Here is a 47,277-nt window from a genome sequence, read left to right on the forward strand (position 1 = left end):
CGTCGAGCCGGATGCGGTACGGGATCGGCCTGAAGGCGGCCAGTTCGGCGAGGATCGCGAGGTCGTACTTGAACCGTCCGCCGACGAAGCGCATCCGGTTGCCCCGGTCGTTGACCCGGGAGTCGAACCCGGAGGCGAGGACGGAGCCGAACCAGCGGTCCCCGACCCGTCCGAGGTCGATGTCGCGGTGGCCGCCCTCCTTGAGCGCCCGCGCGGCCAGCCGTCCGGCGGCGGCCGGGTCGCGGATCGGCAGGCCCAGGGCGCGGGCGAAGTCGTTGCCGGTGCCGACGGCGACGACGCCCAGCGGCGTACTCGTCCCCGCGACGGCCTGGAGGGCGAGGGACATCAGCCCGTCCCCGCCCACGGCTATCAGTGCCCCGGTCCCCGCCGCGACCGCCTCGCGGGCCCGGCGCAGGGCGTCGTCGGCGTCCTCGCCCAGCACCGTACGGACGGAGAATCCGGCGTCCCGCAACGCGGAAGCGGCCGGCTGCGCGGCGTGCGCGCCCCGGCCGCGTCCTGCGGTGGGATTGACGAAGAGGGTGATCTCGCTGGTCACCCGCCGGACCCTACAAGGTCAGGTGATGTCGTCGTAACCGTTCAGCCGGTGTGATCCGGGACCGTCCGCATCGCCGGACGCCTGCTCCGGAAGCGCCCGGCGCGGGGCCGGGACGGGCTCCACACCTTCGACGGGCTCGGGCGTCAGGTCGAGATCCGAGGCCTCGTCGTCGCTGAGCTCGGCGTCGGGGTTGCCGCGGTTGCGGCGCTTGTCGTTCAGCAGGGAGAAGCCGACGGCGATGAAGTAGAGGAGTGCGAGCGGACCGGCCAGCAGAAGCATCGAGATGGGCTCGCCGCCAGGAGTGGCGATGGCCGCGAAGGCGGTGAGGCCGACGATCATGCCGCGCCACCAGGTGAGCATCCGCTTCCCGGAGACGATGCCCGTCATGTTCAGCGCGATGAGCAGCAGGGGCAGCTCGAAGGCGAGCCCGAAGACGATCACCATGCGGACGAGCAGATCCAGATAGCTGTCGAGCCCGATCTGGTTCTGCACATCGTCGGGGCTGAACCCGAGCATGATCTCGGCGGTCTGCGGCAGGATCGCGTAGGCGAGGTATCCGCCGGCGACGAAGAGCGGTGCGCCGACGACCGCGAAGGCGTAGGCGTAGCGCTTCTCGCCCTTGTGCAGGCCGGGGGCGACGAACGCCCAGAGCTGGTAGAGCCAGACCGGGGTCGCCAGCAGCACACCGGACATCAGCGCGACCTTGAGCGCGTTGGTGAACGGCCCGATCAGGGTGTCCGTCTTCAGCAGTGCGCAGGACTTGCCGTCGACGGTGGTGACCACGCCGTTCTTGCAGCCGACGGACTCCTGGATGGGAGCCAGAAGGAACTCGTAGATCTCCTTCTGGTAGAACGCCGCCACGATCATCACCACGATGATCGCCAGCACGGCCTTCAGCAGCCGGTTACGCAGCTCACGCAGGTGATCGAGGAGGGGCATCCGCCCCTCGTCGTCCTTCTCCTGCTTGCGGGCAGACTTGAGCAACCCACTTCCCTCGTCTCGTGCGGCGGCTGTCGGCGGAGCGCGTCAGCGGTCAGCTCTGGGTGGTGGGCTTGGCCTCGTTGACCGGGCGGGAGCTGGTGACGTCTCCCGGGGCGGCCTGGATGGTGCGCGCGGTGGTGGCCTGCGGCGGGACCGTGTCCTCGACGGTCTCCGTGGTGGGCGTCGCGGTCGCCGCGTCGTCCTTCTTCATGGCCTTGGCCTCGCTCTTGAGGATGCGGGCCGACTTGCCGAGCGAACGCGCCATGTCGGGAAGCTTCTTGGCACCGAAGAGCAGCAGGATGACCGCGATGATCAGAACGATCTCGAGGGGCTTCAGATTGCCGATCATGTGCGACTTCCTTCTCACTGAGGCGGCTGGAGGGTGGGCTCGCTACCCGTTCGACCGGGCATACGTCCGATCGTTGCGCTTGGCAGCGATCGTAACCCGCGGGAGTAAACGCGAGGCAATGCCCGTGCGTACTCCGGCTTGCGGCCCGCACCTCCCTGCCTGGGCCGACCCATGCAGCGTACCCCCCGGTGCTGTCGAACATCAGGCCCCCGGGCCCGTTATCGCAGGCCGTCACCGGTGGCCGCGAGGCGGGTGGCGGCCCGTTCCAGGTCCTCCGACGCCCGGTTGGTCCGCTCGGTGGTGACCGTGACCTGTCGGCCGAGACGCTGGGCCTCGACGAAGACCTTGATGCCGAGCACGCCGAGCACGGCGATGCCCAGGAATCCGAGGGCGATGGCGAGCATGGGCCAGAACATACGGCGGTGCCTCTTCCTACGGGCGCTGTGGTCGGGCGCCACAGGGGTCGGGCGCTACAGGGCGGTGTGCAGGCGCAGGGTCCGTACGCCGCCGCCGGTGAGCAGTTCGATGATGCGCTCCCCGGCCGGCTTACGGACCGAGGCGCCGCATTCGGGGCAGCTGAAGGTGTAGAAGGTGGTGCGGCTGGTGGCGCCGATCGCGAGGCGCAGTGCTGCGGCGGCAAGCTCGAAGCGCCCGCGGCAGTCGGGACAGGCGGCCCGGAAGCGTACGGCGGCGGGCACCGGCACGGGGACGGGGCCGGCGCCGGGCAGGGGCGCCGGGTGGATCCCGGTGGCGGGCAGAGCCTCCGGGCGGACTCCGGCGGCGGCCGGAAACAGGGTCGTCCGGTTCATCGTCGTCTTCCCTCCCCGGGCCTCAGACCGCGTCCTCGTAGGCGGCGAGCGCCTCGCGGGCGGCCGCGCGGGCGCTGTCCGCGAGCTCCGGCGGGGTGACGATGCGGCCGTCGCCGCCGAGGCGCAGGGCGAGCCGGCGCAGCGAGGCCGGGTCCGGGGTGCGCAGGGTGATCCGCAGGCCGCCGTCGGGGAGTTCCTCGGCGGAGTCGTGCGGGTAGTACTCGGCGACCCAGCGGCCGCCGGTGCCGACCTCGATCACGACCTCCGGGTCCTCGGCGGCGGGCTGGACCAGCCCCGCGGACAGGTCGCGCAGCTCCAGCTCGGGCGGGGCGGCGGGCGCGTCGAGGAGGCGGATCTCGGCGACCCGGTCCAGCCGGAAGGTCCGGCGGGCCTCGGAGAGCCGGCACCAGCCCTCCATGTAGGTGTGGCCGACGGCGAAGAGCCGGATCGGGTCGACCTCGCGCTCGGTGAGTTCGTCGCGGGCGGGCGAGTAGTAGCGCAGCCAGAGCCGGCGGCGCTCGGAGATGGCCCGGTCGACGTCGGCGAAGACGCCGCCCTCGGCCTCGAAGGTCACCGAGAGCCGGGAGCTGGCCGCCCCGGACTCGCCGGCGGCCGTCTCCAGCTTGGCGGTCGCGCGGACGAGGGCCAGCCGGTCGCTCTCACGCAGGCCGGGCAGCGTGGCGACGGCGCGGGCGGCGACGAGCAGCGCGGTGGCCTCGTCGGCGGCGAGCCGCAGCGGCTCGGCGACGTCGTCCGGGTTGTGCCACCAGATGCGGTCGCCGTCGGTGTCGATGTCGAGGAGGTCGCCGCCGCGGAAGCTGGTGCCGCACATGGGCAGCACGTCGAGGTCCGAGATCAGCTCGTCCTCGGTGATCCCGAAGGCCCGGGCCACGTCCTGGACGTGGGCGCCGGGGCGCTCGCGCAGATACGTCACCAGGGACAGCATCCGGCGGGTCTGGTCGATCGCGTTCGTGGCCATCGTTTTCCTGCCCCTAGTCCTTGGCCACGGCGCGGAGCCGGTCCACCACATCGGCCCGCAGATCGGCGGGTTCCTCCACGACGACGTCCGGGCCGAACTCGACGAGCCAGGCGTCGAGGCCGTGTCCGTACGGGATCTCCAGCTCGTCCCAGCCGTCGCCGCGTTCCCGCACGGTGTTCGCGCGCGACCGCAGCGGGTAGCCGGCTCCGGCGCGCAGCCTGATCCGGGCGGTGCGGGTCGCGGTCTCGCCGGCCCAGCTCTCGACGGTCTCGCGGACGGTGACCACGTCGGGCACCTCGGCGCTGAAGGCTCCGGCGCGGGAGCGGACCTTGCCGGTGATGCGGGAGAGCCGGAAGACGCGTTCGGCGCCGCGCTCGCGGTCCCAGCCGGCCAGATACCAGTGGCCGCGCCAGCATTCGAGGGTCCAGGGTTCGACCTGGCGCTGTTCGGCGCGGGCGGAGTTGGCCTTGCGGTAGTCGAAGGTGACGGGGCGGCGGTCGCGGCAGGCCAGCATGAGGGGCTCGAAGGCGGCCTCGTGGACGGGGATGCGGGGTTCGAGGGCGCTGTGCACCTCGTAGGCGTCCTCGGCCTCGGGCATTCCGGCGGCGCGCAGCTTCTGCAGGGCGCCGCTGGCGGCTCCGGCGAGGCGGGCCTGCTGCCAGACCTTGGCGGCGAGGCCGAGGGCGGCGGCCTCCTCGGCGTCCAGGGTGATGGGGGGCAGCCGGTTGCTGTCGCGGCGGGCCAGGTATCCGGTGTCGCCGTCGAGGTTCTCCACGGTCTCGATGACGAGGCCGAGCTCGCGCAGATCGTCCTTGTCACGCTCGAACATCCGGTTGAAGGAGTCGTCGGAGCCCGCTTCGAGATAGGCCTCGATGGATCCGCGGAGTTCGCGCTTGCTGAGCGGGCGCCGGGTCCCCAGCAGGCACAGCGCGAGGTTCATCAACCGCTCGGCCTTGGCAATCGCCATCGACGCCCTTTCTCTTGTTGCTCTACGACCGTCGACCGTACCGCCCCGGGGTGTGGGGACCAAAGCCGGGCCGCGGACCGCGGAGCCCGCCGGACAGCGATGAGGGCCCCTGCCGTGCGGCGGGGGCCCTCGTGCGCACAACCGGAACGGATCAGACCGCGACGAGGTCGCAGACGAAGATCAGCGTCTCGCCGGGGGCGATCTTGCCGCCGGCGCCGCGGTCGCCGTAGGCGAGGTGCGCGGGGATGGTCAGCTGGCGACGGCCGCCGACCTTCATGCCCTGCACGCCCTGGTCCCAGCCGGCGATGACCTGGCCGCCGCCGAGCCGGAACTGCAGCGGGGTGCCGCGGTTCCAGGAGCTGTCGAACTCCTCGCCGGTGGAGAAGGACACGCCCACGTAGTGGACGGAGACGTTCTGGCCGGCCTGGGCCACCTCGCCGTCGCCCTCCCAGATGTCCTTGATCTCCAGATCGGCCGGCGGCTCGCCGCCCGGGAAGTCGACCTCGGGCTTCTCGATGCTCACTGCGCTGCTCCTAAAAGAGTCTTGGGGACAAACCCCACAAGTCTCGCACGGGTCGCCCCGTCGCTCAGACGGTACCGAGGATGTCGACGACGAAGACCAGGTTGTTCTTGGCCAGCTGGCTCGACGGGTCGGCGCCGTAGGCCTGGTTCGGCGGGATGGTCAGCAGGACACGGTCGCCGACGTGCTTGCCGACGAGCCCCTTGTCCCAGCCCTGGATGACACCGCCGACACCGATCGGGAAGGCGCTCGCGCCACCGTGGTCCCAGGAGGAGTCGAACTTCTTGCCGTCCTCCCACTTCACCCCGGTGTACTGGACGACCAGGCCCTCACCGGCCTTGACCGCGGCTCCGTCGCCCTTGATCAGCACCTGCTCCTGAAGGTCCTTCGGGGCCTTCTCGCCCTTGGGGATGGTGATCGTCGCGGCCTTCTGCGAGGCGGTCTTCACCTCGGGCATCCCGGCCTCGCTCGCGGCCTGGGTCCCCTTGGCCTCGCCCTTCTTGTCGACCTTCTTCGCGTTGACGATGTCGACGACCCAGACGAGCGGGTCGGTGGGCTTGATGCCGGACTGCGGGTTCAGCTGATCGCCGACGATCGCCTGGGCCGTGCCCTCGACCTGGACCCGGCTGCCGACCTTGCGGCCGGCCAGCGCGTCCGCGACCTTGGTCGGCAGCATCTGACCCTGCTGGCCGACCTCCTGCACGACCTGGGCGCGCGGGGCCTTCGGGTCGGCGCCCTGACGCTGGGCCCAGGTGGAGCCGAGGGCCTCGATGTTGCCGGCGAAGTCGAGGCGGACGATGTCGCCCTTCTTCACCTCGGCGCCGTCACCGGTCGAGACGTCGTCCGCGACGACCTCGTCGGCCACCTTGGCGTCCTTGGCGATCTCGATCTTGGGCTCGGCGCCGAACTTCCCGGTCACCTCGGCGACGGGCCCCGACTTCTTCGGAGCGGCGTCGTCCTTGGAATCGGAACCGCAGGCGGCGGCGGTGATCAGCAGAGCGGGCACAACCAGTACGGCGGCGGCACGCCGGGCAGTTTTCGTGGGGATCATCAGTCCAACTCGCGTAGGGGGGCTCCGGGCACTCCCGCCACTCTACGACTTCGCCCCAGCGGCATCACGGGTACCGACACGGCTGTACGCCGGGGCTGGTCCGCCCCGGCGTACAATGTGTGCCTTTTCCCGCGGGTCCGCACGGACCGGCCCGGTCACATGCCCGCGATCAGCTTCTCCACCCTCTCGTCCACGGAACGGAACGGGTCCTTGCACAGCACCGTGCGCTGCGCCTGGTCGTTGAGCTTGAGGTGGACCCAGTCGACGGTGAAGTCCCGCCGCTGCTCCTGGGCCCGGCGGATGAAGTCGCCGCGCAGCCGCGCCCGGGTGGTCTGCGGGGGCACCGACTTGCCCTCGAAGATCTTCAGGTCGTTGCAGATGCGGGCGGTCTGCCCCTTGCGCTCCAGGAGGTAGAAGAGGCCTCGGCGGCGGTGGATGTCGTGGTAGGCGAGGTCTATCTGGGCGACCCGCGGGTTCGACATGGTCATGTTGTGCTTGGCCCGGTACCGCTCGATGAGCTTGTACTTCATGACCCAGTCGATCTCGGTGTCGATCCGGTCGAGGTCCTCGGCCTCGATCGCGTCCAGGGTGCGGCCCCACAGCTCCAGGACCTGGTCGACGGTGCCGGTGCGGATGCCCCGGCGCTCGACGAAGTCCACGGCCTTCTCGTAGTACTCCCGCTGCACCTCGATGGCCGAGGCCTCCCGGCCGCTGGCCAGACGCACCTTGCGCTGTCCTGTGAGGTCGTGGCTGACCTCGCGGATCGCCCGGATCGGGTTCTCCAGGGTCAGGTCGCGCATCACCGTGCCCGCCTCGATCATGCGGAGCACCAGGTCGGTGGCGCCGACCTTGAGCAGCATGGTCGTCTCGGACATGTTGGAGTCACCGACGATGACGTGGAGGCGGCGGTACCGCTCGGCGTCGGCGTGGGGTTCGTCGCGGGTGTTGATGATCGGCCGGGAGCGGGTGGTCGCGGAGCTGACGCCCTCCCAGATGTGCTCGGCACGCTGGCTGACGCAGTAGACCGCGCCGCGCGGGGTCTGGAGCACCTTGCCCGCGCCGCAGATCAGCTGCCTGGTGACGAGGAACGGAATGAGGATGTCCGCGAGCCGGGAGAATTCTCCGTGCCGGGCCACGAGGTAGTTCTCGTGGCAGCCGTAGGAGTTTCCCGCCGAGTCGGTGTTGTTCTTGAAGAGATAGACGTCGCCCGCGATTCCCTCCTCGTGCAGGCGGCGTTCGGCGTCGACGAGCAGGCCTTCGAGAATGCGCTCGCCCGCCTTGTCGTGCGTGACCAGTTCGGTCACGTTGTCGCATTCGGGGGTTGCATATTCCGGATGCGATCCCACGTCGAGGTAGAGGCGGGCGCCGTTCCGCAGAAAGACGTTGCTGCTGCGGCCCCATGACACAACACGGCGGAAGAGGTAGCGCGCCACTTCGTCAGGTGACAGTCGGCGCTGTCCCCTGAACGTGCACGTGACGCCGTACTCGTTCTCCAGCCCGAAAATGCGGCGGTCCATGACTGAACATTACGCCTTATGGCCTGAGCTGAAACCGGGTTCGACGGCACCGTTTCGATCATTTTCCGATCCCGCCACCACGGCGGGCGTACGGACGGGAGCCGCGAGGACCCTCGCGGTGGCCAGCAGGACGACGAGGGCGGCCACTCCTCCGGCCCCCGCGACGGCGAAGCTCCAGGCGGTCGAGCCGAGTTCGACGGCCGGTCCGGCGACGGCCGCACCGGCTGCCGCGCCTACGCCGAACGTGGTGACCAGCCAGGAGAACGCCTCGGTCACCGTGCCGCGCGGGGCGTGCCGGTCGACCACGATGAAGGAGCAGGCGATGGCCGGCGCGAGGAACACTCCGGCCAGGGCGGCGAATGCGGTCATGACGGGCACGGAAGGGGTGAGCGTCAACGGCAGATAGCCCAGCGCCAGCAGCCCGACGATGACCCGCAGCCGCTTCTCCGGCGCACCGGCCCACTGCCGCGCCCCGTAGGCCAGACCGCCGATCAGCGCGCCGAGGCCGAGGGCGGCCATCAGCCAGCCGTACACCGCTTCGCGGCCGTGGTCGTCGGCGTAGGCCACACCGGCCACCGTGATGGAGCCGAGGGCGAGCCCGACGAAGAAGAACGCGCCGAGCAGGGCCAGGAGTCCGGGCGAGCGCAGGGCGCCGAGCCAGTGCGCCTCGCGGGGTGCGGAGCGCCAGGTGCGGGAAGGCTCGGACAGGACGACCGAGAGCGCGCCGAGGACGCCGATGACGTTGATGACGAGCAGGGCGGCGGCCGGGGACCAGAGCGAGACGAGCAGCGTCACCAGGAGGGGCCCGACGGTGAACATGATCTCCTGCGCCACGGCGTCCATGGCGTAGGCCCGGTGCACCTGGCTCTCGCCCTTGAGGACGCTGGGCCACAGGGCCCGCAGGCCGCCCTCCAGCGGCGGTGTGGCGACTCCGGCGACGATGACGGCGAGGTAGGCCAGCGGGAGCGAGCCGAGGCCGGTGAGGGCCAGCAGGGCCATGCCGAGCGCGGAGAGCACGGCGGCCGGGAGCTGGACGCGCGGCTGCCCGTACAGGTCCACGGCCCGGCCGAGCAGCGGCTGCCCGACGGCGGTGGCCAGACCGTAGGCGGCGGTGAGCGCGCCGGCCAGGGTGTAGCTGCCGCCCTCCGCCCGGGTGAACAGCACGATCGCGATGTGCGCGGTGCCGTTGGGCAGCCGCCCCACCAGGGTGCCCGTCAGCAGCCGGGCGGCATGCCGCGCCCGGAGGATGTCCAGATATCCCGCGGCCATTCCCGCCCCTCTCCGCCCCGGCCGGCCGTGCGGCCCACCGAGGTGTTACGTATAACGTCGAGGTTCATACGTACCATGTGCGCAGTTCGCGGGTCCACCTCGCGGCGTTACGGAACATCCCGCACGGAGGCACGAGTGACCAGCGCGCAGCAGCCCGTCCCCGCCCGGCCCACCAGCCGTGACGTGGCCCGCGCGGCGGGTGTCTCCCAGGCGACGGTCTCCCTGGTGCTCGGCGGGAAGTGGCCGGGCAGGGTGTCGGAGGCCACAGCCCAGCGGGTCCGCGACACCGCGGCGGAGCTCGGCTACCGGCCCAATCTGGCGGCCCGCAGTCTGCGGCTCGGCAGCACCAGGACCGCGTTGCTGGTGGTGCCCGCGCTCACCAACGAGTTCTTCGCCCGGGTGTACGCCGGGGCGGCGGCGCTCGCCGCCGAGCACGACTTCGGCGTGGTGCTCTACCCCTCGCCCGACGGCACGGGACCGGCCCGGGATCCGTTCGCCTCGGCCCGCGCGGCGCTCGACGGGGTCATCGCCTCCTCGATGGCCGCCGACGCGCTGGGCGCGCTGCACGGGGCGGATCTGCCGCTGGTGATGCTGGACAGCGACCCCACGGACACCGGGCCCGCCGCCCATGTGAACCTCGACATCGCGGACGGGATGCGGCAGGTGACGGACCATCTGCTGGGACTCGGCCACCGACGCTTCCTGCATCTGGCGTCCGCCGTCGACACCTGGACGTTCGCGGTGCGCGCCGGGGCGCTGCACGACGCGCTGGGCGCGGCGGGGAACGCGACGGTGCGCACGGTGCGGGCCCCGCTGGACGTACGGGCGGGGCGCGAGGCGGTGGAGCGGGCGCTGGCGGTCAGCGGGGAGCGGCCCACCGCGATCGTCTGCGACGACGACATCCTGGCCGCCGGCGCCTGCAAGGCGGCCCGCAGGCTCGGGCTGCGGGTGCCGGACGAACTGTCGGTCACCGGGTTCGACGACCTGGCGCTGGCCACCGCGCTGGAACCGGAGCTGACCACGGTCCGGCTGCCGGCGGAGCAGGTCGGGGAGCGGGGCATGGAGGCGCTGCTCGCCGTGCTGGACGGCCGCCCCGCCGAGCCGGGCGGTCTGCCGGTTCACCTCGTCGTACGCGGCTCCACGGCGCCCCCCGCCGCCCGGGCATGACGGCGTCCCTGGGCCATGGCCCAGGGACGCCGGAGGTGCTGCCTACTTCTCCGTCTCCTCCGTGGAGTCCGGGGTGGTGCCGGTGCTGTCGGCGGAGTCGCCGTCCTCGGTGTCGGACGGGGCGTCCGTCGGCGTGCTGCCGGCGGCTTCCGTGTCCAGCAGCCGGGCCAGCTGACGGCCGACGATCCGCTTGAACTTGCGCTGCTGGGGGCGCGTGCGGTCCAGGACCGCGACCTCCAGACGCTCCGCGGGGATCTCCCGCTCGCCGCCGCCCGGCTCCCGCGAGAGCGCCTGGACGGCCAGCTTGAGCGCCTCGGCGAGGGTCATGCCGTCGCGGTGGCGCTGGTCGAGGAAGCTGCTGATCTGTTCGGCGTTGCCGCCGACCGCGACCGAGCCGTGCTCGTCCACGATCGAACCGTCGTGCGGCAGCCGATAGATCTGGTCGCCCTCGGCCTCGCTGCCGACCTCGGCGACCACCAGCTCCACCTCGTACGGCTTCTCGGCCGCACTGGAGAAGATGGTGCCGAGCGTCTGGGCGTAGACGTTGGCCAGCCCACGGGCCGTCACATCGTCGCGGTCGTAGGTGTATCCGCGCAGATCGGCGTAGCGCACACCGCCGATGCGGAGGTTCTCGTACTCGTTGTACTTGCCGGCGGCCGCGAAGCCGATCCGGTCATAGATCTCGCTGAACTTGTGCAGCGCACGGGACGGGTTCTCGCCGACGAACACAATGCCGTCGGCATACTGCAGCACAACGAGGCTGCGACCACGGGCGATGCCCTTGCGGGCGTATTCCGCCCGGTCGGCCATGGCCTGCTGGGGTGAGACATAGAACGGCGTCGACACCGGCTATCCGTCCCTTTCTGTCAGTGACGAGTGCGTCTGGGGAGGCTCGGGGTCCGGATCAGAGCAGCGCGGCGCGCGGGCCGTCGGGCTGCTCGAGTCGGCGTTCCAGGACGGAGCGCGCGATCTCGGCGGACTCCTGGTCGGTCAGCCTCCGGAAACCCTCGTCGGTGATGACGGTGAGGATCGGGTAGATGCGGCGGGCCACGTCCGGGCCGCCGGTCGCCGAGTCGTCGTCCGCCGCGTCGTACAGCGCCTGTACGACCAGGGTGAGGGCCTGCTCCTGCGTCAGGTCCTCGCGGTAGAGCTTCTTCATGGCGTTGCGGGCGAAGATCGACCCGGAGCCGGTGGCGGCGTAGCCGGTCTCCTCGGAGCGGCCGCCGGTGACGTCGTAGGAGAAGATGCGGCCCTTGTCACGGTCGACGTCGTAACCCGCGAAGAGGGGCACCACGGCGAGGCCCTGCATGGCCATGGCGAGGTTGCTGCGGATCATGGTGGAGAGCCGGTTGGCCTTGCCCTCCAGGGAGAGCTGGGCGCCCTCGACCTTCTCGAAGTGCTCCAGCTCCAGCTGGAACAGCTTGACCATCTCCACGGCCAGTCCGGCGGTGCCGGCGATGCCCACCGCCGAGTACTCGTCGGCCGGGAAGACCTTCTCGATGTCGCGCTGCGCGATCATGTTGCCCATGGTGGCGCGCCGGTCACCGGCCAGGACCACACCGCCCGGGAAGGACGCCGAGACGATGGTCGTCCCGTGCGGCGCCTCGATGGCCCCCTGGAGCGGCGGCAGGCTCCGGTTGCCCGGGAGCATCTCGGGCGACTGGTCGGACAGGAAGTCCATGAACGAGGACGAACCCGGCGTCAGGAAGGCAGCTGGTAGACGCCCGGTGCTACGAGTGTTGGCTTCCACGCGTTTCCCTCCAGGTATGCGATGGCCCTGCGCAAGAAAGTCAGGATCATCCCCCAACTTGCCGATGGCCGAATTGCAGTTGAAGCAAGTACTACGCCACGGACCCTACCCGCCCGGCGGGAGTGATCCACATGTTCGGCGGGGGTTATCCGCACCGATCCGGCGGCTCGCCGATCGGGCCCGGTCGGCGAGCGGGGTGACGGCGGACGCCGCCACCCCGCTCCCTACCAAACGTTCACACTGGTGAACTACTGCCCACCCTTTTGAACGAAGGAACGGACGAAGTCCTCGGCGTTCTCTTCGAGGACGTCGTCGATCTCGTCCAGAACCGAGTCGACATCGTCGCTCAGCTTCTCCTGGCGTTCCGCGAGGTCCTCGGACGCCTGCGCGTCCTGCGCCTGCTCCTCGACCTCCTCGGTGGAACGCGTCGCCTTCTGCTGTCCGCCGCCGGTGTCCTTGGTCGCCATGTAGCTCACCCCGCTCGGTTCGAAGCAATCGAAGCTCTTGATCAGACCCTACCCACGGGGTCCGACATTTGGCCCGGTAGTTGTTCAACGTCCGGGCCTCGGGTGATTGATTCCCAGCCCGGAGGCCTTTCAGCCGCCCGACAGCGTCCGGACCAGCTCTTCCGCCGTACGGCAGCGGTCCAGCAGGTCCTTGACGTGTTCCTTCGTACCGCGCAGCGGCTCCAGCGTCGGCACCCGTTGCAGGGAGTCGCGGTCCGGCAGGTCGAAGATCACCGAGTCCCAGGAGGCCGCCGCCACATCGTCGGCGTACTGCTCCAGGCAGCGGCCCCGGAAGTAGGCCCTGGTGTCCTCCGGAGGCTTCGTACGGGCCCTGGTGACGTCGTCCTCGTCCAGGAGGCGCTTCATCTTCCCGCGGGCCGCCAGACGGTTGTAGAGGCCCTTGTCGGGCCGTACGTCCGCGTACTGGAGGTCCACCAGATGCAGCCTGGGGGCGTCCCAGTCCAGCGCGTCGCGCCGGCGGTAGCCCTCCATGAGCTCCCGCTTGGCGATCCAGTCCAGCTCGCCCGACAGGCTCATCGGATCCGTCTCCAGCCGGTTGAGGGTGTCCTCCCAGCGGGTCAGGATGTCCTTGGTCTGCTCGTCGGCGTCCGCGCCGTACCGCTCGTCGACGTATTTACGGGCCAGCTCGAAGTACTCCATCTGCAGCTGGACCGCGGTGAGTGTCCGGCCACTGCGGAGCGTGATCAGCTGCCGCAGATCCGGGTCGTGGGAGACCTGGTGCAGGGTGCGTACGGGCTGGTCGACCGCGAGGTCGACGTTGATGAAGGCGTCCTCGATCATGGACAGCACCAGGGACGTGGTGCCGAGCTTGAGATAGGTGGAGATCTCCGAGAGGTTGGCATCGCCGATGATCACATGGAGCCGGCGGTACTTCTCCGCGTCGGAGTGGGGCTCGTCCCGGGTGTTGATGATGGGGCGCTTGAGCGTGGTCTCCAGGCCGACCTCGACCTCGAAGTAGTCGGCGCGCTGGCTGATCTGGAAGCCGTGCTCGTGGCCGTCCTGGCCGATGCCGACCCGGCCCGCGCCCGTGACGACCTGGCGCGAGACGAAGAACGGCGTCAGATGGCGCACGATGTCCGAGAACGGCGTCTCCCGCTGCATGAGGTAGTTCTCGTGCGTGCCGTAGGAGGCGCCCTTGTTGTCGGTGTTGTTCTTGTAGAGGTGGATCGGCTGGGCGCCGGGGATGGCGGCCGCCCGCTCGGCGGCCTCCGCCATGATCCGCTCGCCTGCCTTGTCCCAGAGCACCGCGTCGAGCGGATTGGTGATCTCCGGGGAGCTGTATTCGGGGTGCGCGTGGTCGACGTACAGCCGGGCGCCGTTGGTGAGGATGACATTGGCCAGGCCGATGTCCTCGTCGGTGAGCTGGCTGGAGTCGGCGGTCTCACGGGCGAGGTCGAAGCCTCGCGCGTCACGCAGCGGGTTCTCCTCCTCGAAGTCCCAGCGGGCGCGTCGCGCCCGGTGCATCGCCGCCGCGTAGGCGTTCACGATCTGGGACGAGGTGAGCATGGCATTGGCGTTGGGGTGGCCGGGGACGGAGATCCCGTACTCCGTCTCGATGCCCATTACTCGCCGTACGGTCATGCGGCCCTCCTTGCCCGGCGTCGGTCCCGTCCGGGAGCGACGCTCAAGTACCGCTGCTGTGTCCGGTGCGTGTGCGGTGCCCGTCACCGCACTGCGCGACTCGGCGGTACCGCAGAGCCTAGAGCGCCTCTGCGCCGGTGGGGAGCTCCATTACGACATTGCTCCGGCATGGCCGGAACGGGGGAATGCAACCGGCTGCGGAGGCCCCTGAGGACTTCCGCAGCCGGTCCGCGTATTACAGGTACTGGCCGGTATTGGCCACCGTATCGATGGAGCGTCCGGTGTCCGCGCCCTGCTTTCCGGTGACGAGTGTGCGGATGAAGACGATCCGCTCACCCTTCTTGCCGGAAATCCTGGCCCAGTCGTCCGGGTTGGTGGTGTTCGGCAGGTCCTCGTTCTCCTTGAACTCGTCCACGCAGGCCTGCAGGAGATGAGCGACCCGCAGCCCCTTCTGGCCTTGTTCCAGGAATGCCTTGATGGCCATTTTCTTTGCCCGGTCGACGATGTTCTGAATCATCGCGCCGGAGTTGAAGTCCTTGAAGTACAGGACTTCCTTGTCGCCGTTGGCGTACGTGACCTCGAGGAAGCGGTTCTCCTCGGACTCCGTGTACATCCGCTCCACGACCGACTGGATCATGGCGTGGGCGGCGGCCTCGCGCGAGCCGGTGTGCTCGGAGAGGTCGTCCGCGTGCAGCGGGAGCGACGGGGTCAGGTACTTCGCGAAGATGTCCTTCGCCGCCTCGGCGTCCGGACGCTCGATCTTGATCTTCACATCGAGACGGCCGGGTCGCAGGATGGCGGGGTCGATCATGTCCTCGCGGTTGGAGGCGCCGATGACGATGACGTTCTCCAGGCCCTCCACCCCGTCGATCTCGGCGAGCAGCTGCGGGACGATGGTGTTCTCCACGTCCGAGCTGACGCCGCTGCCGCGGGTGCGGAAGAGGGATTCCATCTCGTCGAAGAAGACGATGACGGGGGTGCCCTCGCTCGCCTTCTCCCTCGCACGCTGGAAGACCAGGCGGATGTGCCGCTCGGTCTCGCCGACGTACTTGTTGAGGAGCTCGGGGCCCTTGATATTGAGGAAGTAGCTCTTCCCCGCGGGCTGCCCGGTGACCTCGGCGACCTTCTTGGCGAGCGAATTGGCGACGGCCTTGGCGATGAGCGTCTTGCCGCAGCCGGGCGGTCCGTAGAGCAGGATGCCCTTCGGCGGCCGCAGCTCGTGCTCCTTGAAGAGGTCGGGGTGCAGATACGGAAGCTCGACCGCGTCGCGGATCAGCTCGATCTGGTCGCCCAGGCCGCCGATCTTGTCGTAGTCGATGTCCGGGACCTCTTCGAGGACGAGCTCCTCGACCTCGCTCTTGGGAACCACCTCGTAGACGTAACCCGACCTGGAGTCCAGGAGCAGGGCGTCGCCGGCGCGGATGGTGATGTCCAGCAGCGGCTCGGCGAGCCGCACCACCCTCTCCTCGTCGGTGTGCCCGACCACCAGGGCACGCTCGCCGTCCTCAAGGATCTCCTTGAGGGTGACGATGTCCCCGGCCCGCTCGAACTCCATGGCCTCGACCACGTTGAGCGCTTCGTTGAGCATGACCTCCTGGCCACGCCGGAGGTCCTCGAGCTCGACACTGGGGCTGACGTTCACCCGGAGCTTGCGGCCCCCGGTGAAGATGTCGCAGGTGCCGTCCTCGTTGGCCTGCAGGAAGACGCCGAAGCCGGCCGGCGGCTGCGCGAGCCGGTCGACCTCTTCCTTGAGGGCCACGATCTGGTCACGCGCCTCACGGAGCGTGTTGGCGAGCCGCTCGTTCTGTGCGGACACGCCTGCCAGGTTGGTCTGCAACTCGACGATCCGCTCTTCGAGAATCCTCGTATGACGCGGAGAGTCGGCGAGCTTACGTCGCAGGACGGCGATTTCCTGCTCGAGATAGGCAACCTGGCCGGCTGGGTCTTCTGACCCTCGCGCGGGCCGGATGCCGCGGTTGATGTCGTCGTCGTGGGCTGCCACGGTCCTCACCTCCTCCATGGGGAGCTGGACGCTTCCTGACCCTACCTGGGTGGGTGGTGATTGAAACCCCTAGATCACAAAGACTGCGGGGTGTGTCCGATCTTCACCCTTGCGCTCTCCCTCACGTCAAGGGAATACCCACCCTTCGGCACCGGAAAGCCGCCGGTTGTATCGTCGAACTGTTCAACACCCGTCAGGGCTGGCTCCAATTGGTTCAGATACGCAGGAACGGCAGGACACATGACCGTGCAGCAGGACTCGCCGGGCGACAGTGACACGCAGGACCTGGAGGTCTGGATCGACCAGGACCTCTGTACGGGCGACGGCATCTGTGTGCAGTACGCCCCCGACGTCTTCGAGCTGGACATCGACGGTCTGGCGTATGTGAAGAGCAGCGACGACGAGCTGCTGCAGAACCCGGGGGCGACCACTCCGGTGCCGCTGCCGCTCCTCCAGGACGTCGTGGATTCGGCCAAGGAGTGTCCCGGGGACTGCATCCATGTGCGGCGCGTCAAGGACAACGTCGAGGTGTACGGGCCGGACGCCGACTAGCCGGCCAGGTCCTCCGCCCGGACACCCCCAGGCTGCGAAGGCGGCGCTCAGACGCTGCGGGCGAGGTCTCCGGAGGTGCGGACGAACGCCTTCCCCTTCCACCTCCAGGAGGCCTGTTCCTCCTGGTCGGGGCAGCAGCGGGGGACGTCGAGCGAGGAGTAGCCGAGCAGGGTCGCCGAGACGACGCCGTCGCGTACGGCGAAGTCGGAGACCGTTTTCCTGTCAGCGGGGTCCACCAGGGTCGCCACGACCCGGGGTGCGGCCCCGCTCGTCTGTGTCAGGACGTAGATGCCGCCGGGCGGGGTGCCCGATCCGGCGGCGCAGTGCACCACGGCGACGGTTTCCGGCCGCCCGTCGCCGTCGAGGTCGCCGGGGGCCTGTTTCGCGACGGTCGTCCCGGCGCCGCCGCACTCCAGCGGGAAGTCCACCCCGGCCGGGTCCGGGGCGGGCACGGGAGCGCCGTGCTGCCGCGTGGTGGTCCGCTGCTCGGGGGCCGTGGCGGTCGCCGTGGCCGTACGGGGCTGGAGCAGCCCGGCCAGCGCGACGACTCCCGCCATCGCCGCGGCCGTGGCGAGCCAGTGCACCGGCTTGGCGGCGGTGTGGGCGAGCTCCGGGAGCGCGGGGGTCTGCACGCGGTATGTCTCCTGATGGTTCCTGGAAGCCCGGTGAGGGGGTGGGGAGCACCCCTGAGGGGTGGCCAGCATCGTGCCACACCTCACACCCGGGCGGAACGGCGGGGTGCAACGAAAAGGCGCCGCCGCGCAGTTCCCCGGTCGGTCGGGGAACTGCGCGGCGGCGCCGGTTCGTTGGGCGGGTCAGCCGCGGTCGGCGGCGGAGCCTCCGCGGCTCTGGCTGCCCGGTCCGTCGTAGTCCTCGCCGTAGGCGCCCTTGGAGGGGCGGCGGCGGCGCAGCGGCGGCTCGACGCCGTCCGCGAGGCGGCGGGCGGTGACCAGGAAGCCGGTGTGGCCGATCATCCGGTGGTCGGGGCGGACGGCGAGGCCCTCCACGTGCCAGTTGCGGATCATCGACTCCCAGGGCTGCGGTTCGGCGAAGCAGCCGATCTCGCGGATGGACTCGACGGTGCGCGAGAGCTGGGTGGTGGTGGCCACGTAGGCGCAGAGGATGCCGCCGGGCACCAGGGCCTTGGAGACGGCCTCCAGGCACTCCCAGGGGGCGAGCATGTCCAGCACGACGCGGTCGACGTCGGTGTCGGAGAGGTTGTCCTGGAGGTCGCCGACGGTCAGCTGCCAGGCGGGGTGCGGCGAGCCGAAGTAGCGCTCGACGTTCTGCTGGGCGATCTCGGCGAAGTCCTCGCGGCGCTCGTAGGAGTGCAGCATGCCCTGCTCACCGATGGCGCGCAGCAGGAAGGTGCTGAGCGAGCCGGATCCGACCCCGGCCTCCACGACGCGGGCGCCGGGGAAGATGTCGGCGAAGGCCAGGATCTGCCCCGCGTCCTTGGGGTAGACCACGGCGGCGCCGCGGGGCATGGACAGGACGTAGTCGGGGAGCAGGGGGCGCAGCGCGAGATAGGCGACGTTTCCCGTGGTTCGGACAACACTGCCCTCGGGGGCACCGATCAGCTCGTCGTGCGGGAAAGAACCCTTGTGGGTGTGGAAGTTCTTTCCGGCCTCGAGCGTGAAGGTGTAGTGGCGGCCCTTGGGGTCGGTGAGCTGTACCTGGTCCCCGACCTTGAAGGGCCCACGTCGGCGGGCGGCACCGGTCGGTTCAGACATGTGACCAGCCTACCGGTGATTCCGGGGCCGCCGACCGCCCGGCCCGCGCCGTCGACGGCCGGGCGGGCCCTCAGGCTCCGGGGCGGGCCATGGCCTTGACGAAGGCGCGCTCCACGTCGGCGGTGGAGAGGACCCCGTAGATCTGGCCGGTCTCCTCGACCACCAGGTATTCGGTGGCGGGGGTGGCCTTGAGCCGGTCCAGGAGGGCTTCGCCGGCCAGTTCCGCGGGGACCTTCATGCCGTCGGTGAGGTCCTGGGCGAGGCCGCTGACGGCGACCCAGGGGCGGCGGTGTTCGGGGACGCCGACGATGGCGGCCTCGCGGACGACGCCCTTGGGGTTGCCCTGTCCGTCGACGACGACCAGGGCGCGGGCGCCCGCCTCGTTGGCCCGGCGCAGCGCTTCGGAGAGCGGGGTGGCGGACTCGACGGGGACGGCGCGGCGGGTCAGGGTGCGGGCTCGGAGGTCGGGCAGGTGCTCGCGGAGGCGGGCCATGCGCAGGCTGTTCCCGGCGCCGGTCCAGATGATGCCGGCGAGGATCGCGGCGAGCAGGGCGTCCATGACGGTCTCGACGCCGCCGATGTCCTGGGCGGAGCCGCCGACCGCTCCGGTGTGGGTGAGCAGCGGCAGGCCGACGAGGACGACGACGGCGAGGCCGCGGCCGACCCAGGCGGCGGCGATGGTGCCGCTCATCGGCTTGCCGGTGATCTTCCAGACGACGGCGCGAAGCATCCGGCCGCCGTCGAGGGGCAGGCCGGGCAGCAGGTTGAACGCGGCCACGATGAGGTTGGAGATCATCAGGCCCGCGAGCAGGACACCGGGGACCGTGCCGGGCTCGACGAGCTGCATCGCGCCGTAGAAGACGCCGCCGAGGACCAGGGACAGGAGCGGTCCGACGAAGGCGAGGACGAACTCGCGGCCGGGTGTCTCGCTCTCCTTCTCGATCTCCGAGACGCCGCCGAAGAACTGGAGCTGGATGCGGCGGACCGGGAGCTTGTAGCGCAGGGCGGCGACCGTGTGGGCCAGTTCGTGGACGAGCACGGAGGCGTAGAAGGCGATGGCGAAGAACAGCGCGACGAGATAGCGGGCGGCGCCGAGCTCGGGCAGCACGCGGTCGAGCTGGCCGCCGAAGACCCAGGTGATCAGTGCGGCGACGACGAACCAGCTGGGGGCGACGTAGACGGGCACGCCGAAGGGGCGGCCCATGAGCAGGCCGCCGCCGGGTTCCGCGGGGCGTTTCGGCTTGCCGTTGTCGGGGTCGGCGCCGGGGGGCGCTCCCCCTGCGCCGGGCTGCGGCCGCCCGCTGTCGCCGCTCTCGTCCACGGGGTCCCTTCGGTTCGGTGAGTGGCCTTTGCCACGATCATGCAGTGTGCGAGGGTCTGCCGTCGATGGTATGCCGCTGACTGTCAGTGGCGGGCCGTAGGGTCTGGAGACATGACTTCCGTGCCGCGGCCGCCTCAGCCGCCTTCGTCCCTGTCGCCGTCGCGGGCGAGCGATTTCATGCAGTGCCCCCTGCTCTACCGCTTCCGGGTCATCGACAGGCTGCCCGAGAAGCCCAGCGAGGCGGCTACCCGCGGCACGCTGGTCCATGCGGTGCTGGAGCGGCTCTTCGACGCCCCGGCGGCCGACCGTACGGCGCCGCGGGCGCGGGCGCTGATTCCCGGCCAGTGGGACCGGCTGCTGGAGTCGAAGCCGGAGCTGGGCGAGCTGTTCGCCGAGGACAGCGAGGGCGAGCGGCTGACGCGCTGGCTGGGCGAGGCGGAGCAGTTGGTGGAGCGGTGGTTCTCGCTGGAGGACCCGACGCGGCTGGAGCCGGCGGAGCGCGAGCTGTTCGTGGAGACGGAGCTGGAGTCGGGGCTGCGGCTGCGCGGGGTGATCGACCGGGTGGACGTCGCGCCGAGCGGCGAGGTCCGGATCGTCGACTACAAGACGGGCAAGGCGCCGCGGCCGGAGTATTCCGAGGGCCCGCTGTTCCAGATGACGTTCTACGCGCTGGTGGTCTGGCGGCTGAAGGGCGTCGTGCCGCGCCGCCTCCAGCTGGTCTATCTGGGCAGCGGGGACGTGCTGACGTACGACCCGGTGGTGGCGGACCTGGAGCGGGTGGAGCGCAAGCTGCTGGCGCTGTGGGACGCGATCGCGCTGGCGACGGAGACCGGTGACTGGCGGCCCCGGCCGACGAAGCTGTGCGGCTGGTGCGACCACCGGGCGGTGTGTCCGGAATTCGGTGGGACTCCCCCGGTCTATCCGCTGTCGGTCCGCCCGGCGGACCCGGGTGAGGATGGCCAGGGCAGAATGGGACCGGTCCGGGCCGAGGCCGGCCGAGCCGTGGCCCTTGAGGGCCCTTAAGGAGTTCCTGTGGCGATCCGCGTCCTTCTGGTCGATGACCAGCCTCTGCTGCGCACCGGTTTCCGGATGATTCTGGAGGCCGAAGGCGATCTGGCGGTGGTCGGTGAGGCCGGTGACGGTCTGCAGGCCATCGATCAGGTGCGGGCGCTGCAGCCCGATGTGGTGCTGATGGACATCCGGATGCCGCGGATGGACGGGGTGGAGGCGACCCGTCAGATCACCGGCCCCGGGAAGGACGGCCCGGCGAAGGTGCTGGTGCTGACCACCTTCGATCTCGACGAGTACGTGGTGGAGGCGCTGCGTGCGGGGGCGAGCGGCTTCCTGCTGAAGGACGCTCCGGCGGCCGAACTGGTGCAGGCGATCCGGGTGGTGGCGGCGGGCGAGGCGATGCTCGCGCCGAGCATCACGCGCCGGCTGCTCGACAAGTACGCGGACCATCTGCCGTCCGGCGAGGACCCGGTGCCGGACGCCCTGCACACGCTGACGGACCGTGAGGTCGAGGTGCTGAAGCTGGTGGCGCGGGGGCTGTCCAACGCGGAGATCGCGGCGGATCTGTTCGTCAGCGAGACGACGGTCAAGACGCATGTGGGCCATGTGCTCACGAAGTTGGGCCTGCGCGACCGGGTGCAGGCCGCGGTGTACGCGTACGAGAGCGGGCTGGTGCGCCCCGGGGCGCAGTAGCGGCCCCTGCCCCGCGTACGGCGAAGCCGTCCGGCCCGTCCCCGTCCTGTCGAAGGAGAGGGGGCGGGCCGGACGGCTTTTTGGTCGGATCAGGTGAGGTCGGGCTCAGACGCTGGGCCGGTTGAGCTCCCAGAGCTGGAGTTCGGAGGTGGCGCTGACGGAGCGCTCCACTCCGGCGATGCCGTCGCGGGAGGCGACGTACTGCTTGCCCTGCCAGATCGGGAGGACCGGCACATCGGTGGCGACGATGTCCTGGAGCTTCTCGTAGGTGATGGCGGCGGCGGTGCGGTCGGCCTCGCGGCGGGACTGCGGGATGAGGACCTTCTGCGCCTCGCGCGAGCGGTAGGGCGAGTTGAGGAAGTTGTTCTCGTCCAGGAAGGGCGCGGTGTAGTTGTCCGGGTCCGGGAAGTCGGGGAACCAGCCCATGCCGTAGGCGGCGTAGTCGCCGCGCTTCTGCTCGGGGCGGTACTGCGACCACTCCTTGCCCTTGACGGAGACGTCGAAGAGGCCGGAGCTGTTCAGCTGCTCCCGGAGCGCCTTGAACTCCTCGGCGGTGGCCGAGCCGTAGTGGTCGTTGGTGTAGTGCAGGGTGAACTTCACCGGCGTCTTGATCCCGGCGTCGCGGAGGATCGTCGCGGCCTTGGCGGTGTTGGGCTCGCCGTACTTGTTGAAGAAGGCGTTGGTGTGCCCGGCGATGCTGGAGGGGATCAGGGAGTAGAGCGGTTCGGCGGTGGTGCCGTACACCTTGCCCGCGATCTCGCCCCGGTCGATGATCTGCGCCATGGCCTGCCGGACGGACTTGTTGACCACGGGGTCCTTGGTGTTGAACCCGAGGTAGCTGATGGCCAGGCCGGGCATCTCGGTGAGCTCGACGCCCTCCTTCGGCTTCACGAGCATGTCGTGGGCCTGCTCGGGCGACATCGCCCGGGTCATCATGTGGATCTTCTTCTCGTCGAGCGCCTTGCCCATGGCTTCGGCGTCGGGGAAGAGGTCCATCTCGACCTTGTCGTTGAGCACCTTCAGCTCGCCCTTGTACGAGGGGTTCTTGGTGAAGGCGATCTTGACGACCCGGCCGTCCTCGACCTGCGGCTTCATGGTGTACGGGCCGGAGCCGTCGACCTGGAAGCCGGTGCGCGCCTCCTTCGCCGGGTACTGCGCCTTCGGGACGATGCCGGCGGCGGGGGTGGCGAGCTTGTACGGGAAGGTCGCGTCGGGCGTGTTCAGGTGGAAGATCACCTGGTCATCGCCCTTGGTCTCGATCATGTCGATGTTGGCGAGCAGGCCGACCGGCCCGCTGTCCGAGTCGATGTCGATGACGCGCTGGATGGAGTGCTTCACGTCCTCGGCGGTGACGGGCGTCCCGTCGGCGAAGGTGAGGCCCGCCCGCAGGGTGCAGCGGTAGCTCTCGTTCGCGGTGTCGGTGAAGGTGCAGCTGCGGGCGGCCTCGGGCACCGGCTCGCCGCCGCCGTTGGGCACCGCGGTCAGGGTCTGCACGGTCTGCCGCAGGACGTTCCAGACGCCCGCTTCGTAGCCGATGGCCGGGTCGAGCGGCGCGGGGTTCTCCTTGGAGGCCACGAGCTGGTCCGTGGTGCCGACGACGATGGCTCCCTTGCCACCGGCGCCGCTGTCCGTGCTGCCGCAGGCGGCGAGCACGGGGGCGAGCAGGCCGACGACGGCCGGCAGCACCAGGGTCTTGCGGTTCATCTGGACGTTCTCCCTCATCCCGGCAGGTGAGGAATCAAAGTTAGTAGCCGCTGGTGGCCCCTCCGACCGCGTGGAGGACGGCGCACGCTCCCCCGGCGGCCGCAGCGGGCGACATACGAACACGATTACGGACAGCTCACCCGATCCCGGCGGGCCCCGGGAGGCTTTCGGGTGAGGAAGGTCACGCGTCCGCCCTCTTCACATATGCGCCTTGTGGCTGATCCTCATCCATGGAACGTTGCCGGAACGCACACGGGCGGGGGCAGAAAATCCGCTGTTCGTTCACAAACGGACGCCCGGTTCGCATGGGAGTCCGGTGCATGTCAGCACGTTCCGCCCGCTCCGGTGATGAGCTTGCGGAGGAAGGCGAGGTCGACCTCTTCGAGGGAGCCGACGACCATGCGTCCGGCCGCGGGGGCGATGGGGGCGACGGACGGCACGGCGACGACCCGGCATCCGGCGGCCTCGGCGGCGGCCACGCCGGTCGCGGTGTCCTCGATGACGGCGCAGCGCCAGGGGTCAGCGCCGAAGCCCGCGGCGGCGGTGAGGTAGGGCTCGGGGTGGGGCTTGGTGCGGGCCACCTCGTCCCCGGCGACCGTGAGCGCGAAGTGGTGACGGCCCACCGAGTCCAGCACCCGGTCGATGATCCGGCGGTGCGAGGCCGAGACGAGCGCGGTGGGCACCTCGTAGGCGCCCAGCTCGGCGAGCAGCCGCTCGGCTCCCGGCATCAGCGGCACTCCGCGCGCGATACGGCTCTCGAATCCGTCGTTGAGCAGCACGGTCAGCTCGTCCAGCCGGATGTCGGCACCGGTGACGTCGATGAGGTAGCCGGCGCTGCGGGTCATCGGACCGCCGACGACCACGTCCCGCCAGGACTCGTCCAGCCGGTGCCCGAGACCGGCGAAGACCTCTTTCTCGACGTCCCACCAGAAGCCCTCGGTATCGACCAGGGTTCCGTCCATGTCGAGAAGGACCGCCTGCAGGGCGGCGCCTTCGGCCGTGCGGGTCAAGGACGCGGGGACCGTACTGGTCATCCGGCACACCTTCCGTAAGGGACGAGAAGGCCGGCCGCCATTCCCGAAAGCGGGAGGGCGACCGGCCTGCACTGGACCGACCAGTGTACGACGTGTCCCGCCGCGGTGCGCGAAAGGCGCGTGACCGCGGGGCGAAGTCCGCCCTACCGGGCGTTGAAGTACTTCGCCTCGGGGTGGTGGATGACGATGGCGTCGGTGGACTGTTCCGGGTGGAGCTGGAACTCCTCGGAGAGGTGCACACCGATGCGTTCCGGCTGGAGGAGGTCGGCGATCTTCGCGCGGTCCTCCAGATTCGGGCACGCCCCGTAACCGAGCGAGAACCGTGCGCCGCGGTACTTCAGCGCGAACATGTCCTCGACGTCCGCCGGGTCCTCCCCGCCGAAGCCGAGCTCGCTGCGGACCCGGGCGTGCCAGTACTCGGCCAGGGCTTCGGCGAGCTGGACGGAGAGGCCGTGCAGCTCCAGGTAGTCGCGGTAGGAGTTGGCGGCGAACAGCTCGGCGGTGGCCTCGCCGATCCGGGAGCCGACGGTGACGATCTGGAGGCCGATGACGTCCGTCTCGCCGGACTCCTCGGGGCGGAAGAAGTCGGCGAGGCAGAGCCGGCGGCCGCGGCGCTGGCGCGGGAAGGTGAAGCGGGTGCGCTCGGAGCCGTCCTCGTGCAGGAGGACCAGGTCGTCGCCCTTGGAGACGCACGGGAAGTAGCCGTAGACGACGGCCGCCTCCAGGAGGTTGTTGGACTGGAGGTGGTCGAGCCAGCCGCGCAGATGCGGGCGGCCCTCGGTCTCCACCAGCTCCTCGTACGTCGGTCCGTCGCCGGTCCGGTTCTGCTTGAGGCCCCACTGGCCCTTGAAGAGGGCGCCCTCGTCGAGCCAGGAGGCGTAGTCCTTGAGCGGGATGCCCTTGATGACGCGGGTGCCCCGGAACGGCGGCTCGGGGATGGGGTTGGTGGTGGAGACGTCCGAGCGCACCGAGCCCTCGGGCTCCTCGACCTCCAGCACGGCGGTGTCGGTGTTCTTCTTGGGCACCCGGCGCTGCTTGAGCTCGGGCAGGACCGCGCCCGGAACGCCGCGCTTGACGCCGATGAGCGCGTCCATGAGGCGCAGGCCCTCGAAGGCGTCGCGGGCGTAGCGGACTTCGCCTTCGTAGATCTCGTGGAGGTCCTGTTCCACGTAGGCGCGGGTGAGCGCGGCGCCGCCGAGGATGACGGGGAAGTCGGCGGCCATCTTGCGCTGGTTGAGCTCCTGGAGGTTCTCCTTCATGATCACGGTGGACTTCACGAGGAGACCGGACATGCCGATGACGTCGGCGCGGTGTTCCTCGGCGGCTTCCAGGATCGCGGAGACGGGCTGCTTGATGCCGAGGTTGACGACGTTGTAGCCGTTGTTGGAGAGGATGATGTCGACGAGGTTCTTGCCGATGTCGTGGACGTCGCCGCGGACGGTGGCCAGCACGATCGTGCCCTTGCCGTCGTCGTCGGTCTTCTCCATGTGCGGCTCCAGATGGGCCACCGCGCTCTTCATGACCTCGGCGGACTGGAGGACGAACGGCAGCTGCATCTGGCCGGAGCCGAACAGCTCGCCGACCACCTTCATGCCCTCCAGCAGCGTGTTGTTCACGATGTCCAGAGCCGGAGTGTCCTGGAGTGCCTCGTCGAGGTCGGCCTCCAGGCCGTTCTTCTCACCGTCGATGATGCGGCGCTGAAGGCGCTCGTCCAGCGGCAGGGCCATCAGCTCCTCGGCCTTGCCCGCCTTCATCGACTTCATGTTGACGCCCTCGAACAGCTCCATGAGCTTCTGGAGGGGGTCGTAGCCCTCGGCGCGGCGGTCGTAGATCAGGTCGAGGGCGACCTTGACCTGCTCCTCCTCCAGCCGGGCGATCGGCAGGATCTTCGAGGCGTGCACGATCGCGGAGTCCAGGCCCGCCTTGACGCACTCGTCGAGGAAGACGGAGTTCAGCACGACGCGGGCGGCCGGGTTGAGGCCGAAGGAGATGTTGGAGAGGCCCAGCGTCGTCTGGACGTCCGGGTGGCGCTTCTTCAGCTCGCGGATCGCCCCGATCGTGGCGATGCCGTCGCCGCGGGACTCCTCCTGGCCGGTGCAGATGGTGAAGGTCAGGGTGTCGATCAGGATGTCGGACTCGTTGATGCCCCAGTTGGTGGTGAGGTCCTCGATCAGCCGCTCGGCGATGGCGACCTTGTGCTCGACCGTGCGCGCCTGACCCTCCTCGTCGATCGTCAACGCGATCAGGGCGGCGCCGTGCTCGGCGGCCAGGGCGCTGACCTGCGCGAACCTCGACTCCGGACCGTCACCGTCCTCGTAGTTCACCGAGTTCAGCACGGCCCGGCCGCCGAGCTTCTCCAGACCGGCGCGCAGGACGGGCAGCTCGGTGGAGTCCAGCACGATCGGGAGGGTGGAGGCGGTCGCGAAGCGGCCGGCCAGCTCTCTCATGTCGGCGACGCCGTCACGGCCGACGTAGTCGACGCAGAGGTCGAGCATGTGCGCGCCTTCGCGGATCTGGTCGCGGGCCATCTCCACGCAGTCGTCCCAGCGGGCCTCCAGCATCGCCTCACGGAACTTCTTGGAGCCGTTGGCGTTGGTCCGCTCCCCGATCGCCAGATAGGCGGTGTCCTGACGGAACGGGATCGTCTGGTACAGCGAGGCCGCGCCGGGCTCCGGGTGCGGGTTCCGCTCGACCGGCGTGAGGCCGCGGGCCCGCTCGACGACGACCCGCAGGTGCTCCGGAGTCGTACCGCAGCAGCCGCCGATCAGCGAGAGGCCGTAGTCCCGGACGAAGTTCTCCTGGGCGTCGGCGAGGCCGTCGGGGCCGAGCGGGAAGTGCGCGCCGTCCTTGGTGAGGACGGGCAGGCCGGCGTTGGGCATGCACATCAGCGGCGTACGGGAGTGGCGGGCGAGGTAGCGCAGGTGCTCGCTCATCTCGTCCGGGCCGGTCGAGCAGTTCAGCCCGATCAGATCGATGCCCAGCGGCTCCAGTGCCGTCAGCGCCGCGCCGATCTCGGAGCCCAGCAGCATGACGCCGGTCGTCTCGAAGGCGAGGGAGCAGATGAGGGGCACCTGGAGGCCCAGGGCGTCCATCGCCCGGCGGGCGCCGATGATGCTGGACTTCGTCTGCAGCAGGTCCTGGGTCGTCTCCACGATCAGGGCGTCCGAGCCGCCCGCGAGGAGGCCCTCGGCGTTCTTCTGATAGCCGTCACGCAGAACGTCGTAGGTGGTGTGGCCGAGCGAGGGCAGCTTGGTCCCGGGGCCGATCGAGCCGAGGACCCAGCGCTGGCGGCCGTCCTTCTCCGCGAACTCGTCGGCGACCTCGCGGGCGATGCGGGCGCCCGACTCGGAGAGCTCGAAGATCCGGTCGGCGATCTCGTACTCGTTCGCGGCGGAATGGTTCGCGCCGAAGGTGTTGGTCTCGACGCAGTCGACACCGACCGCGAAGTACTCCTCGTGGACCGAGCGCACGATGTCGGGCCGGGTGATGTTGAGGATCTCGTTGCAGCCTTCGAGATTCTCGAAGTCCTCCAGCGTGGGGTCCTGTGCCTGGAGCATGGTGCCCATCGCCCCGTCGGCCACCACCACTCGGGTGGCGAGTGCCTCTCGGAGTGCGTCTGCGCGGGTCCGGCTGTCGGCGGCGGATGTCGGCAACGAGGCCATGGATGATCTCCCAGGGATGCGACGGCTGTCGGCTTTGCGTCCTTCTTGGGGAAGGCGCACCTCGCCAGCGTAGCCGGACGGCGCCCGGGTCCGTAGGTGCGTCCATGGGACGGACTGCATGCTGTGCGGGGTGCGGGGCGTACGACGCGGTGGCGGAGACTTTCCCCCGGAGTCCGGCGAAGGTCGGCATCGACCGATAGTGTTCAGCATTGTCGAACCGAGGTGGAGGAGTACGGCGCGATGGCCAAGAACATCCAGTCGCTGGAGCGGGCGGCCGCGATGCTGCGGTTGCTGGCGGGCGGCGAGCGCCGGCTCGGGCTGTCCGACATCGCCTCCTCGCTGGGGCTGGCCAAGGGCACCGCGCACGGCATTCTGCGCACCCTCCAGCTGGAGGGCTTCGTCGAGCAGGACGCGGCGTCGGGCCGCTATCAGCTCGGCGCGGAGCTGCTGCGTCTCGGCAACAGCTATCTGGACGTCCACGAGCTGCGGGCGCGCGCCCTGGTCTGGACGGACGACCTGGCCCGTTCCAGCGGCGAGAGCGTCCACCTCGGGGTGCTGCACCAGCACGGCGTGCTGATCGTCCACCACGTCTTCCGGCCCGACGACAGCCGCCAGGTGCTGGAGGTCGGGGCCATGCAGCCGCTGCACTCCACGGCGCTGGGCAAGGTGCTGTCCGCGTACGACCCGGTGGCGCACAGCGAGGTCATGGAGGCGGAGCGCCGCTCCTTCACCGGGCGCACCGTCACCGCCGCCGACGAGTTCGAGTCGATGCTCGACCTGATCCGGGCGCAGGGCTGGGCCGCCGACGCGGAGGAGACCTGGGAGGGCGTGGCCGCCGTGGCCGCGCCCGTGCACGACCGGCGCAGGATGCCGGTCGGGGCGGTCGCCGTGACCGGCGCGGTCGAGCGGGTGGCCCCGGGGGGCACGCTGCGCCCCGAGCTGATCGCGGCCGTACGCGACTGCGCCCGCGCGGTCTCCCGGGATCTGGGGGCCGGCCGCTTCTGACGGCCCACACGCCCCGCACTCCCGCTCCCGCCCCGCACTCCCGCCCCCCGGCCCGGGCCCGGCAGGTCCGCGCCCGGCAGTCCCTCGCCCGGTACGTCCGGGTCCGGCGCGGTAACGATCGCGTCGCGCACCGAGTCGTGGACCACAGAACCCTTGACGCTTCCTTCACTCGGGGGAAACACTGCCGTTCAACGGTCGGCATTGTCGAACGCCTAACGGCAATACGCGTTAGGGTGTGACAGTGCCAAGGGCCGGTCAAGCCCTTACAGGTGGGCTGCCCACGCTTCGTGGATACCCATCTGGGGCGCGGAACACCGGAGGGACCCGGTGATCCGCTCTCCCCTGGACGAAGGACAAAGGAGTCGCGGGTGTCCAGCTCCGACATTTTCATCGGCGAGACCATAGGTACCGCCGTACTCATCCTGCTCGGCGGCGGTGTCTGTGCCGCCGTCACGCTGAAGAGCTCGAAGGCCCGGAACGCGGGCTGGCTCGCCATCACCTTCGGGTGGGGCTTCGCCGTGCTGACCGGCGCCTACCTCGCCGGCGGCGTATCGGGCGCCCATCTCAACCCCGCGGTCACGGTCGGCCTGGCCATCCAGGGCGGCACCGAGTGGGGCGACGTACCCCTCTACCTCGGGTCGCAACTGCTCGGCGCGATGATCGGCGCCCTGCTGGTCTGGGCGGTGTACTACGGGCAGTTCCACGCCCACCTCACCGACCCGGAGATCGTCGGGACCAAGTCCACCGACGAGGGCATGGTCGACCAGACCGCCGCCCCGAAGGCGGGCCCGGTGCTCGGGATCTTCTCCACCGGCCCCGAGATCCGCAACGGCGTGCAGAACGTCATCACCGAGATCATCGCCACCGTCGTGCTGGTCCTGGCGATCCTGACCCAGGGCCTCAACAACGAGGGCAACGGCCTCGGCGTGCTCGGCGCTCTGATCACCGCCCTGGTCGTCGTCGGCATCGGCCTCTCGCTCGGCGGCCCGACCGGCTACGCGATCAACCCGGTCCGCGACCTCGGTCCGCGCATCGTGCACTCCCTGCTGCCGCTGCCCAACAAGGGTGGTTCGGACTGGGGCTACGCGTGGGTACCCATCGTGGGTCCGCTCGTCGGCGGCGCACTCGCCGGCGGGCTCTACAACCTCGCCTTCGCCTAGCCGCACCTCCACCACCTCACAGACTTCCGGGAGCACACCGTGACCGACGCACACACCACCGGCACCCACGGCACCGGGCCGTTCATCGCGGCCATCGACCAGGGCACCACCTCCAGCCGCTGCATCGTCTTCGACAAGGACGGCCGGATCGTCTCCGTCGACCAGAAGGAGCACGAGCAGATCTTCCCGAAGCCGGGCTGGGTCGAGCACGACGCGACCGAGATCTGGGAGAACGTCCAGGAGGTCGTCGCCGGGGCCATCGTCAAGGCCGGCATCACCTCCGCCGACGTCAAGGCGATCGGCATCACCAACCAGCGCGAGACCACGCTGATGTGGGACAAGAACACCGGTGAGCCGGTGCACAACGCCCTCGTCTGGCAGGACACCCGCACCGACGCGCTCTGCAAGGAGCTCGGCCGCAACGTGGGCCAGGACCGGTTCCGCCGCGAAACCGGGCTGCCGCTCGCCTCGTACTTCGCCGGGCCCAAGGTCCGCTGGCTGCTCGACAACGTCGAGGGGCTGCGCGAGCGCGCCGAGCGCGGCGACATCCTCTTCGGCACCATGGACTCCTGGGTCATCTGGAACCTCACCGGCGGCACCGACGGCGGGGTGCACGTCACCGACGTCACCAACGCCTCGCGCACCCTGCTGATGAACCTGCACACGATGGCGTGGGACGACAAGATCCTCTCCTCCATCGGCATCCCGGCCGCGGTCCTCCCCGAGATCCGCTCCTCCGCCGAGGTGTACGGCCACGCCAAGGGCGGCATCCTCGACGGCATTCCGGTCGCCTCCGCGCTCGGCGACCAGCAGGCGGCACTGTTCGGCCAGACCTGTTTCGCCGAGGGCGAGGCCAAGTCCACCTACGGCACCGGCACCTTCATGCTGATGAACACCGGTGGCACCCCGGTGAACTCGTACAACGGGCTGCTCACCACCGTCGGCTACCAGATCGGCGACAAGCCCCCGGTGTACGCCCTGGAGGGCTCCATCGCGGTCACCGGTTCGCTGGTGCAGTGGATGCGCGACCAGATGGGCCTGATCAAGTCGGCCGCCGAGATCGAGACGCTCGCCTCCTCGGTCGAGGACAACGGCGGCGCGTACTTCGTGCCCGCCTTCTCCGGCCTGTTCGCCCCCTACTGGCGTCCCGACGCCCGTGGTGTGATCACCGGTCTCACCCGTTACGTCACCAAGGCGCACATCGCCCGTGCCGTCCTGGAGGCCACCGCCTGGCAGACCCGCGAGATCAGCGACGCCATGACGAAGGACTCCGGCGTCGAGCTGACCGCGCTCAAGGTCGACGGCGGCATGACGTCCAACAACCTGCTGATGCAGACGCTCGCCGACTTCCTGGACGCGCCCGTGGTGCGCCCCATGGTCGCCGAGACCACCTGCCTCGGCGCCGCCTACGCCGCCGGTCTCGCCGTCGGCTTCTGGCCGGACACCGACGCGCTGCGCGCCAACTGGCGCCGGGCCGCCGAGTGGACCCCCCGCATGGACGCGGACACCCGTGCCCGCGAGTACAAGAGCTGGCTCAAGGCCGTCGAACGGACCATGGGCTGGGTCGAGGACGAAGAAAGCTGACGAGGAGCATCACCATGACCACCCTGCAGAGCGTTCCCGCCCTCGGAACGCACCCGGCCTCCGGCTCGCTGCCGAGCCGCGCCGAGACCCGGGAGCAGCTGTCCCGGGCCACGTACGACCTCCTGGTCATCGGCGGCGGCATCCTGGGCATCTCCACCGCCTGGCATGCCGCGCAGTCCGGGCTGCGGGTGGCCCTGGTGGACGCCGGCGACTTCGCCGGCGCCACCTCCTCCGCCTCCTCCAAGCTCCTCCACGGCGGCCTGCGCTACCTCCAGACCGGCGCGGTCAAGCTGGTCGCGGAGAACCACTTCGAGCGCCGCGCGGTCTCCCGCGAGGTGGCCCCGCACCTGGCCAACCCGCTCACCTTCTACCTGCCGGTCTACAAGGGCGGCCCGCACGGCGCGGCCAAGCTCGGCGCGGGCGTCTTCGCCTACTCCGCGCTCTCCGCGTTCGGCGACGGCGTCGGCCATGTCATCTCCCCGGCCAGGGCCCAGCGCGACGTCCCCGAGCTGCGCACCGACAATCTGAAGGCCGTCGCGGTCTACGGCGACGACCAGATGAACGACGCCCGGATGGCGCTGATGACGGTCCGCGCGGCCGTCGACGCGGGCGCGGTCGTCCTCAACCACGCGGCCGTCACCGGACTGCGCTTCACCCGGGGCCGGGTCACCGGCGCCGACCTGAAGGACAGCACGGACGGCACCGAGTTCGGCGTCACCGCCCGGCTCGTGCTGAACGCCACCGGCCCGTGGGTCGACCACCTGCGCAAGATGGAGGACCCGAACGCGGCCCCCTCCATCCGTCTCTCCAAGGGCGCCCACCTGGTCCTCAAGCGGACCCGGCCGTGGCGGGCGGCGCTGGCCACCCCGATCGACAAGTACCGCATCACGTTCGCCCTGCCGTGGGAGGACATGCTGCTGCTCGGCACGACGGACGAGGAGTACGAGGGCGATCCGGCGGATGTCGCGGTGACCGAGGCGGACACCGCGCAGATCCTCGACGAGGCGGCGTTCTCGATCAAGGACCAGCAGCTGTCGCGCGATCTGATCACGTACTCCTTCGCCGGTCTGCGGGTGCTGCCCGGCGGGCCCGGCGACACCTCCAAGGCCAAGCGCGAGACGGTCGTCACGGAGGGCCGCGGCGGGATGCTGTCGGTCGCGGGCGGCAAGTGGACGACCTTCCGCCACATCGGCCGTACGGTGATGAACAAGCTGGCCGCACTGCCGGGGCACCCGCTGGCCGAGGACATGGAGCCGATGAACCGGCTGCCGCGGAAGCTCCCGCTGCCCGGTATCGCCAACCCGAACGCGGTCGCCCACCGGCTGCTGATCGACGGCCCGGCCCCCGGCCCCCGGATGGCGCCGGACACCGCCCGGCACCTGGCCACGCACTACGGTTCGCTCGCCTTCGACATCGCCCGGCTGGCGAACGAGAACCCGGAGCTGGCCGAGCGCGTCCACCCGGACGCCCCGGAGATCTGGGCGCAGGTCGCCTACGCCCGCGACCACGAGTGGGCCGAGACGGCGGACGACGTGCTGCGCCGCCGGACCACGCTGACGATCCGGGGCCTGGCGACGGACGACGTCCGCGACGGCGTCGAAAAGCTGCTGGCCGACCGGGACTGACCACCCCCCACGGGTACGGGACGGGGGCGGCTTCCTCACGGGAGCCGCCCCCGTCGGCGTGCCGTGCGCCCGTCACACGCGCCACGCTCCCGCCATACGCGTGCAATGTGCCGCGGGGACAGTGGAGTTCATGAGATTCTCCGTGCTCTCCCTGATCGGTCACGACGCGCACCCGCTGACCGGTGACCTTCCTTCCGCCGCCGACCGGTTCGAAGAGGTGATCGACACGGCCTCGGTGGCGGAGCGGCTCGGCTTCGACGCGTACTCCGTCGGCGAACGGCACGCCGGGGCCTTCCTCTCCTCCAGCCCGAGCGTGGTGCTGGGCGCGATCGCGGCCCGTACGAGCACCATCCGGCTGCTCACCGGGGTGACCGTCGTCGCGATCCTCGACCCGGTCCGGGTGGCGGAGGACTTCGCGACGCTCGACCAGATATCCCGGGGCCGTATCGAACTGGTCGTCGGAAAGGGCGCGGAGGCGGGCCACTTCGACCTGTTCGGGCTCGACGAGGAGCGGCAGTGGGATCTCCAGAAGGAGAAATACGAGCTGCTGCGCCGGCTGTGGACCGAGGAGGGCGTCGACTGGGAGGGCGAGTTCCGGCCGCCGCTGAAGAACGTGACGACGGTGCCGCGTCCGTACGACGGGCTGCCGCGCGTCTGGCACGGCTCGGCGACCAGCCTCAACTCCCCCGAGCTGGCGGCCGAGCACGGCGATCCGCTGTTCACGGCCAATGCGATCCAGCCGCGTGAGGCGTACGCGAAGCTCATCGCGCACTACCGCGAGCGGTTCGAGGCGTACGGGCACGATCCGGCGGACGCCAAGGTGGCGGCGGGCTCGGGCGGGCTGCTCGTCGCGGACAGTTCGCAGGCGGCCGTGGAGCGGTACAAGGAGCTCTACGAGGCGAAGGTGCGGCAGACCTTCAAGCCGCATCTCGCGGGCAAGGCCGGTTACAACACCCCGTTCCGCACGATCGAGGACGCGATCGAGGCCGGCCCGCAGCTGATCGGCAGTCCGCAGCAGATCATCGACAAGATCCTCGGCTGGCACGAGGTCTACCGCCACGACCTCCAGTCGATCACCGTGGACGGCTTCGGGCTGAGCCGGCCGGAGCAGTTGGAGACGCTCCAGCGGTTCGCGGAGGAGATCGCCCCGGTGGTGCGGCGGGAGGCCCCGTCCACCCTGTGGTGATGACGCGGAACCGGCCGGCCGCCGTGACGCGGGGGCCATGATGCACTGATCCAGCCGATGATCCACTCCTGGTGGCAGGGTTCACCCGGCCGTGCAAGAGGGCTGCGGCAGGGGGGCCCGGAAGCCGTAAGGTTGCTCCGTACGTATGGAGACATCGGAAGGAGGCCCGGGTGATCGAGCTCGAGTCGGTGCCCGAGCTGATCGACCCGGTCATGGTGGCCGCGTTCGAAGGCTGGAACGACGCCGGGGACGCCGCCTCCACAGCGGTCGGTCATCTGGACCGGGAGTGGAAGGGCGAGGTGTTCGCGGCGCTGGACGCCGAGGACTACTACGACTTCCAGGTCAACCGGCCCACGGTGTGGCTGGACGGCGGGACGCGGAAGATCACCTGGCCGACGACGCGGCTGTCCGTGGTGCGCGTCGGCGGGGAGAAGCCCCGGGACCTGGTCCTGGTGCGCGGCATCGAACCGTCGATGCGCTGGCGGTCGTTCTGCAACGAGATCCTGGGTTTCGCCCATGAGTTGGGCGTCGAGATGGTCGTCATCCTGGGCGCGCTGCTCGGTGACACCCCGCACACCCGGCCGGTGCCGGTGAGCGGGGTCACCTCGGACGCGGACCTGGCGCGGACGATGGACCTGGAGGAGACCCGGTACGAGGGCCCCACGGGCATCGTCGGGGTCCTCCAGGAGGCGTGCACGCATGCCGGGGTGCCCGCGGTCAGCCTGTGGGCGGCGGTCCCGCACTATGTGTCGCAGCCGCCGAACCCGAAGGCGACGCTGGCCCTGCTGAACCGCCTGGAAGACCTGATCGGGCTGCGCATCCCGCTGGGCGAGCTGCCCGAGGACGCGCGGGCCTGGCAGCTCGGGGTGGACCAGCTGGCGTCGGAGGACAGCGAGGTCGCGGAGTACGTGCAGACGCTGGAGGAGGCGCGGGACACCGCGGAGCTGCCCGAGGCGTCCGGCGAGGCCATCGCCCGGGAGTTCGAGCGCTATCTGCGGCGGCGGGACGGCGGTCCCGGGCAGGGTCCGGGCGGGCATGCGACGGAGAGCGGGGATGTGCCGTATCTGCGCGATCCCGCCGGCGGCCGCACCCGCCCGCCGAAGCCGCCGCGTCCGGAGTCCGGGCGGGGCAAGGCCTCCGACGACAAGGGCCAGAAGGGTCCTGACGAGGCGTCGGGCGACGGCAGCCCCGACGAAGGCCCCGGGCAGACGCCCGAGGAGGACTGACCGCACAGCGGCACGACAGCGGTACGAACGGCAAGGGCGTCGCACGGGATCACCTCCCGTGCGACGCCCCTGTCCGTCCGTCGGGGTGCGGCTCAGGCGCAGTGGAACTTCGCCGCCGCCCAGTCGCCGTGGTCCCCGGTCTTGGACCCGTTGGTGTCGGTGACCTTCAGCCGCACCTGCCGTACGCCGTCGAGCTTCACGTCGACCGGCAGGGTCGCCGAGGCGCCGGTCAGCTTCGGTGAGGTCCACAGCACCTTGCCGTCGCTCTCCACGGAGAACGCGACTTCGCCGTAGCCGTCGATCTCGTCGTCGATGCCGACGTCGGCCGTGAACTTGGTGCACCGGCCGCCGAGGTGGAGCGCGATGTCGGAGTCGGCGTGGGTGCCGATCCCCTTCTCGTACGTCTTTCCCGCGAGGGTCAGCGTCTTCCCGTCGCTCGCGCCCGACTCCCCGTTGGAGCGGTCGCGTTCGGCCGGGCCGTAGCCGTTGGTCTCGGAGAGCCAGACGAGATCGCTCGCCCAGGCCTCGCCCTCGGGCGCCGGGGGCAGTACGGAGACGGCGAGCCGCTGCTCGCTCGTGCGGGCGTCGCCGGCGGCCTGGTAGCGGGCCAGGGCCGTCAGCGTGGTCTCGCGTACCTCGGCGTCCTTCGCCGGGGTGAGGGCCACCTCGACCCGGCGGGTGGCGCCCGCCGGAATCCGGCCGGGGGCCTTCGCCGTGGCGGTCCGCCAGCCGTCGGGGGCCTGGAGGGAGACCGTGGTGTCGGTGAGGGCGGTGCTGCCCGCGGTGACGTCGACCTGGACCGTGCCGGGCGTCCCGGCTCCGGCCTCCTGGCCCGTGGGGACGGTGAGGGCGGCGGCCTGGGTGGCCTTCTTGCCGCCGACCGCGCTGGTGCCGAGGAGCTTCACCGTGAACTTCTTCGCGGTGCTCAGGGGCGCGGTCTTCACATGGACCACGCCGCCCCGGTCGTCGCGGTCGTACCACCAGCCCTGCCGGGCCTTGTCGTAGGCACTCTTCGAGGTCAGTTCGGGCAGCGTCCGGTCCAGCTTCACCGAGCGGGGCTCGGAGCCGGTGTGGACGGTGAACTCGTAGGGGCGCGCGCTCTGTTTGCCGGTGAAGCCGCCCCGGCTCTCGTTGATGGTGACGGAGACGTCGCCCGCGCCCTGCTTCGGGGCCCGGACGTCGGCGCGCTGGGTGGCGTACTTTCCGTCGCGGTGCTGCCGGGTGACGCCGTCGTCCTCGTACAGGGTGAAGGAGGTGTTCCCCTGCGGGTAGACGTCCCAGGCGAGCGGGGAGTCGGCGGTGCGGTCGCGGTAGGAGCGGATGCCGGGCCACATCGGGACGGCCGCGCCGGCCTTCACGAAGAGCGGCAGGGTGTCGAGCGGGGCGCCGTAGGTGTCGATGGTGGTGGGGCCCTCGTAGGTGCGGCCGCTCCAGTAGTCGATCCAGGTGCCCTTGGGCAGGTAGATGTCCTTGCGTTCGGTGGTGTCCTGGTAGACGGGCGCGACGAGGAAGTGCTCGCCGGAGAGGAACTCGTACTTCGCGGCCTCCGTCGACGCCTTGGGGTCGTCCGGGTATTCGAGGACCAGCGGGCGGACCATGCCGACGCCGGTCTTGGTCGCCTCGTGCGCGTAGGAGTACTGGTAGGGCAGCAGCGACTCCTTGAGCTTGAGGTAGTCGCGGTTGATCGAGGTGTACGGCTCTCCGTGACGGAAGGGCTGCTTGTCCATGGCGGCCCAGCCGTCCATGGTCATCGTGGTGCCGAGGAACATCTTCCACTGGAGATCGCGGGTGTACGTCTTGGCGCTGCCGCCGAAGATCCCGTCGACGTCACCGGTGGTGTAGGCGAGTCCGGACATCGTGGCGCCCGCATACGTCGGGATCTGCCAGCGGATGTACTCCCAGGTGCCGGACTGGTCGCCGGACCACTGGACGCCGCAGCGCTGCGCGCCCGCCCAGCTCTCCGGGGCCCAGGTGAAGCCGCGGGCGTCGCTGTTGTCCTCGATGCCCTTATAGGCGTCCTTGCAGCCGTCGAGGGCGAACTTGTAGCCCTCGCCGACCCAGGCGACGTCCAGCTTGGCGACCCGCTGCCCGGCCTTCACCTGGGCGGCGAGGTTCTCGATGCCGTCCTCGGTCCACAGGCCGAGCTCCATGTTGCGGTCCTTCAGGCCCTGGGCGGTCTCCTCCAGGTCCTCGTATCCGCAGCCGTAGCCGTCGTTGACGAGCATCCAGCCGTTCGGCATGTCGTTCTCGACGTAGCCGTCGGCGACCTTCAGCGAGTCCAGGGTGCGGCGCTCGCCCCGGTTGGCGTTGTGGAGATAGCAGTCGGCGTCGCCGATCTCCATGCCGTAGACGGGCGGCAGGAACGGCTTTCCGGTGAGGTCGGTGTACTGCCCGATGACGTCCTTGGCGGCGTCGGCGCCCTGGCCCGCGAAGTAGTAGGCGTCGAAGCGCTGTTCCTTCGCACTGGTCGTCACCGGGTCGGTGAACGCGTAGGTGTTGGGGGCGTAGGTGTTGCGGAAGACGCCGTAGCCGGCCGAGGAGAGGTAGAACGGCACGGAGTTGGGGTGGCCGCCGTCGTCCCAGTTGTAGTCGACGGCGACCTCGACGGTCTTGTCGCGGTGGGAGGTGTTGCCGCGGCCGTTCTGCATACCGGCCCCGTAGAACTGCTCACCGGCGCCCCGGGCCAGCGTCTGGACGGTCCGGTCGCCGGTCCAGCTCAGGCCCTTCGCCTCGGACCAGATCCGGCTGCCGTCGGCTCGGTGCAGGGCGAAGCGCAGCGGCTTCTTGTAGGCCCGCAGGGTGACCTCGCTCGTCGACAGCTCGTAGCGGTCGCCGCGGTCCTTCCAGCGGGTGCGGGGCGGCTCGCCCTGTGGCAGGACGATGTCGTCGCCGGTGGGGTCGGTGAACTTCCCGTCGGGGGCCAGCTCGATCCGGAAGGTCTCCTTCGAGACGAAGCTGACCCGGGCCTCGGCCTGCCCGGCGCTGATCCGGTACACCGCCCCGTCCGCCCGGAATCCGGTCACGTCCCCGACCGTGGTGGACTCCGTGCTCGCCGGCGGGGCCTCGTCGGCGTGGGCCCCGCCGGGCCCCGCGAGGACCGCGAACAGTCCGAGCAGCGCGGCAACCGCCGCCGCTCTCATGCGCGTTGATGTTTGCATAGTGAGCTTTTAGCGCAACTTCGAGCACATGACCATGGACAAAAAGGAACCGGCCCCGAACTTCGTAGAGAAGTCCGAGACCGGTTCGAGCCATCGGGCGGGCGGGGAAACCCCCTAGAGGGTGCCCTACAGCGCGACTCCGAGGAGGGCGTCGACCGTACGGGAGACAAGGCCGGGCGCACCCTCGTCCGTGCCGCCCTCCGCGCTCTGGAGCGCGGCCCAGCGGTCCACCGCGGCCAGCGCGGCGGGGCTGTCCAGGTCGTCCGCGAGCGCCTCGCGGACCTCCTCGACGAGCGCGTCGGCGGACGGCCCGTCGGGGCGCGAGACGGCGGCCCGCCAGCGCGCGAGACGCTCGACGGCGTCGGCGAGCACCTGGTCGGTCCACTCCCAGTCGGAGCGGTAGTGGTGGGAGAGCAGGGCGAGCCGGATGGCCGCCGGGTCCACGCCGTCGCGGCGCACGGCCGAGACGAAGACCAGGTTGCCCCGGGACTTGGACATCTTCTCGCCGTCCAGGCCGACCATGCCGGCGTGGACGTACGCCTTGGCGAACGGGTGCTCGCCGGTCAGCGCCTGGGCGTGCGAGGCGCCCATCTCGTGGTGCGGGAAGGCGAGGTCGGAGCCGCCGCCCTGGATGTCGAAGCCCATGCCGAGGTAGTCGAGCGCGATGGCGACGCACTCGATGTGCCAGCCGGGGCGGCCCGCGCCGAGCGAGCCCCCGTCCCAGCTCGGCTCGCCCGGGCGGGCGGCCATCCAGAGCATCGGGTCGAGGGGGTTCTTCTTGCCGGGGCGCTCCGGGTCGCCGCCGCGTTCGGCGGAGAGCAGGCGCATCGCCTCGGCGTCGAGGCCGGAGACCTCGCCGAAGTGCGGGTCGGTGTCGACGGAGAAGTAGATGTCGCCGTCCAGGTCGTAGGCGGCGCCCGCGTCCCGGAGGCGTTCGACGAGGGGCACGATGCCCGGTATCGCCTCGACCGCTCCGATGTAGTGCCGCGGGGGCAGCATCCGCAGGGCGGTCATGTCCTCGCGGAAGAGCGCCGTCTCGCGCTCCGCGAGCTCGGTCCAGTCCTGACCGTCGCGCACGGCCCGCTCCAGCAGCGGATCGTCCACGTCGGTCACGTTCTGGACGTAGTGGACCTGCCGCTTGGTGTCGAGCCACACGCGCTGAACGAGGTCGAACGCGTTGTAGGTCGCCGCATGACCCATGTGGGTCGCGTCGTACGGCGTGATGCCGCAGACGTAGATGCGGGCGACGGGACCGGGGTCAAGGGTGATCCGTCCGCCGGTCGCGGTGTCGTGGATCCGAAGGTCGCGGCCCTTGCCGGGCAGGGCGGGGACCTCAGAAGCGGGCCAGGCATGCATGTCATGAGCGTAACCGGACGATGCTTCCGGATACGAACCGGCACCGGAAACCTGTCCGAAGAGGCCTTCTTGCGTGAAACCCCTGGCAGGCGGTACGGCCCGCCCGCTCCGTACTACACCGGCGGCCGCTCCGTGCTACACCGGCGGCCAGGGGATCGGCGGCCACTGGCCGCTCGGCTGCGGGTGCACGGCGCTCTTGACCAGCCCGGCGACCCGCTCCCGCAGGGCCTCCAGCTCGGCCGCCGTGATGAGTTCGGCCATCCGGGTGGCGAGGACGGTGCCCGGCGCCAGCTCCGCGGCGAGCCTGCCCAGCACCGCCAGGGCTTCTTCGGTCAGCGGCTCGCCCGCCCAGCCCCAGAGCAGGGTGCGCAGCTTGTCGTCGGCGTTGAAGGTGACGCCGTGGTCGATGCCGAAGAGCCGTCCGCCGGGAGCGGGCAGCAGGTGCCCGCCCTTGCGGTCACCGTTGTTGATCACCGCGTCCAGTACGGCGAGCCGCCGCAGCCGGGGGTCGTCGGCGTGCACGAGGAGCGCGGTCTTCCCCTCCCCCACGTCCGCGAAGCCCACGGCTTTCCAGCCATCGCCGGGCTCCTCGCCCTCGACGAGCGCCAGCAGCTCGGGGGCGTCCGCACCGTCCTCGGGGCCGTCGATCCAGAGCTGGACCATGCCCTGCCCGTACGGCCCCTCCCGCAGCACGGTCGGCGGCACGAGGTCCCAGCCGGTCGCCCGGGAGATCTCGTACGCGGCGACCTCCCGCTGGGCGAGGGTGCCGTCGGGGAAGTCCCACAGCGGCTGCTCGCCCGCGACCGGCTTGTACGCGCAGATGCGCTCCTCGCCCTCGTACGCCACCGTGCAGTGCAGCACCGCGTTGGACGCCCCGCCGACCTGCCCGAGGACGGTGATCGTGCCCTCGGCGAGCAGGGTGAGCAGCTCGGTGTCCGTCAGGCTCCGCGACGGTATCCGTTCTGGCGCGGGCATACGTGTCCTTCCGGATCGAGCGGCAGGCTGCACAGCGGGCACGGCGGGCGGCCGGCGTTGACGACGTCCAGGGCGCGCTTGGCGAACGCGCGGGCCTGGGCGCCGCTGAGCCGGACGCGGAGCATCGGCGGACCGTTCTCCTCGTCCTGGAGGAGCTTCTCCTCGGCCTCCGCGAGGTCGTCCTCGGAGTCCGCGTCGAGTTCGACGAGGGCCTGCGCCTCGACGATCATGCGCTGCTCCTCGCCGTCCCAGGCCAGGGCCATGGTGCCGACCCGGAACTCCTCCTCGACGGGCACGTCGAGCGGCGCGGTGTCGGAGACGTCGGTGGGGGCCACCGCGGGCACCGGCGAATTGCCTCCGGTGCGGCGCACGACCTCGTCGAGCAGTTCGTCGATCCGCTCGGCGAGAGCGGCGACCTGGGTCTTCTCCAGGGCCACGCTGGTGACCCGGCCCTGGGAGGACGCCTGCAGGAAAAACGTACGGCGGCCAGGCAGCCCGACCGTACCGGCCACGAATCGGTCCGGTGGGTCGTAGAGGAACACCTGACGGGACACGTCCTGCTCCCTTGAGCTTCGATGGTGGTTGGGCGGCGCTACGGCGCGTCCACCCTACTGCCCGGAGCGATCACGGCGCGCCCGCGCCGCCCCCGACCGCCGCGTCCGACGTGCCGTCACCGGTGGGCGAGGCGGCGGCGTCCGCCCCGACGGACTGTTCGCGGGGCGCCAGGGCGGTGAGATCCCCGGTGTCGCCGAGCCTCAGGAGGAAGGGACGCAGCCGTGTGTAGCGGATCGCGGTGACCGAGCAGGGGTCGACGTGGACGCGCTGGAAGAGGTCCAGATGCATGCCCAGCGCGTCGGCGACGAGGGACTTGATGATGTCGCCGTGCGAGCACATGACGTACGTGGCGTCCTCGCCGTGCTCCGCCTCGACCCGCTCGTTCCAGTCGCGTACGGCGTCGACGGCGCGGGCCTGCATCGCGCGCATGGACTCGCCGCCCGGGAAGGCCGCCGCGGAGGGGTGCTGCTGGACGACGGACATCAGGGGCTCGTCGGCGAGTTCGGCCAGCTTCCGTCCCGACCAGTGGCCGTAGTCGCACTCGCTGATCCGGTCCTCGGTGTGCAGGGGCAGACCGGGGCTGGCGTCCAGGAGCGGCTGGAGCGTCTGGCGGCAGCGCTCCAGGGGGCTGCTGACGGCGAGGACCGGGGCCAGGCCGGCGAACCGCGCGGGCAGGGCCGCGGCCTGTGCGGCGCCGCGTTCGTCGAGGAGGACGCCGGGGGTGCGGCCCGCGAGCACTCCGGCGGTGTTGGCGGTGGAGCGTCCGTGGCGTACGAGGATCAGCGTGGGCATACCCGCCAGCGTACGGCGGAGGTGCGTGGGGGCGGGTTCACGGGGAAGAATGCCCGCCGTGATCGTGGACTGTGCCATCTACCGGGACGGGCGCCGTACCGAACGGCCCGACGACTTCTCCGACGCGCTGGACGAGGCGCGGGCCTCGCGGGACGCGTTCCTGTGGATCGGGCTGCACGAGCCGACGGAGGAGGAGTTCGACCTCGTACGGGACGAGTTCGGGCTGCATCCGCTGGCCGTGGAGGACGCGCTGCGGGCGCACCAGCGGCCCAAACTGGAGGTGTACGACGACTCCCTGTTCGCGGTGCTCAAGCCGGTCGTCTACGAACCCGAGAGCGACACGGTCAGCGCCGACGAGCTGATGGTCTTCATAGGGGACTCGTTCGTGGTGACGGTCCGGCACGGCGAGGGCGCCCCGCTGGCGGCCGTGCGCAGCCGGCTGGAGGCCGAGCCCGAGGTGCTGAAGCACGGCCCGACGGCGGTGCTGTACGCGGTCAGCGACGCGGTCGTGGACCACTACATGGAGGTGGCGGGCGAGCTCCAGGTCGACCTGGAGGAGCTGGAGACGCAGGTCTTCGCGCCGACCGGCTCCGGCGACTCGAAGAACACCGCCGCCCGGATCTACACCTTCAAGCGGCAGGTGCTGGAGTTCCGCCGGGCGGCCGGTCCGCTGACGGCGCCGATGGCCCGGCTCGCGGGTGCGGGCGTGCCGTTCGTCCATGAACACGCGCAGCCGTTCTTCCGGGACGTGGCCGACCATCTGACGCGCGCCAACGAGCAGGTGGAGGGGTTGGACCGGCTGCTCTCGGACATCCTGTCGGCGCATCTGGCGCAGATGGGCGTGCGGCAGAACGACGACATGCGCAAGATCTCCGCCTGGGCGGCGATGGCCGCCGTCCCGACGATGGTGGCGGGTGTCTACGGCATGAACTTCGACCACATGCCGGAGCTGCACTGGGTGTGGACCTATCCGGCGGTGGTCGCGCTGATGGTCTGCGCCGTGTTCGGTCTGCACCGGCTGTTCAAGCGGCGCGGCTGGCTCTGAGGGCCCGGCGGCCGAGGGTCGCGGAACCCTCAGGCGTACTCGTGTTCCGGTGCGGCGGGGCTGCCGAGCGCGTCGCGCCGCTGCGGCATCTCCAGGCTCACCATGCGCCGCCAGCCGATCAGACGCTCGTACGCGTACACCGCGTGGATGCCCGCGGCGAGGACGGCGGCCTTGGGGCGCGACCAGCCGAGCACGCGCCCCATGTTGGCCATCACGGCGAGGCTGACGTCGCGGTAGACCCGGATCTCGGCCAGGGCGCACTCGCGCATGATCCGCTGGATGGTCCGGCCGTGTCCGGCGCGGGCGAGGCCGAGGAGTTCCTCGTGGCAGTAGGCGAGGTGGTTGTCCTCGTCGTTGGAGATCATCCTGACCGCGCGGCCGATGTCGGGGTGGTCGGCGAAGTACCGGCGCAGCAGCTGCATCTGCTCGGAGGCGCGCTGCTCGGTGACGCGGCTGTGGGCCAGATAGGTGATGATGTCGCGCTCGGTGAGCCGCTCCTCGCCCCGCAGCCGGGAGTGCGCGAGACCGATGCCCTGCTGTTCCAGGAGCATGGTGTAGTCGGTCTCCGGCGGGACCTCGACGGGCGGCAGCCCGCGCTTCTTCAGAAGGGCGTTGAAGATCCGGCCGTGCTTGTCCTCGTCGGCGCCGTGCCGGACGATCTTGGGGGCCAGGTCGCGGCGGCCCTCCGGAACGAGGGCGGCGATCCGGGCGTTCTCCCAGCCGCCCTGGGACTCGCCGCTCGCGGCGATGGAACAGAAGAGCCGGTAGGACTCGTCGTTGTCCAGAATCTCCTGGAACAGGGTCTGCGCTGAGAGCATGACGGCTACCTCCGTACCCGTTGCCCGCGGAGCTCGAGTCCGCGGAGCAGTTGTCCGCAGAAAGAGTCAAATGCGCCGCACGGCGGTCGGCAACCGGAACGGTCACCGACAGCGCACGGCGACCGTCGCTTCCAGCGCCTGCCGGGCGGCGTAACCGTTGGGCGTGCGGCGCGTTGTTCCGGGTGACGGCCGTGGCGGGGAAGACCCCCGAGCCCCCACCACGGCCGTAGTGCTGTCCCGGATCCGTCAGGCGAGGCCGGAGCGCTCCAGGGCGTCCGTGCCGGCGCGCAGCGCGGTGAGCCGCTCCTCCAGGGTGAAGCCGGCCGGGGCGAGGTTGAGCGTGGTGACCCCGGCGGCGGCGTACGCCTGCATCCGCTCGGCGATCCGCTCGACGGGGCCGAGCAGCGCGGTCTGGTCGATCAGCTGGTGCGGTACGGCGGCGGCGGCCCCCGCCTTGTCCCCGCCGAGGTACTTGTCCTGGATCTCGGCGGCCTCCTTCTCGTACCCCATGCGCTGGGCGAGCTGGTTGTAGAAGTTCTGCTTCCGGCTGCCCATGCCGCCGACGTACAGGGCGGTGTACGGACGGAACATGTCGGCCAGGCCGTTCACGTCGTCGCCGACGGCGAGCGGCAGCGTCGGGCTGACGTCGAAGCCCTCCATGGTCTTCCCGGCCTTCTCACGGCCCGCGCGCAGCGGCTGGATCGCGGTCTCCTCCAGGTGCTCGGCGGAGGGGAAGATCAGCAGGGCTCCGTCGGCGATCTCGCCGGTCTGCTCCAGGTTCTTGGGGCCGATCGCGGCGATGTAGAGCGGGATGTGCTCGCGCTGGGGGTGCACGGTGAGCTTGATCGGCTTGCCCGGGCCGCCGGGGAGCGGCAGCGTCCAGTGCGCGCCCTCGTAACTCACGCGCTCGCGGGTCATCGCCTTGCGGACGATCTCCACGTACTCGCGGGTGCGGGCCAGCGGCTTGTCGAACTTCACGCCGTACCAGCCCTCGGAGACCTGCGGGCCCGAGACGCCGAGGCCGAGGCGGAAGCGACCGCCGGACAGCGAGTCGAGGGTGGCGGCGGTCATCGCCGTCATGGTGGGCTGCCGGGCCGGGATCTGCATGATCGCGGAGCCGACGTCGATCGACTCGGTCTGGGCCGCGACCCAGGTCAGCACGGTCGGGGCGTCGGAGCCGTACGCCTCGGCCGCCCAGCAGACGTCGTAGCCGAGCCGGTCGGCCTCCTGCGCGACGGCGAGATTGTCGCCGTCCATGCCGGCGCCCCAGTAACCGAGATTGATGCCGAGCCGCATAGCCGCTCCCCTTACTGATCAGTAACGTCCCTTTCTCCGGACTCTAGCGCGGGCGGCGGCGATCCGGCAGGCCCGGCGGACCTCCGGTTGTCCACAGGCCTGCACCCGGTGGGGCCTTGGCCAGTAATCTCAGCGCCCATGGAGCAGAGGCATCTCGGCCGTACCGGCCTTCGCGTGTCCCGGATCGGGCTCGGCACCCTCACCTGGGGCCGGGACACGGACGAGCACGACGCCGCCGACCAGCTCAAGGCGTTCTGGGACGCGGGCGGCACCCTGGTGGACACCGCCGATGTGTACGGGGGCGGCGAGGCCGAATATCTGCTCGGGCGGCTCGTCGGCAGCCTGGTCCCGCGTCAGGATCTGGTCATCGCCACGAAGGCGGGCAACGTCCCGGACCCCTACCGCCGCTTCAACGGCTCGCGCGGGCACCTCCTGGCCGCCCTGGACGCGTCCCTGGAGCGGCTCGGTACGGACTACGTGGATCTGTGGCAGGTCCACGCCTTCGATCCGGCGACCCCGCTGGAGGAGACGCTCCAGGCGGTGGACCTGGCCGTGTCCTCGGGCCGGGTCCGCTACGCGGGCGTGTCGAACTTCTGCGGCTGGCAGCTGGCGAAGGCGGCCACCTGGCAGCTCGCCGCGCCCGGGGTGCGCACCCGGCTGGCCAGTACGCAGATGGAGTACTCGCTGCTCCAGCGCGGCATCGAGCGCGAGGTGCTGCCCGCCGCGCTGGACCTCGGGATCGGGCTGCTGCCGTCCTCGCCGCTGGGGCGCGGTGTGCTGACCGGCAAGTACCGCCAGGGCACCCCGGCCGACTCCCGGGGTGCTTCCGAGCGGCTCGCCCCGTTCGTCGAGCCGTATCTCGACGACGCGGCGGCCCGCATCACCGACGCGGTGGCGACGGCGGCGGACGGCCTGGCGACGAGCCCGCTCCAGGTGGCGCTCGCCTGGGTCCGGGACCGGCCCGGAGTGGCGGCGCCGATCGTCGGTGCGCGCAACGCCGGTCAGCTCGCGGAGGCTTTGTCGGTGGAGGCGCTTAGTCTTCCCTACGAGATCTGCCAGGCGCTCGACGATGTGTCGGCGCCCGTGCACCGCTATCCCGATCAGGACTGGAGCACGCTGTGACTGCGCTTCCCGGGGAGACCCCCGGCACCGTCGGCACGGACACACCACAGGACGCCGTGTCCCCGCCGGACACCGGCGCCGAAGGTTCCGCGCACGCCGACGCGCCCGAAGCGCCTGGAGCCACCGAGCCGCCGGGCGACGCGGCCGGCGCCGGGGAGCCCGCGGCCGAGGTGTCCGGCACCGAGGTGTCCGGCACCGACGTGTCCGGCACCGACGTAGCCGCGGCGGAGGACCGCCCGGCCGAGGTGTCCGACGCGGAGGCCGGCCAGGCCGACACCGAGGACGGACCCGTCGACGGCGAGGACGCGCCCGCCGAGGTGTCCGCCGGGAGCCCGGACGCCGATGCCGTGACCGCCGACGGTGCCGCCGAGGCCCCGGCCGTCCCCGAGCTCTCGGAGGCGCAGGCCGAGCTGGCCGCCCAGCGCGAGCTGCGGGAGCGGATCGAGAAGCGCAAGGCGGAGAAGGCCGCTCCCATCGCCGCCGGCACCGGTCTCAGCGGCACGGCCGCCGATCTGCTCGCGGCCGTCCGGGCCGTGGAGAGCGGCGAGAAGGCGGGCACCGCGTTCTTCGACTCGCCCGCCGCCGCCCCGGCCGCCCGACGTCCCGCCCCGGCAGCCGCACAGCCGCCCCGGGCTCCTG

The 47,277-nt window shown here is 70.7% G+C and carries 41 protein-coding genes and 2 pseudogenes; 13 read left to right on the forward strand and 30 right to left on the reverse strand.

Annotated features, from left to right (window positions below; translation table 11 throughout):
• From G3I54_RS14245 to G3I54_RS14295, 11 genes are all read right to left on the reverse strand, one after another.
• Positions 1-556: diacylglycerol kinase family protein (locus G3I54_RS14245; protein WP_343240336.1), on the reverse strand; the 556-nt coding region annotated here is incomplete at its 3' end.
• Positions 557-574: 18 nt separating this feature from the next.
• Entirely contained in the window at positions 575-1,540 is a 966-nt protein-coding gene (gene tatC, locus G3I54_RS14250) for a twin-arginine translocase subunit TatC (RefSeq protein WP_164614686.1), read from the reverse strand.
• Positions 1,541-1,589: 49 nt separating this feature from the next.
• Positions 1,590-1,886 carry a Sec-independent protein translocase subunit TatA gene (tatA, locus tag G3I54_RS14255; RefSeq protein WP_164614688.1) on the reverse strand — a complete coding sequence of 99 codons (297 nt, stop codon included), beginning with the start codon at positions 1,884-1,886 and terminating at the stop codon, positions 1,590-1,592.
• Between the two features lie 218 nt (positions 1,887-2,104).
• Positions 2,105-2,302, reverse strand: a complete 198-nt coding sequence (locus tag G3I54_RS14260) for a hypothetical protein (RefSeq protein WP_164614690.1) — start codon at positions 2,300-2,302, stop codon at positions 2,105-2,107.
• A 54-nt stretch (positions 2,303-2,356) separates the two neighbouring features.
• On the reverse strand, positions 2,357-2,695 hold the full coding sequence (locus G3I54_RS14265; protein ID WP_203686247.1) for a hypothetical protein: 339 nt from the start codon (positions 2,693-2,695) through the stop codon (positions 2,357-2,359).
• 22 nt (positions 2,696-2,717) lie between these two features.
• The gene (locus tag G3I54_RS14270) at positions 2,718-3,674 is read right to left on the reverse strand and encodes a WYL domain-containing protein (RefSeq protein ID WP_030583605.1); all 957 of its coding nucleotides are present in this window, start codon (positions 3,672-3,674) and stop codon (positions 2,718-2,720) included.
• 13 nt (positions 3,675-3,687) lie between these two features.
• Positions 3,688-4,641: a WYL domain-containing protein gene (locus G3I54_RS14275; RefSeq protein ID WP_164614692.1), complete on the reverse strand. Its 954-nt coding sequence runs from the start codon at positions 4,639-4,641 to the stop codon at positions 3,688-3,690.
• 151 nt (positions 4,642-4,792) lie between these two features.
• On the reverse strand, positions 4,793-5,164 hold the full coding sequence (locus G3I54_RS14280) for an FKBP-type peptidyl-prolyl cis-trans isomerase (protein ID WP_164614694.1): 372 nt from the start codon (positions 5,162-5,164) through the stop codon (positions 4,793-4,795).
• 64 nt (positions 5,165-5,228) lie between these two features.
• Positions 5,229-6,212 (reverse strand): FKBP-type peptidyl-prolyl cis-trans isomerase, encoded by a 984-nt coding sequence (locus G3I54_RS14285; protein ID WP_164614696.1) that lies wholly within the window; start codon positions 6,210-6,212, stop codon positions 5,229-5,231.
• Positions 6,213-6,367: 155 nt separating this feature from the next.
• Positions 6,368-7,729 carry a Pup--protein ligase gene (pafA, locus tag G3I54_RS14290; RefSeq protein WP_026290808.1) on the reverse strand — a complete coding sequence of 454 codons (1,362 nt, stop codon included), beginning with the start codon at positions 7,727-7,729 and terminating at the stop codon, positions 6,368-6,370.
• A gap of 9 nt (positions 7,730-7,738) precedes the next feature.
• Positions 7,739-8,998 (reverse strand): MFS transporter, encoded by a 1,260-nt coding sequence (locus G3I54_RS14295; protein ID WP_164614699.1) that lies wholly within the window; start codon positions 8,996-8,998, stop codon positions 7,739-7,741.
• Positions 8,999-9,133: 135 nt separating this feature from the next.
• On the opposite strand from G3I54_RS14295, the gene G3I54_RS14300 reads away from it, so the two are divergent.
• Complete coding sequence (locus G3I54_RS14300) at positions 9,134-10,165, forward strand: LacI family DNA-binding transcriptional regulator (RefSeq protein ID WP_164614701.1); 1,032 nt, start codon at positions 9,134-9,136, stop codon at positions 10,163-10,165.
• Between the two features lie 42 nt (positions 10,166-10,207).
• On the opposite strand, the gene prcA is transcribed toward G3I54_RS14300, so the two are convergent.
• From prcA to arc, 6 genes and pseudogenes are all read right to left on the reverse strand, one after another.
• A complete protein-coding gene (prcA, locus tag G3I54_RS14305) occupies positions 10,208-11,011 on the reverse strand; it encodes a proteasome subunit alpha (protein WP_164614702.1) in 804 nt (267 codons plus the stop codon).
• A 58-nt stretch (positions 11,012-11,069) separates the two neighbouring features.
• Positions 11,070-11,915, reverse strand: coding sequence for a proteasome subunit beta (prcB, locus tag G3I54_RS14310; protein ID WP_164614704.1), 846 nt, complete (start codon positions 11,913-11,915; stop codon positions 11,070-11,072).
• Positions 11,867-12,058: pseudogene (locus G3I54_RS39485) on the reverse strand (endonuclease domain-containing protein); the annotation flags it as partial. The pseudogene G3I54_RS39485 and the gene prcB, both read right to left, overlap by 49 nt.
• Positions 12,059-12,163: 105 nt before the next feature.
• Complete coding sequence (locus tag G3I54_RS14315) at positions 12,164-12,382, reverse strand: ubiquitin-like protein Pup (protein WP_003970166.1); 219 nt, start codon at positions 12,380-12,382, stop codon at positions 12,164-12,166.
• Between the two features lie 129 nt (positions 12,383-12,511).
• Positions 12,512-14,023: a depupylase/deamidase Dop gene (dop, locus tag G3I54_RS14320; RefSeq protein ID WP_164614706.1), complete on the reverse strand. Its 1,512-nt coding sequence runs from the start codon at positions 14,021-14,023 to the stop codon at positions 12,512-12,514.
• Positions 14,024-14,258: 235 nt separating this feature from the next.
• On the reverse strand, positions 14,259-16,025 hold the full coding sequence (gene arc, locus G3I54_RS14325; RefSeq protein ID WP_030632382.1) for a proteasome ATPase: 1,767 nt from the start codon (positions 16,023-16,025) through the stop codon (positions 14,259-14,261).
• Between the two features lie 240 nt (positions 16,026-16,265).
• Between arc and G3I54_RS14330 the strand changes: the two genes are divergently transcribed.
• Positions 16,266-16,577, forward strand: coding sequence for a ferredoxin (locus G3I54_RS14330; protein WP_164614708.1), 312 nt, complete (start codon positions 16,266-16,268; stop codon positions 16,575-16,577).
• 47 nt (positions 16,578-16,624) lie between these two features.
• On the opposite strand, the gene G3I54_RS14335 is transcribed toward G3I54_RS14330, so the two are convergent.
• From G3I54_RS14335 to G3I54_RS14345, 3 genes are all read right to left on the reverse strand, one after another.
• On the reverse strand, positions 16,625-17,209 hold the full coding sequence (locus G3I54_RS14335) for a hypothetical protein (RefSeq protein WP_164614710.1): 585 nt from the start codon (positions 17,207-17,209) through the stop codon (positions 16,625-16,627).
• A 183-nt stretch (positions 17,210-17,392) separates the two neighbouring features.
• On the reverse strand, positions 17,393-18,310 hold the full coding sequence (locus tag G3I54_RS14340; protein WP_015607518.1) for a tRNA (adenine-N1)-methyltransferase: 918 nt from the start codon (positions 18,308-18,310) through the stop codon (positions 17,393-17,395).
• A gap of 70 nt (positions 18,311-18,380) precedes the next feature.
• Positions 18,381-19,631 carry a site-2 protease family protein gene (locus G3I54_RS14345; RefSeq protein ID WP_164614712.1) on the reverse strand — a complete coding sequence of 417 codons (1,251 nt, stop codon included), beginning with the start codon at positions 19,629-19,631 and terminating at the stop codon, positions 18,381-18,383.
• 177 nt (positions 19,632-19,808) lie between these two features.
• Here G3I54_RS14345 and G3I54_RS14350 point away from each other — a divergent pair, with 177 nt between their 5' ends.
• Positions 19,809-20,654: a PD-(D/E)XK nuclease family protein gene (locus G3I54_RS14350; protein WP_239144370.1), complete on the forward strand. Its 846-nt coding sequence runs from the start codon at positions 19,809-19,811 to the stop codon at positions 20,652-20,654.
• A gap of 9 nt (positions 20,655-20,663) precedes the next feature.
• Complete coding sequence (locus G3I54_RS14355; RefSeq protein WP_003970158.1) at positions 20,664-21,335, forward strand: response regulator transcription factor; 672 nt, start codon at positions 20,664-20,666, stop codon at positions 21,333-21,335.
• A gap of 105 nt (positions 21,336-21,440) precedes the next feature.
• Here the strand turns inward: G3I54_RS14355 and G3I54_RS14360 are convergent, their stop codons facing one another.
• The 3 genes from G3I54_RS14360 to metH all read right to left on the reverse strand — a co-directional run bounded on the left by G3I54_RS14360 (position 21,441) and on the right by metH (position 27,735).
• Positions 21,441-23,039, reverse strand: coding sequence for an ABC transporter substrate-binding protein (locus G3I54_RS14360; protein WP_164614716.1), 1,599 nt, complete (start codon positions 23,037-23,039; stop codon positions 21,441-21,443).
• Between the two features lie 323 nt (positions 23,040-23,362).
• Entirely contained in the window at positions 23,363-24,073 is a 711-nt protein-coding gene (locus tag G3I54_RS14365) for an HAD family phosphatase (RefSeq protein WP_164614718.1), read from the reverse strand.
• 143 nt (positions 24,074-24,216) lie between these two features.
• A complete protein-coding gene (gene metH, locus G3I54_RS14370) occupies positions 24,217-27,735 on the reverse strand; it encodes a methionine synthase (RefSeq protein WP_164614720.1) in 3,519 nt (1,172 codons plus the stop codon).
• 240 nt (positions 27,736-27,975) lie between these two features.
• Here metH and G3I54_RS14375 point away from each other — a divergent pair, with 240 nt between their 5' ends.
• The 6 genes from G3I54_RS14375 to G3I54_RS14400 all read left to right on the forward strand — a co-directional run bounded on the left by G3I54_RS14375 (position 27,976) and on the right by G3I54_RS14400 (position 35,521).
• The gene (locus G3I54_RS14375) at positions 27,976-28,740 is read left to right on the forward strand and encodes an IclR family transcriptional regulator (protein ID WP_164614722.1); all 765 of its coding nucleotides are present in this window, start codon (positions 27,976-27,978) and stop codon (positions 28,738-28,740) included.
• Positions 28,741-29,108: 368 nt separating this feature from the next.
• Positions 29,109-29,900, forward strand: a complete 792-nt coding sequence (locus tag G3I54_RS14380) for an MIP/aquaporin family protein (RefSeq protein WP_164614724.1) — start codon at positions 29,109-29,111, stop codon at positions 29,898-29,900.
• A gap of 39 nt (positions 29,901-29,939) precedes the next feature.
• Positions 29,940-31,484, forward strand: a complete 1,545-nt coding sequence (gene glpK, locus G3I54_RS14385; protein WP_164614726.1) for a glycerol kinase GlpK — start codon at positions 29,940-29,942, stop codon at positions 31,482-31,484.
• A 14-nt stretch (positions 31,485-31,498) separates the two neighbouring features.
• Complete coding sequence (locus G3I54_RS14390; protein WP_164614729.1) at positions 31,499-33,109, forward strand: glycerol-3-phosphate dehydrogenase/oxidase; 1,611 nt, start codon at positions 31,499-31,501, stop codon at positions 33,107-33,109.
• 130 nt (positions 33,110-33,239) lie between these two features.
• The gene (locus G3I54_RS14395; RefSeq protein WP_164614731.1) at positions 33,240-34,295 is read left to right on the forward strand and encodes an LLM class flavin-dependent oxidoreductase; all 1,056 of its coding nucleotides are present in this window, start codon (positions 33,240-33,242) and stop codon (positions 34,293-34,295) included.
• Positions 34,296-34,465: 170 nt separating this feature from the next.
• A complete protein-coding gene (locus G3I54_RS14400) occupies positions 34,466-35,521 on the forward strand; it encodes a PAC2 family protein (RefSeq protein WP_164614733.1) in 1,056 nt (351 codons plus the stop codon).
• 92 nt (positions 35,522-35,613) lie between these two features.
• Here the strand turns inward: G3I54_RS14400 and G3I54_RS14405 are convergent, their stop codons facing one another.
• The 5 genes from G3I54_RS14405 to G3I54_RS14425 all read right to left on the reverse strand — a co-directional run bounded on the left by G3I54_RS14405 (position 35,614) and on the right by G3I54_RS14425 (position 42,357).
• Entirely contained in the window at positions 35,614-38,679 is a 3,066-nt protein-coding gene (locus G3I54_RS14405; RefSeq protein ID WP_164614736.1) for an NPCBM/NEW2 domain-containing protein, read from the reverse strand.
• 126 nt (positions 38,680-38,805) lie between these two features.
• On the reverse strand, positions 38,806-40,035 hold the full coding sequence (gene mshC / locus G3I54_RS14410) for a cysteine--1-D-myo-inosityl 2-amino-2-deoxy-alpha-D-glucopyranoside ligase (RefSeq protein WP_164614738.1): 1,230 nt from the start codon (positions 40,033-40,035) through the stop codon (positions 38,806-38,808).
• 135 nt (positions 40,036-40,170) lie between these two features.
• Positions 40,171-41,010 (reverse strand): SCO1664 family protein, encoded by an 840-nt coding sequence (locus G3I54_RS14415; protein WP_164614740.1) that lies wholly within the window; start codon positions 41,008-41,010, stop codon positions 40,171-40,173.
• Positions 40,974-41,564 (reverse strand): DUF3090 domain-containing protein, encoded by a 591-nt coding sequence (locus tag G3I54_RS14420; RefSeq protein ID WP_030085580.1) that lies wholly within the window; start codon positions 41,562-41,564, stop codon positions 40,974-40,976. Before G3I54_RS14420 ends, G3I54_RS14415 begins: the two co-directional genes overlap by 37 nt.
• 70 nt (positions 41,565-41,634) lie before the next feature.
• On the reverse strand, positions 41,635-42,357 hold the full coding sequence (locus tag G3I54_RS14425; RefSeq protein WP_164614743.1) for a histidine phosphatase family protein: 723 nt from the start codon (positions 42,355-42,357) through the stop codon (positions 41,635-41,637).
• Between the two features lie 49 nt (positions 42,358-42,406).
• Between G3I54_RS14425 and corA the strand changes: the two genes are divergently transcribed.
• The gene (gene corA / locus G3I54_RS14430) at positions 42,407-43,402 is read left to right on the forward strand and encodes a magnesium/cobalt transporter CorA (RefSeq protein ID WP_164614745.1); all 996 of its coding nucleotides are present in this window, start codon (positions 42,407-42,409) and stop codon (positions 43,400-43,402) included.
• Between the two features lie 29 nt (positions 43,403-43,431).
• Here the strand turns inward: corA and G3I54_RS14435 are convergent, their stop codons facing one another.
• Together G3I54_RS14435 and G3I54_RS14440 are read right to left on the reverse strand one after the other, a co-directional pair.
• The gene (locus G3I54_RS14435; RefSeq protein WP_164614747.1) at positions 43,432-44,220 is read right to left on the reverse strand and encodes a ferritin-like domain-containing protein; all 789 of its coding nucleotides are present in this window, start codon (positions 44,218-44,220) and stop codon (positions 43,432-43,434) included.
• 246 nt (positions 44,221-44,466) lie between these two features.
• Positions 44,467-45,516: an LLM class F420-dependent oxidoreductase gene (locus G3I54_RS14440; protein ID WP_030631168.1), complete on the reverse strand. Its 1,050-nt coding sequence runs from the start codon at positions 45,514-45,516 to the stop codon at positions 44,467-44,469.
• Positions 45,517-45,654: 138 nt separating this feature from the next.
• Here G3I54_RS14440 and G3I54_RS14445 point away from each other — a divergent pair, with 138 nt between their 5' ends.
• Positions 45,655-46,638, forward strand: a complete 984-nt coding sequence (locus G3I54_RS14445) for an aldo/keto reductase (RefSeq protein ID WP_164614749.1) — start codon at positions 45,655-45,657, stop codon at positions 46,636-46,638.
• A pseudogene (locus G3I54_RS14450) lies at positions 46,635-47,277 on the forward strand (DNA helicase RecD); the annotation flags it as partial. The gene G3I54_RS14445 and the pseudogene G3I54_RS14450, both read left to right, overlap by 4 nt.

Origin of the sequence: Streptomyces sp. SID14515, from assembly GCF_010548505.1 — a bacterium.
Lineage (GTDB): Bacteria > Actinomycetota > Actinomycetes > Streptomycetales > Streptomycetaceae > Streptomyces > Streptomyces caviscabies.

Excerpts from the sequence above, each read along its gene's own strand:
- tatA (WP_164614688.1), bottom strand. The coding sequence starts at position 1,886 with ATGATCGGCAATCTGAAGCCCCTCGAGATCGTTCTGATCATCGCGGTC.
- G3I54_RS14260 (WP_164614690.1), bottom strand. The coding sequence starts at position 2,302 with ATGTTCTGGCCCATGCTCGCCATCGCCCTCGGATTCCTGGGCATCGCC.
- G3I54_RS14265 (WP_203686247.1), bottom strand. The coding sequence starts at position 2,695 with ATGAACCGGACGACCCTGTTTCCGGCCGCCGCCGGAGTCCGCCCGGAG.
- G3I54_RS14270 (WP_030583605.1), bottom strand. The coding sequence starts at position 3,674 with ATGGCCACGAACGCGATCGACCAGACCCGCCGGATGCTGTCCCTGGTG.
- G3I54_RS14275 (WP_164614692.1), bottom strand. The coding sequence starts at position 4,641 with ATGGCGATTGCCAAGGCCGAGCGGTTGATGAACCTCGCGCTGTGCCTG.
- G3I54_RS14285 (WP_164614696.1), bottom strand. The coding sequence starts at position 6,212 with ATGATCCCCACGAAAACTGCCCGGCGTGCCGCCGCCGTACTGGTTGTG.
- pafA (WP_026290808.1), bottom strand. The coding sequence starts at position 7,729 with ATGGACCGCCGCATTTTCGGGCTGGAGAACGAGTACGGCGTCACGTGC.
- G3I54_RS14295 (WP_164614699.1), bottom strand. The coding sequence starts at position 8,998 with ATGGCCGCGGGATATCTGGACATCCTCCGGGCGCGGCATGCCGCCCGG.
- G3I54_RS14315 (WP_003970166.1), bottom strand. The coding sequence starts at position 12,382 with ATGGCGACCAAGGACACCGGCGGCGGACAGCAGAAGGCGACGCGTTCC.
- dop (WP_164614706.1), bottom strand. The coding sequence starts at position 14,023 with ATGACCGTACGGCGAGTAATGGGCATCGAGACGGAGTACGGGATCTCC.
- G3I54_RS14330 (WP_164614708.1), top strand. The coding sequence starts at position 16,266 with ATGACCGTGCAGCAGGACTCGCCGGGCGACAGTGACACGCAGGACCTG.
- G3I54_RS14340 (WP_015607518.1), bottom strand. The coding sequence starts at position 18,310 with ATGTCTGAACCGACCGGTGCCGCCCGCCGACGTGGGCCCTTCAAGGTC.
- G3I54_RS14350 (WP_239144370.1), top strand. The coding sequence starts at position 19,809 with ATGCAGTGCCCCCTGCTCTACCGCTTCCGGGTCATCGACAGGCTGCCC.
- G3I54_RS14360 (WP_164614716.1), bottom strand. The coding sequence starts at position 23,039 with ATGAACCGCAAGACCCTGGTGCTGCCGGCCGTCGTCGGCCTGCTCGCC.
- G3I54_RS14365 (WP_164614718.1), bottom strand. The coding sequence starts at position 24,073 with ATGACCAGTACGGTCCCCGCGTCCTTGACCCGCACGGCCGAAGGCGCC.
- metH (WP_164614720.1), bottom strand. The coding sequence starts at position 27,735 with ATGGCCTCGTTGCCGACATCCGCCGCCGACAGCCGGACCCGCGCAGAC.
- G3I54_RS14375 (WP_164614722.1), top strand. The coding sequence starts at position 27,976 with ATGGCCAAGAACATCCAGTCGCTGGAGCGGGCGGCCGCGATGCTGCGG.
- G3I54_RS14390 (WP_164614729.1), top strand. The coding sequence starts at position 31,499 with ATGACCACCCTGCAGAGCGTTCCCGCCCTCGGAACGCACCCGGCCTCC.
- G3I54_RS14395 (WP_164614731.1), top strand. The coding sequence starts at position 33,240 with ATGAGATTCTCCGTGCTCTCCCTGATCGGTCACGACGCGCACCCGCTG.
- G3I54_RS14405 (WP_164614736.1), bottom strand. The coding sequence starts at position 38,679 with ATGCAAACATCAACGCGCATGAGAGCGGCGGCGGTTGCCGCGCTGCTC.
- mshC (WP_164614738.1), bottom strand. The coding sequence starts at position 40,035 with ATGCATGCCTGGCCCGCTTCTGAGGTCCCCGCCCTGCCCGGCAAGGGC.
- G3I54_RS14415 (WP_164614740.1), bottom strand. The coding sequence starts at position 41,010 with ATGCCCGCGCCAGAACGGATACCGTCGCGGAGCCTGACGGACACCGAG.
- G3I54_RS14425 (WP_164614743.1), bottom strand. The coding sequence starts at position 42,357 with ATGCCCACGCTGATCCTCGTACGCCACGGACGCTCCACCGCCAACACC.
- corA (WP_164614745.1), top strand. The coding sequence starts at position 42,407 with ATGCCCGCCGTGATCGTGGACTGTGCCATCTACCGGGACGGGCGCCGT.
- G3I54_RS14435 (WP_164614747.1), bottom strand. The coding sequence starts at position 44,220 with ATGCTCTCAGCGCAGACCCTGTTCCAGGAGATTCTGGACAACGACGAG.
- G3I54_RS14440 (WP_030631168.1), bottom strand. The coding sequence starts at position 45,516 with ATGCGGCTCGGCATCAATCTCGGTTACTGGGGCGCCGGCATGGACGGC.
- G3I54_RS14445 (WP_164614749.1), top strand. The coding sequence starts at position 45,655 with ATGGAGCAGAGGCATCTCGGCCGTACCGGCCTTCGCGTGTCCCGGATC.